A 57,091-nucleotide genomic window follows, 5' to 3' on the forward strand; every position below is an offset into this window, starting at 1 on the left:
GGTGACGGTGATGAAGGCCTTGCGCCCGGAAACGAGACGGTCGGACAGGAAGAGGAACAGCGCCGAAACGGCAATCAGCAGCAGCGCGATGACAAAGCCGCGTTCGTTCTGCCCGGTCTCGATCATGCCGAAGAGACGGGTGGAAAGGGTCTGCATGCGCACCGGCAGGCCAAGCAAGGCGGGCGCCGCAAAATTGGCGACGGCACCGGCAAAGGTCAGTGAGGTCGCGGCGATCAGCGCCGGCGTCACGACCGGCAGAATGATGCCGAAGAAGATACGGGGGCGTTTTGCACCCGCCATCTGGCCGGCCTCGACGAGATCGGCACCGACCGAACTGAGCGCCGCAGCAATGATCGTATAGGCGAGCGAATAGTAGTGCGCGATCAATACGATCGCCGTGGGGATGAGCCCCCAGGCCAGCCAGTCGGGAATGGCAAGGCCACTGGTCTCGAAAAAGCCTGCGGAGCCGCCAAGGCGGGAATTGCGAAACAGCGTGCCCCAGGCAAGTGCCGCAGCAAAGCTCGGAATCATGTAGGGCAGCATGGCCATCATGCCGATGAGACGCCGTCCAGGCACGTCGGTGAGCACGACAAGCCAGGCGAGAAAGCCACCGATGATCAGGCAGCCGCTCGCGACGCTGAAGCCGAGGATCATCGTGTTGAACAGCGGCCGCCACCACAGATTGGCGGAAAGCGGGCTGGCCAGCACGGCCTTCCACGCCGCCATCCCCTCCGGTGTCAGCGTGGAGAGCACGATGCGGGCGAGCGGCGCCACCACAAGTATGGCAACGATTGCGACAAGAAGAACCGGCAAAAGGAAACCTGATCGGAGCAGCCGGCTGCCCGATGGCACGAAAAGCGAAGTCGATGTCATGAAAACCCTCCGCGCAGACCGGCATACCATTTGGCACTCCGGTCTGCGGGTCCGTTACTGAAGCGTGATGATGAGGTCGCCGATCCGCCCGCGCGCGGCCGCCGTCTTCGCCGGGTCGATCGTCCAGGCTTTCAATTCGCCCAGTTTCACGGAATCGGGATGGTGGGCAATGGAGGTGCGCGTGGCATAGTCGCCCGGCACGTTGAACGGTTCGAAACCCGCTCCACCGGTCGGTGTGTCATCACCGAACATGAAGTCGATCAACAGGCGGGCGGCAGCAGGATGGGGCGCCTTGTCGGCGATCGTCAGGACCGCCGGAAACAGGATGCCGTTCGCCGGCTCGACATTGTTGGCGACCTGTAACGCCCAGCCTTCCTTTTCATTGTCGCGGCGATCCGAATAGGTGCCGAAACCGACCGGCGGGTTTTTGGCATTCGCGTCGCCGACCGACTTGTTGAGCACATCGCTGTTGGGCACCAGGATCAGATCGTTTTCGAACAGCGCCTTGATGAATTGCTCACCCGCACCTTCAAGGCCTTCTTCAATCTCGATGTCCTTGCCGTAGTGCGCCTTGTAGGCAGCGGCCATCTCGTCCGGATGCAGGGCGATCTCCGTCAGAAGATCAAGCAGTTCACCACGCTGGCTCGGATCGACCATCAGCACCCGACCTTGCCATTCAGGCTCAGTCAGCTGCCAGAGGTTGCTCACCGGCGAGCCGTCTGGAAAGGCTTTTTCATTATACATCAATACCTTAGTCGAGAGGCGCTGCGTCAGGAGCGGCGCCTTGTAGCGGTCCTCCAGCTCGCTCTCCACACGCGGCGGCACGTAGTTCACGATGCGCTTGCCCTCCAGAAGCTTCGTGAAGACGACGGGTGTATCGGCGATATACAGCACGTCGACGGCATGGACCCCGGCCTGCTGTTCGGCTTCGATACGTGCGATCTGCTTGGTCGAGCTCATATCGAGACCGATCAGGTCGACGCCCGGATAGGCGGCCTCGAAGGCCGCTTCCACCTTGGCGATGCGGCTCGACAGCGAAAAGACGGTGACGCTGCCCTCCTTCTGGGCAAGCGGCAGCAATTGCTGCGGCGTCAGGCCGTCAAGATCATCCGCGAGAGCCAACCCCGGCAGAACGAAACAGGCCGCGATGGCGGATGCGTATAAGCGTTTCATCATGGTTTCCTCCTCCATTTTATCAATCAGTCGAAGTCGTTGAATAGCTCCGACAGTTTTTCCAATCGTCCGATGACCTCCCGCTCATGCCGTCCGGCGATCGTCAGCACGATGCCGTTGACGATCGCGAAGGGGATCGTCGGCGTCTGGAATTCGCTTCCCGAGCGCCCACGCGGCGCCGCCAGCATGAGATCGGCGGACGGCTCCATGAGTGGCCCGACAAGGTCCGAAATCAGGATGGTCCGTGCACCGACAAGTGCGGCGTGGCGCATAAGCGGCGCGTAACTTTGCGGCTGCTTGCGAAAGGCAAGCGCAACAACGATGTCATTCGCCTCCATGGCGGCCAGGCGCTCGGCTATGTCGCGGCCGCGCCCGGTCAGCGCGATCGTCGTCATGCCGAACCTATCCAACCGGCGCTGCAGGAAACCGGCAACGGATTGCGCATGCCCCTGACCGAACACGAAGACGCGACGTGCCTCGAAGACCATATCGGCCGCGCGGTCCACATCCGCCTGCGGCACCGACCGGGCGAGCGTCTCAAGCGCCGTGATCTCGGCGGCGATAAGGTCGGTCAGATAATCGCCATGTTCGACCTTGGCGACCGACCGGCGCATGCGGTTGGCAGCATCCTGATCCAGCAGCACCTCACGCTGAAGTTCGGAGCGCAGATCAGGAAACCCTTTGTAGCCAAGCTTCTGCGCCAGCCGTGTCGCCGTTGCCTCGTGCACGCTGGCGCGTTGGGAAAGCTGCGGCCCGGACAGGAACGCCGCCTCCGCACGGTTCTCCAGCATGGCCGCGATCAACTTCTGATCCGCTACCGTTAGCTTCTTGGACTTGGCCTTTATGCGATCCAGAATGGTCATGGGCGCTCGATACGATTGTTTGCAGCCCCAATCGTTATCGCAAGTAAACTTGCAGTCAATACGCGCTTAGCAAGATTCCTTGCAAGGCGCTGCAAGGGTGAGCAGCCGTGCTATCGTCTAAGAGAGCCCGTGCACCGCGTATAAAGCTTTCCGATATCCGGCGGATCAGACAGCGTCTCAATGCCGGCCAGAAAAGGCCCGCTGACCGCGATAGGCGGCAGGACACGCGCCGATAGTGTCACCGGTTTGCCTGCCAACGCCTCCAAATAGCCGGCCCATCGAATTCCGCCCGCTGTTGGCCGCAGGCGTTGTCTCGAGATGCCGACAGCCCGGAACCCACGACCGTGTCGATTTCGCGCTGTGCGGACTCTCACTCGACCAACAAACACGCCTACAAAGGTATATTTTCTGATATGCTCTTATTTGTACAATTTTCGGAAAGCACAAAAGCCTTGGCAAAAGCTGCAAACCTCGGCGCCTCCCCACCACCACAAAGGCTGATCGGATACGCGCGTGTTTCGCCGGACGATCAGTTCAACGACACACAAGTCGACGCGTTGCGGGCGGCAGGCTGCGAGCGTATCCATCACGAACAGGGGTCCGGCGCATCCAGTGCGAGACCAATGCTGGCTAGGCTTCTCGCCGATCTCGCTGCCGGCGACGTTCTTGTAGTCGTAAGCCTGGACCGGCTGGCACGATCGGTCAGCCATCTGCTTGATGTCATCGAAAACTTGCAAAAGCGCGGCGTGCATTTCCGCTCCTTGCATGACCCGATCGATACCTCCACACCACAAGGGATATTCGCCCTGCTGGTGCTTGGCTCAGTCGTCCAACTCGAGCGCGCGGTGCTCGTGGAGCGAACCAAGTCCGGCATGAAGGCGGCCAAGGCGCGTGGCAAGATTGCGGGCAATCCCGGCCTTCGGGAACGGCGGCCGGAAGCAATCCGCGCTCTCTCCCTGGCCCGCGAGCGCGCCTACCTCGAGGATCTCATCGCGTCGGCACCGGCATGGCTGCCGATGGTGCGCCAGTTGCGGCCGCAGCACAGCTGGGAGAATGTCGTGCTGATCCTCAATCGTCAGGGACAGGACTGGACCGTCGAGCGCTTACGTCGCGCCGTCCACCGAATGGCACGGGAGAAACTTGTCGAACCGGAACTGATTGCCCGGTCACCACGACGACCTCCTGAGCATCATCTGGCGCAGGTCGTTGCCAGGATCGCCATTGCGGACCCGGATCTGTCGCTGCGCGGGATTGCTGCCCGGCTGGACCAAATGAGTGAAAGGCCACCGCGAGGGGGCCGGAAATGGCAGCCATCATCGGTCAGGGCATTGTTGGACGATGCGCGCCGTCTTGGCTTCATGCGTTCTTGAGGGGGCAGCGGATGAGCCAATACAGGAAACGAGGCGAACTTCGGCTACCGACCTGCCATTGGTGCAACCATTCAGGCGAACTGAGCCAAGAGCCCCGCACTGAACACGGTCTGGCGAGACCAATTCCACCAAGGACGACGATTCACGGTCAGCATATTTCCCTGTGCTCGCCATCTTAGTTGCCACCCCACGGGACGTCGGCGTAATCAGCCCACTTGGCCCTCCAAGCGCGTGGAGAGTATTCATCCAATCCAACCTTCTGGCCTTTACCTGTCTCCACAGCAGCTTAACGCTGCAACCGCAATTGGATAGGCCCAATTGCCCTCAGTCCAGGTGCTATATCGCGCCAACCAACTGAAAGTATTGGTGAAAACAGGTATTTGTACGGCTGACAAATCTCGGTCGCCGTTGGAAATGGGTTTTCATGGCGTCCTGCTACCGGATAGCCTTCACGTCATTATCGGCGACCGGATCCAGTGAATTGGATTCAGGCCTCTTTCCGGCGGCGGGTAGACGTTATGTCTGCATCAAACTGCAAGGCCACTGCTCACGGCAATGCCGTTAGGCAAGCGCGCCACAACGATTTCTCAGCCTGTTTGTCGCGTGCCATCACTTTGCAAGCGCAAGAGAGCCATCAACATCGGCCCGAGGGAAAACTCTCCGCGTCGCGCTTTCTCGGTCAAATCACGCAGGTAAGCGCCGGCTGAATTGATATGCTCCGCTCGCTCAAGGATGCACGCCACCAGAACCGCAGCATTCTCTGGTCCCACGGTCTCGCAGGCGTGCTGGTAGACGGAGGGACTTATTCCCAGTGCCGAACGGGCGACAACGGCGGCCGTCATCAGATCACGCCATCCGGCAACCGCGCCGGTTTGCGCATACATGGCGATCTCCGGGCAAGCACGCAGTACCATTCCTAACGGGAAGGTTGGAGCCTGGATCGTACGGCGTTCGATATTTGCGCCCGACGAGCCACCCAGCTCTTTTCCAGAGCCCGGTTCAGATTCAATGATAGATTCAGTATTTGAATTCTGTTTGTGCTGACGGATATCGTTGTCATTGGTGACGGATTTTTCCGGAATAATTTGGTTTTCCAGCATGTTGATGACCTCGCTGCGAAGGAGGAGGAGATCATCAAGGCACTCTGTGAGAGTTTGCAGGGTTCTTGCCGATCGCAACTCGCTTACCGCGGCGAGATAATAGGTCTCGACCATCTCCCAGTCGCCAGGGACACCTTCCTCGATCGCGGCCGTCATCAGCTTTCGGATGTCTCGCCGGGTGATCGTGATGCGTTCCTTGACGAGCTTCAGGCGCCTGTTTTCCTCGGCGATCTGCTGCGCGAGCAACGCCAATTCTCCGGAGCGGGCGAGGAGCGGGGCCAAGCTGAACCCATAAGCGGCCTCGATCGATCCGTCTCGGGCTTTCCGTGCGTAGCGCTTGCCGTTCGGGCTGTCGTTGCGGTGGATAAGACCTGCCTGCGTGAGCAGTGCGAGGTTTTCGCGCAGGGTCGTTCCCGCAATGCCGTTCGCCCGCGCCGTGAGCTGTGCATTGGATGGAAACACAATGAGATTGGCTTTATCCCGGAGATCGGTTTCGGGATAAAAGGACAGCAGTGCATGGAGCACGGCAAGGGCGCGGTCTCTAAGGCCGAGCAAGGAACGGGCTTCGCACGCGTCGCGATAGACCTTCCACTTGTCGACGGATTTCCCGCGGGTGACATCGGCGGTCTTGAACTGGTTTTTCACCAGCGCAAGCGTCATTGACCGCCGCCCAAAGGGCGTCGTTACGCTTCCACTTTGCATGTCTTTCACCTTTCAAAAGGCAAAAGAAATCCGCTCACCAAAATTGGCGTCAAAGTCTCTTGACTAGGATTCGTGGAAATGCGATTCTCTGAGTGTCTAGTTCGGAGAGAGGCTTCCACGGGTAACCGTTTGGGGGCCTTTTTCTTTTGCGATCTACCTTTCTTCAGCTTTTGTTGACGTCAGGAACTCTGCGTGCAGGCGCTCAAGGTTGTCCGCGATGAAGCGGCCAAAGCGGCCGGCATCGTGGGACTTGAGCGCAATCGAATAACTTTTGCCGGCGCCCTGGAATTCCGCGCGCACGCTTGCGTCCCCGGCCTGCCACTCTCCACCGGCTTTTTGCCGCTTGGGCAGACGACCAGCCTTCTTGATGCCATTGGCTACGAATTCAAACCGCGCGTCGGATTGCAGCGGTGCGAACGTGTTGCTTGTGACAAGCTCCTCGGCCAAGGCCGCAGCCGATGGCTTTTCGATCTGCTGGGCGAGGTCAATCCACCGGTCCCGGCCAATCCCCTTCGCTGCCCCAATCGCCTCCACGATGGTCTTGGGAACCCGGCTGCTTACCGACAGCATGCGCGTCAGCATCGGTGCGTCCACGGACAGGGCTGCCTGGATCGTCGGCCTATCGTGTCCGAGGGACAGGAGTTTGTGCGCGAAGATCGCGCGTTCGATAAAGGACAGGTTTTCGCGAGCGGAGTTTTCCTGCCCCTGGGCGATGACGTGATCGCCGTCCGACACCTCCCGGACGATGGCACGGACCGGCCGTCCCAAGGCTTTTGCTGCGCGAACGCGACGATGGCCAAAGACGATTTGGTACTGGCCGTCGGTCGTCGGGTGAGGGCGCACCAGGATCGGTGTATCCTGGCCGCGCTCCTTGATTGCTTCCAGCAACTCGGCAAAAGCTGCATCATCGTCTCCAAGGCGATCGGAGACAAACGAGTTTTCGACCAAAGCGGTGTCCAGCTCAACGATCGCGTCCGCCGACTGGTTCTGGTCGGCAAGTGCTGCTTTTTCGGCAAGCTCGTGCAAGGAATTGATCATCGAGCGCGAGGCACCACGCGTTGCGTAGCCCGGCGCGGCGCGGCGTTCGGTGCCGGAGCCCTGTGGGGCCGTGATGTTTGCAAAGACGTCCTTACGAGCCATCTCAAAGTTCCTTGAGCGCGTTCAACGCGCGCGTATCGTTGTAGAAAATCGGGGTCTGTACGGCTGACAACCGATTACGCACTGCGCCGCCCCCAAACCCTGTTCAACAGTTCGGTGACCTCTGCATTGACGGCGTCCATCGATTCCCGCGCGCGATCGTAGGTCGCTGCTGTAAACTGAGCCCTCTCGACTTCATAGAGGCTTTGCTTCGTCAGGCCGGCATCCGAAACCGCGGTCGATTTCACCATGTGATGCTTCATCATCTGCTGGGCAAACATGGATTGCATGAACCCGACCATCTGCTGCTGTGGGATGTCGATGGGCTCATAACGCGTGATCAAGTATCGGAACCAGTCGAGCGAAACATTTACCCCGACGTCCTCGACGCTCTTCAAGATGTCGCCGAGCATCAGGAGGAATTGCGACATCGACATGATGTCCAGCATCTGCGGATGAACCGTGATGAGGACCGAGGTCGCGGCCGTCAGGGCCGTCAGTGTGAGGTAGCCAAGCTGGGGAGGGCAATCCACAACGACGACGTCATACTGCTCATCAACCTCGCCCAGGGCATCGCCGATGCGCGTGTAAAACAGCTTGCCGGCGTTCGAATCCTTGCGCTGCATGGCGATCGGCGTGTCGTATTCGTATTCCTGCAGCTCAAGATTTGCCGGCACCACGTCCAGATTGGGGAAATTGGTGGGCTGTATGATGTCGACAATCGACTTGCGCTGATCGTCGTAGCGAAGGGCCTCGTAGAAGGATGCGTTCTGGTCGAGCTCCGGCTGTATGCCGTACAGCGCCGTCAACGATGCCTGCGGGTCGAGATCGACCGCCAATACGCGATAGCCTCTGAGAGCAAGATATTGGGCCAGATGGGCCGCGGTGGTCGTTTTGCCGGAACCGCCCTTGAAGTTCACCACCGCGAGAACCTGAAGCTTTTCAGTGCCCTTGCGATGGGGCGCGCGGTCGAGCAGCGTCCGCAACTCGTTCATCTGATGTGCGGTATAGTACCGGCGGCCAGTCGACGTGGTGCTGGGCTCGACGCCCTTGCCCTGCAGGTGCAGTTTTTTGAGATAGCTTTGCGATACGCCGACAAATTCGGCGACCTCAGCAAGCGAGAACTGGCGAAGGGTTTTTTGCGCGTTCGGCGGGAATTTCTCCTGCCGCAACATGTCGAGCTTCGAGGAGATGTCGCTACCCTGCTCGAGAATCGTATCCGCGAAACTCGTCACTTTTTCCGAAGTGGCCATTTTCACGTTCATTTAGGGATCTGCCTCTAATCACGATATTATCGCTGTTTCGTACGAAATATCGTGACAGTTACCCGATTCCCCGATTCTGGCAAGGAAAATAGGGTTGCCAGGACCTTAACACCATCTGCCCGCTATCGCAGCCAAGGCTTTGTGCAGCAGCATTGCCGGCCGGCGCGGTTTCGAAAACGCGCAGCCCCTGTCTTCTCGGAAGGTCATTCCGAGCGCATAATCTTCACCCTGCCTGGCCTAATCTTGCGGCGCCAGCTCTCTGCCGAAATTTCAACGCCGTGTTCAAACGCGCATGTGACCTTTGGAAATAGGTAGACCGTTGCGCGTTCGAACCTCTCGACCACCCGCCACTAAGGCTTGGCAGTTGACGTGGTCTCGCCCGTCGCCAAGAAGGGCGCATTTTCGCGCAAGTGGATGACAGTCGGGCCGCCCGCGCCGAAGGCGGTTTTGACCGCAGCTTCCAGCTCCTCGAAACTTTCCGGTTCGGCGGTCCGGCAGCCATAGGCTTCGGCGAGCTTGACGAAATCCGGATTGTGCTGATTGACGCCGATTGTCGGGATGTCGCGAACGATCATGCCGTCGCGGATCTGGGCGAGGCTGTCATTATTCCAGAGGATGATGGCGAGCGGCAGCTTGTTTTCGACCGCGGTGCCGAGTTCCTGGAGGGTGAACTGGAAGCCGCCGTCGCCGACGATGACGGCGACCGGCGTTTCGGGGCTTGCGATCTTGCCGCCGATCGCCGCCGGCAGGGCGTAGCCCAGCGTGCCGAAGCCGGCCGGGAAATGCCAGGTGCGTGGCAGGGCGCTGCGGAAAAAGGCATAGCCGGTATAAGCGAGCTGAGTCATGTCGGTGTAGATGACGCCGTCGTCGGGGATGGCATTGCGCAGGCTGTCGAGTACGCGGACATGTTTTTGTTCAAGCGGCGTCAGGCCGTCGCGCTCGGTGGCGCGCAGTTCGGCAATGGCGTTGCTGTCCTTGAAGCCTTTCGCCGGCGAGACCCTTTCGGTGATCGCTGCCACGGCCAGTTTCGCATCCGCCTCCATGGCGACGTCCACATCATAGTCGCGCACCAGCGTCGCGGGGTCGATGTCGATGCGGATGAGCCTGCCGACCATCGGCAGCGGTCCGTCAAGCCAGATGTCGGGTTCGGCAAGCTCGGTTCCGATGAGCAGCACCGCATCGGCATCGCGCACGAAGGCCTGGGTGGCGCCGCGATCCGCCGTCACCTCCAGGGCGAGCGGGTGGTCGTCCGGCAGGATGCCCTTGGCGGCGATGGTCGGCACCACTGCTGCGCCGATCTTTTCCGCCAGCGCCCTGACCTCGGTCGCTGCCGAAACCGCGCCGCCGCCGGCAAGGATCACCGGGCGTTTCGCCGCGTTGAGGATCGCGGCGGCCGTCTCGACCTGTGTGGCATCGGGCGCGCGGCGGCGCGCTGTGGTGCGTCGGCTTGCCGGCCTGTCGTCGGGCGCCTTGAACACGTCGAGCGGGATCGAGACATGCACCGGGCGCGGGCGGCCGCTTTCGAACAGCGCGAAGGCACGGGCGATATATTCGCGCACCTGCTCTGGATTGGTGGCTGTTTCCGAGAAGGCGGTGAGGGGACGGGTGACAGCGGACTGGTCGGTGATCTCGTGCAGCGTGCCGCGGCCCATGCCGAGATCCTTGTTCGCCGCGACGGAGGTGATGACCAGCATAGGCACGCTGTCGGAATAGGCCTGGCCGATGGGGGTGGCGGCATTGGTGACGCCGGGTCCGGAAATCAGCACGCAGACGCCCGGCTTGCCCGACATGCGGGCATAGCCGTCGGCCATGAAGCCGGCGCCCTGTTCATGGCGCACGCCGATATGGCGGATGCCGGCGGCATCCATGCCGCGATAGGCTTCGAGTGTGTGCACGCCGGGCATGCCGAAGACGGTGTCGACGCCATAGGCCTTCAGGATCTGCATCAGGCGGCTGCCGCAGGAAATGGTCTCGTTCATAATGGAATCCGTTCGGGAAAATGGTTTTCAGGGTTTTGCTGCGTCTTCGAGGCCGGTCCAGATGGAGCCGTATTCGTCGGCCACCACCATCAGGCTTGCGCCGAGTTCCTGGGCGAAGGCGCGCTCGGAGCGCGACCATGCGGGCATGATCCACGGCTTGCCGGCCTTTCGCGCGGCCTCGGCGATCTTGCGGAGGTCAGCCTTGTCGGCATCCGTGTTGCGATAGGCGCCGCGACCGGAATCAAGCGAAAGATCGCTCGGTCCCACGAACAGGCCGTCGACGGTGGGGAGCGCGAGGATTGCCTCGACATCCTTGAGAGCGGCAGCGGATTCGATCATCGGATAGCAACGCGTCTTGGCGTTTTCGGTGTCGTAGTAATCCGGCTTCACGCCCCCGTAGCGGGCCGGCCGCGTGCCGGAGAAGCTGCGTGTACCGAGGGTTGGATACTTGGCCGAAGCGGTCACCCGGCGGGCGTGCTCGACATCGCCGATATGGGGAATGATGACACTGTCGGCGCCCATGTCGAGCGCCTGCTGGATCGGGATCGCCTCCGGTCCAAGCACCTTGGCATGCATGGTCATGCCGAGCGCCTTGCCAAGCGCCAGGATGCGGTCAAGCGCTTCGAGGTCGAACAGGCCATGCTCGATGTCGAGGACGATGTGGCGGTAGCCGATGTCGTGGGCGATTTCGATCATCGCCTGGTGCGGGGTCGAGAGCCAGACGGCAAGGTTGTCGAGCGCGTTAGCCATGGGCGGTGCCATCCTTCTTCTGCCGGTCGGCGATCATGCCGGCAATATCGACCAGTTCTTGCAACGTGCCGCCGGCATTGATGCGCGCCACCCAGCTTCCCTCGTCTTCCTGGTCCGCCAGCGCGATATCGGCAATGCCCGCGACCTCTGCCGGCGGCAGCACGAGGATGCCGCAGTCGTCGGCAAGGATCGCGTCGCCCGGATTGACGGTGACACCGCCGCAGGAGACGGGAATGTTGTAGCCGCCGCCGAGATTGAGCAGCTTGGTGGTGATCGGCGAGACGCCACGCGCCCAGGTCGGCACGCCGGCCTCGCGGATTGCGGCCGGGTCGGTGATCATGCCGTCGATGATGACGGCAGCAAGCCTGCGCTCCTTGGCGACAGCAGCCATGAAGCCGCCCCAGGCGGCGTGGCGCTCGTCGCCCGCCCGGTCGATCACGAGGACATCGCCGGGCCGCACCCGGTCCATCGCGTGGTAGAGCAGGGTGGAATCGGGGCCAGGGATCGAGACGGTCTGCGCGGTGCCCGCCACCCTCACGCCATCGATCAGCGGGCGCAGGTCATTGCGCATGAAACGATCATGCAGGTAGTGGCCGACGGTCGCGGCTTCGACGCGGGCAAAGCGCGCCATGAGACCGGCATCGAGTTGCGGCGCGGGATCGGCGATCCGGTAGGATTTGATCGACATGATGAAGGGGCATCCTATTGCGTGAGAAGTCTGATCGCGGAGGGCGCGCAGGCGAGAATGCCTGGTGCTCCGGGTTTCGGGATTGGTTGGTCGCCGCCGTTGCGCACACGGGCGGTGATACGGCTGCCATCGGCAAGCGCCAGGCCATAGACGGTGTCGGTACCGATGTAGACGGCGTCGATGATTGTGCCGGGAAAACGCACCGACCCGCCGGCGTCGCCCTCAACGAAATGCAGCGCCTCCGGGCGGATGGCGAGCGTGCAGGGGTCGCCGGGCTGCAATGGCAAGTCGCAGGGAAAATCGATCCGGCTACCGGCGGCGTCAAAAGTGAACCGGTCGCCGGTGCGGCCGGCAATGCGGGCCTCGATGAGGTTCATGTCGCCGATGAAGCCGGCGGTGAAGCGGTTGGCCGGGCGCTCGTAAAGATCGACCGGGCCAGCGACCTGCTGGACGACGCCGTTGTTCATCACCGCGATGCGGTCCGACATGGTCAGCGCTTCTTCCTGGTCGTGGGTGACGAAGATGAAGGTGATGCCGAGACGGCGCTGCATCTCCTTCACCTCCATCTGCATTTCGCGTCGCAACTTCAGATCGAGCGCACCAAAGGGCTCGTCTAGCAGCAGAACAGACGGCCGATTGATCAGCGCACGGACGAGTGCGATGCGCTGCTGCTGGCCGCCGGACAGCGCGGAAGGTTTTCGATCGATGGCGTGCGCCATATGCACGCTTTCGAGCGCGGCCTTCACCCGCTCGCGAATCTCATCCTTCGCAACGCCTTTGACCGAGAGGCCGAAACCGACATTCTCGCCGACATTGAGGTGCGGAAACAGCGCGTAGCTCTGGAACACGGTGTTGACGTTGCGCTGGTGGGCCGGCACGCCGGTCACCTCCTTGCCGTCAAGCAGCAGGCGACCGGAGGTCGGCTCCTCGAAACCGGCGATCATGCGCAACGTCGTCGTCTTGCCGCAGCCGGACGGGCCAAGGAAGGTGAAGAACTCGCCCGCCTTTATGGTGAGGTTCAGCCGGTCGATGGCGGCATACGCACCGAAGGCCTTGCGGATATCGATCAGTTCGATGGCGACACGGCTTGCGCCGGCCGGCTCTGTCATGATGTCAGGCGGCATATCATCTGTAACTCGGTGAGGAAGGGAAGGGCAGCCGGAGACTTGCGCCCGGCCGCCGATGATCCGGCGCGTTACTGCGCGGTCTTCACCTTGGTCCATCCGTCCTGGTAGAGCTTGGTGGCGTCACCGACATCCAGGATGAAGTCCGCCTTCATCAGCTTGTCTTCCGGCGGATAGATCGCGGCATTCTCCGCCACATCCTTCGGCAACATCGCCTTGGCCTTGTCGACCACCGTCGCCGATTTCGACAGGTTGGCCGCCTTTGCAGCGACTTCGGGCCGCATGATGTAGTCGATGAACTTGTAGGCTTCTTCGACATTCTTCGCGGAGGTGGGAATGGCGAAACCGTCGATCCACATCGAGCCGCCTTCATCCGGAATGACGTACTTCACCTTCGGATTGGTCGCGGTAACCTGGGCAATCGAGCCGTTCCAGCCCTGCACGACGCAGGCCTCGCCCGACGCGAGCAGGTCGCCGTAGTTCGTGCTGTTGTAGCCGCCAAGCACCTTCTTCTGCTCGATCAGCGACTGGGTCGCCTTCTCGATTTCCTCCGGCTTGGTGGTGCCGGCGTCGAAGCCGTTGACCTGAAGCCCCGCAATGTAAGCCGCCAGCATATTGTCGAGCATGTAGATGCGGCCCTCGTACTGCGGGTCCCACAGCGCCTTCCAGCTCGTCGGCGGTGTTTTTACGCAGTCCTCGTTATAGGCAAAACCGGTGGTGCCCCAGATATAGGGCACGGACCATTTCTGGCCGGGATCGTAGGAGACCTCCTTGAAGGGCGCGCCGAGATTGCCGATGTTCGGGATCTTGGCGTGGTCCAGCTCCTGCAGCAAACCCTGTTTTGCGAGCACCTGCACGGTGTACTGGCTGGGCTCGATGAGGTCGTAGCCGCTGGCGCCGGCTGACAGCTTCGCCATCATCGTCTCGTTGGAATCATAGGTGTCGAAGGTCACGGTGATGCCGGTTTCTTTCGAAAAGTCGTCGACGATCTCCTGCGGTACTTCGCCGGACCAGGCATAGATATTGAGTTCGGCGGCCGATGCTGCCGATGTCAAAGCAAGCAGGCTGGCGGATGTAAGGAGGATTCTCCAGTTGTTCATTGTTGTATTCCCCTTTTCTTGGTTGGTGGTCTTATGATGGTTTGCGCATCGTCCTGAGATAGCGCCCCATGACGACCATGATGACGAGGACGTTGACGGCGATCAGCATCGCGCCGAGCGCATTGATCTTCGGCGTCAGGCCGGTCTTCAGGGTGGCGTAGATCTGGATCGGCAGCGGCGTGGTACCGACACCTGACACGAACGTTGAGATGACGAAATTGTCGAAGGAGATCACCGCGCAGAGCAGGAAGGCCGAGAGAATGGCAGGCGCCAGCAGTGGCAGCGTCACGCGCAGGAACGCCTGCTTGCCATTGGCGCCGAGATCGGCCGCCGCCTCGTCGAGGCGCGGATCGAGGCCGGAGGCGGCGGCCCGCACGATGAGGAAGCTGAACGGGATCGACACGAGCACATGGCCGGCAATCAGCGTGCCGTAGCCGAGCGGAATGCCGGTCCAGACGGTGGCGACGAGCAGGCCGACGGCGAGCACGATTTCCGGCAGCACGAGCGGTGCGATCATCAGCGTCGAAAACAGGTTTTTTCCAGCGAACGGGCGCTTGACCACGGCAAGGGCCGCACTGGTGCCGATGGCGGTGGCGAGCGCCGCCGCGGCGACAGCGACGATGACGCTGACCTTCAGGCCAGCACGGAGTCCGCGATCACCGAGCGCTTCGGCGAACCAGGCGAGCGAAAAGCCTTCCCAGACAACGGTTGTCCGGCCGGCATTGAAAGCGTAGACCACCAGCACCACCAGCGGTGCGAAGAGGAAGACATAGCCGATGAGCGTTGCCGCGGGAACGTAGAGACCGATGAACTTCTTCATGCCCGTGCCTCCTCGACCGAGCGCAGCACGCGCATGTAGCCGACGATGATCACGGACGAGATCGCCAGCAGCACCACGGAAACGGCGGCTCCCAGCGGCATGTTGCGGAAATCGAGGAAGAGCTGGACGATCAGGTTGCCGAGAATGATGCTCTTGCCGCCGCCGAGCAGGACCGGAATGGCATAGACGCCCATGGCCGGCACAAAGACGAAGAGGATCGCCGCCATGACACCGGGTAGCGACAGCGGGAACGTCACCCGCCAGAAGGATTGCAGTGGCGTGGCGCCGAGATCATCGGCCGCTTCGAGAAGCCGCTTGTCGAGCCCGTTCAATGCAGCGTGGATCGGCAGTACGGTCGTCGGCAGGAAGGCGTAGAGCATGCCGACCAGCACGGCCGGATAGGTGCCGATCATGCGGACCGGTTGCTCGATGAAGCCAAGGCCGACGAGTGCGCTGTTCATCGTGCCATTGCGGCCGAGCAGCACCATCCAGGCCGACATGCGCACGATGAAATCGATCCAGAACGGAATGAGGAGAAGGGCCAGCAGCAGCCCGGCGTAGCGCCCGGCGCGCAGTGCAATGAAATAGGCGATCGGATAGCCGACGAGCAGGCAGACGAGGGTGGAGACGGCCGCGAGTTGGAGTGAATTGAGGAAGATCGGCAGGTAGATCGCCTGGAAGAGCTCCTGGTAGCTTGCCAGTGTGAAGCCGAATTTCGCGCCGCCATAGGTATCCTGCTCGGCGAAGGAAAAGGCGATGACGATCAAGATCGGGATGACCAAAAGAAGGATTGCGCTGAGGAGGGACGGGGCGAGAAGGGCCAGTGTCAGAAGGTTGCCTCGGCGCGCGGCGATCATTTCCGGACCTCCATACGGACCTGCCGGGACGAGGATTCGACCGGCCGGATAAGGTTGGTGGCACTGACGGAAAGATGCGCCCGCATCGCCGCCTCGGCGCGTTCGGGATCCCTGTCGGCGAGTGCCTCATGGATCACGACCATGTCCTGCAAGTCTTCGAACAGCAGCGCCACGGGCATGCGGGAGACATAGAGGCTGCGGACCGAAAGCGCATAGAGGCGGGTCAGAGCCTGCATGAGATAGGCATTTCCCGACGCTTCGGCGATCAGCCTGTGCATCTCCTCGTCGATGCCGAGGTGCCATTCGATCTCCATGCGCTTGGCTTCGACACCGGCGCGCGCCTCCTTGATCAGGGCAGCGAGAGAATCGAGCTGTGTATCGCTAATGCGCGTAGCAGCGAGCCGCGTCGCCCAGAGCTCGGCTTGAAGGCGAAATTCCTGGAGCTGGAAGAAGTCGGTGGCCGAGGTTGAGGACACGAAATAGCCGCGCTGCGGAACCGCGAGCAGCAGATCTTCCTGGGCCAGCCGTTGCAGTGCCTCACGCAGCGGCGTGCGGCCGACAGCCAGCCGCTCCATGCATTCCTTCTCGTCGATCGGCGATCCCGGCAGCAGCTCCGCCTTGATAATGGCAGTGCGCAGCCCGTGGTAGGCGACATCGCTCAAGCGCATTTTCGTGTTCGACGGCAGGGGCACGGTCTGATACTCCAAAAATATATTTTTAAGATATCGTCGGAATATTTGTTGTCAATCGCTTCTGCGGCAGGCGGCGCAGTGAGAGGTGACAACCGAGAACGAGCCCTATCCGTCACATCCGCTCAATGTTTTTCGCATCTTTACTAAACCGTCCAGACGGTATAGTAATTTGCTTGTGCTTAACGCGTTCTGGGAGGAAACACGGTGCAATTGGATGGATTTCTGAGAACGACGGCGCTTGTTGGCGCAGTCCTTTGGGGTGGCTCTGCCACAGCGGCCGAAGTGTCGATCTTCTGCAGTTCGGCCGGTGCCGAGCTGGAATTGTGCCAGTCGGCCTCCGAGGCCTGGGCGAAAGAGACCGGCAACACGGTCAAGATCAACAAGATGCCGGCGAACTGGGGCGAAGCCCTGCCGCTGTACCAGCAGCTTCTTGCCGGAAAATCCGGCGATATCGACGTGCTGACGCTCGACAATATCTGGGTCGGTGCGCTTGCCTCGCACCTTGTCGACCTGAACGAGAAGGTGCCGAAGGAAGAGCTTTCGGCGCATTTCGAGGCCGCGCTTGCCGACTCGACGATCGAGGGCAAGCTGCTTGCCATGCCATGGTTCGTCGATGCCGGCCTGATGTTCTATCGCAAGGACCTGCTCGAAAAATACGGCAAGGCCGAACCGAAAACCTGGGCCGAACTGACCGAAACGGCGAAGTCCATCCAGGAACAGGAGCGTGCCGCCGGCACCAAGGATATGTGGGGTTATGTCTGGCAGGGCCGCGCCTATGAGGGCCTGACCTGCGATGCGCTGGAATGGGTTGCCTCCTATGGCGGCGGTACGTTCATTGCGCCCGACGGCACCATTACGGCCAACAATCCCAAGGCTGTCGAGGCACTCGATCTTGCCCGCTCGTGGATCGGTGGCATCAGCCCGGAAGGTGTGCTGAACTATGACGAGGAAGGCTCCCGCGGCGTCTTCGAGGCGGGCAATTCGGTCTTCCATCGCAACTGGGGTTATGTCTGGGGTACCAGCCAGGCGGAAGGGTCTTCACTGCTCGGCAAGGTTGGCGTCATGGCCTTGCCAGTCGGCGCGGAAGGCGAAAAGTCAAGTGGTTGTTACGGCGCCGGCCTGCTGGGCGTTTCCAAATACGCCGATGATACCGACGCGGCCGTCAGTCTCGTTCGTTATCTCACCAACGCCAAGGAACAGAAGCGTCGCGCCATGCAGGGCTATAGCCCGACGTTGAAAGCGCTCTATCAGGACGCGGAAATCCTGGCAAAAAACCCCTCGTTGCGCTTCGCCGAAAAGGCCTATGCGGAAAGCGCTTCCCGGCCTTCGCAGGTCACGGGTGCCTCCTACAACCGCGTCTCGCAGCGCATCTTCAATGGCGTTCACAACGTGCTGAGCGGCAAGGAAAGCGCACCGGATGCGCTCGCCAAGGTGAGCAGCGATCTGGAGCGGCTGAAGAAGCGCGGCTGGTAAGCCGACATATCGAGGAAAAGACAGTGAATATCGCGATCGCACCGTGCTGCTGGGGCGTCTATTGGCCCGTTGGCAACGACCTCGGCTGGACCGATTATCTCGACCGCATCGTTGCGGCCGGATACCGGCATACCGAACTTGGCCCTTACGGCTATTTTTCCACCGACGCAAAGGTGCTTTCGCACGAGCTTGAGCGCCGCGGCCTCTCGGTGGTCGCGGCGGCCCATGTCCACACACTGGCGGACCCGGATACGGCGGCGACACTGGCAGACAAGGCACACCAGATTTGCGCCCTGCTTTCCAGCGTGGGTGGCACACATTTTATCCTGATGGACGAGTCGGAATTCTATCCGAAAGCCCAGATGGGCGTCGTCGATGAAGCCGGCTGGCGCACTGTCGTTGAGCAGACCATGATGGCCGCCGGTATTGCGCGCGAACATGGCCTGCAATTCAGCTTCCACCCCCATGTCGGCACCTGCATCGAGCATGAAGATCAGATAGAACGGCTGCTTGCCGAAACGGATCCGGCGTTGGTCGGGCTCTGCCTTGACACCGGCCACCACGCGTACTGGAAGGCCGATCCCAAAGCCTTCTTCCTGCGCAACGCCGCACGCATGAACGCCATCCATCTCAAGAATGTCGATGGTGCCTTCCGGGAGAAGGTTCTGGCGGAAAACATCCACTGCGACCGCGCCTTCGAAGAGGGCATCATGACCGATCTTGATCGCGGGGTCGTGGATATCGCCGATTTCATGCATACGCTGCTGGCGCAGGGTTACGACGGTCCGCTGGTCGTCGAGCAGGATCTTGCACCGAAACATCCGGATACACCCGAGGTAATCGCCGCCCGCAACTACGCCTTCGTTTCTTCTCTGTTTCAGGGGCGTGCCGGTCGATGAAAATCGCGATCCATAGAAACCCCGCCACGATCGGGGACCATCTCGCAGCCCGTATCCTCGCCGAACTGCGCACCGCCAATGCGGCCGGCCGGCCCTATGTGCTTGGCTGCCCGGGCGGGCGCAGCCCGATGCCGGTCTATGTCGCGCTGGAGCGTCAGCTTGCCGCCGCCCCGGTCGATTGCTCGAACCTCGTCATTGCGATGATGGACGAATATTTGCTCTCTGGGCCAGCGGGCTTCTCCCTGCCTCCGTCATCCGCACACTATTCCTGTCGCGGTTTTGGTCAGCGGGAAATCGTTGGCCGGATAAACAGCGCGCTGCCCGACGCGATGCATCTGCCGGACGTGAACTTCATCATGCCCGCCATTGCCGCGCCCGAGGCCTATGACGCACAGCTTGCGGCCCTTGGCGGTATCGATCTCTTCTTGCTGGCGTCCGGCGCAGGCGACGGTCATATCGCCTTCAATCCACCCGGTTCGGCCCGCGACAGCCGCTCGCGCATCGTGACGCTTGCCGAGCAGACCCGGCGCGACAACCTCGCGACCTTTCCGGATTTCCAGGGCCTCGACGAGGTGCCGACTCACGGCCTGACCATCGGCATCGGCTCGATCGCCTCGCTCTCCAAGTCGGTCGCGATGATCGTCTGGGGCGAAGGCAAGCGAGAGGCTTTCCGCCGACTTGCGACAGCGACTACCTATGATCCTTCCTGGCCGGCGACGATCGCCATCGAATGCCAAAACGTCGAACTGCACGCCGATACTGCGGCCAGGACAGAGCCATGACACGACACGCGATCGGCATCGATGTCGGCGGCACCAAGACGAAGGCTTGCATCGTGCGGCTTTCGGATGGTGCGGTTGTCGCCGAACGTACCGAGGCGACGCCCTGCCAGACTGGTGGCGCCGCAGTCCTTGATCTCGTCTGCGATCTGGCGGCGGCCATGCGGGGCCTCGCGTGCAAAGACGCACTCGAGGCCACCGCGCTCGGCATCTGCCTGCCGGAACTCGTGACGCGCGACGGCGAGCCGGCCTCGGCCTGGAATTTCGATTGGCGTGGCCTCGACTATCGCAGCCGTCTCGGCACCTATGGTGCCTTGCACATTGACAGCGATGTGCGGGCTGCCGCCTTCGCCGAGGGGTGGATGGGTGCAGGCAAGGACGTCGACCCCTTCGTCTATGTCACCATATCCACCGGCCTGTCCCATTCTCTGGTCATCGGCGGTGCGCCCTATGAGGGGGCGCGCGGCTTCGCCATCCACTTCTCCGGCAGCGATCTCGTCGCCTTCGACGGGCCGAACCAGGATCGGGCGGTGCGGCACAATCTAGAGCTTTTTGCGGGTGGCAAGGCGCTCGGCGAGCGCTATGGCGCGGTCATCGCTCGCCCGGATACCACGGCGCTGGCACTTTTCGAGGCGGAAGCAAAGGATCCGCGAGCGGCCGAGATGGTCTCCAACGCGCTTCTCTCGCTCGCCTCCTATCTTGGCCAGCTCATCAACACGCTGGACCCCGCCGTGCTTGTCCTCGGCGGCGGCATCGGCAGCGATCCCAAGGTGACACCGCGTCTCGCCGCGCTGACGCGCCAATTCATCTGGGCTGAGGGCGCCAGGGACATGCCGATCGTGCCGAGTCTCATCGGTGACACGGCCTGCGCCATCGGGGTGGCGGCGATGGCCCACAAGACAACGAGCAGGATGGACCGGCCATGAGCGGTATAGATCTCATCAATGTGGTCAAACGTTTTGGCGCGCTGACCGTCATCGACGGCGTCAATCTCGAGATTGCCGAGGGTGAATTCGTCGTTTTCGTCGGTCCGTCGGGCTGCGGCAAGTCCACGCTGCTACGCATGATCGCCGGGCTCGAAGAGATTTCCGACGGCGAGCTGCGCATTGCCGGCAGCCGAATGAACGAGACTCCACCGGCCAAGCGCAACATTGCGATGGTCTTCCAGTCCTATGCGCTCTATCCGCACATGAATGTCGAGCGCAATCTCGGTTTTGCGCTGGAGACCGCCCGGCTTCCGGCCACCGAAATCCGCGAACGCGTCGTCAAGGCCGCGAAATTCCTCAAGATCGATCATCTGCTGGAGCGTCGGCCGGCACAGCTTTCCGGCGGCCAGCAGCAGCGCGTTGCGATCGGTCGCGCGCTGGTACGCCAGCAGAAACTCTTCCTATTCGACGAGCCGCTGTCCAATCTCGATGCGGACCTGCGCATGGAAATGCGTGTCGAGATCGCCCGCATTCACCGCGAGGTAAAGGCCACCACCGTCTACGTCACGCATGATCAGATGGAAGCGATGACGCTCGCTGATCGCATCGTCGTTTTGAAAGACGGCGATATCGCCCAGGTCGGGACGCCGATGGAGCTCTATGAGCGTCCGGCCAACCGTTTCGTCGCTAGCTTCATCGGCTCGCCGCGAATGAATTTCCTACCCGGTCTTTTGGCGCGCGAGGGAGAGGAAAGCGTGCTGTCGCTCTCCGGCCGGCGCCACCACCTCGTTGCCTATGACTATGCAGGCGACGTCACGCTCGGCATCCGTCCGGAAGACCTGATGCTCGGTGGCGGCGATGCGACACTGGAGGCCGAGGTCCTGCTCGTCGAGCCACTTGGGGGAGAATCCCTTGTCCATCTCAACGTCGGCGATGGCCGATCGATCGTTGTGAAGGCACAGGGAAAGCCGGATATCCGCCCGGGTGCCACGACGCTGGTCGGCTGGAAACACGAGCGGGCGCACGTCTTCGACAAGGAAGACCGCGCGCTTCTTCCGGGGAGGGCCTGACATGGCGCGGGGTGTGATGCGCATCGGTCTCAATGCCACACGGGCGCGAACGGCCTGGCTGTTTCTGGTGCCAAGCCTTGTCGTGCTCTTTGCGGTCGCGCTTTGGCCGCTCGGGCGTACCTTCCTCTTTTCCTTCACCGATGCCTTCCTCACCGAGCCGGACATCTACGGCTATGTCGGCTTTGAGAACTACTTCACGCTATTCGAGGATCCGCTCTGGTGGCAGTCGGTGCGCAACACGCTGTTTTTCACCGTCATCTCGGTGTCGATCGAGACTGCGCTGGGGCTGGCGATTGCGCTTCTCCTGAACGCCCATATTTCCGGCCGTGGACTGATGCGCGCCGTCATTCTCATCCCCTGGTCCATTCCCGTGGTCGTCAGCGCGCGCATGTGGCAATGGATGCTGCATGACCAATTCGGTATCCTCAACCATGTCCTGAAGCTCATGGGCTTCATTGACAACGGCATTGCCTGGACGGCGAACCCTAATCTCGTCATGCCGGTCATCATCGCCGTCGACGTCTGGATCACCACGCCCTTCATGGTGCTGCTCATCCTCGCCGGGCTGCAGATGCTGCCGAAGAGCATCTATGAGGCGGCCTCGATCGACGGCGTGTCGGAATGGCGGCAGTTCACGGCGCTGACACTGCCGCTTCTTGCCCCCAGCATCGCCGTCGCTGTGCTGTTCCGGCTGCTCGATGCGCTGCGCATGTTCGACCTGAGCTTCGTGCTCTCCTCCAACAGCGACGACACGAAGACCGTGTCGATCTATGCCCGCGAGGTGTTGGTCAATTTCCAGGACATGGGCGTCGGCTCGGCAGCCAGTGCCGCGATCTTCCTGATGATCGCGATCGTCACCGCGGTCTACGTGACCGTTTTCCGGCTCAACCGCCGACTCCTGGGGGTGTGACATGGTGCGCAGTACGACAAACAGACGGCTTCACCGCCTCGCAATCTACGCGCTTTTCAGCGTGGTCGCGCTCTACACGCTGTTTCCCTTCTACTGGATGATCGCTTCCTCGCTGAAGTCCGGCCAGGCAATCTTCGACGTCACCTTCCTGCCGGACCTGAAGTTCAACAACTACGAGGCAATCCTGTCGGACGGTGTGTTCCTGCGCAGCCTGATGAACTCACTGATCGTCGCAGCATCCGTCGTGGCGCTGTCACTGGGACTTGCGATCGCTGCCGCCTATGCGCTCGGCCGCATTGAGTTCCGTGGCCGCTCGCCGATCATGTTCCTGTTCCTCGCCGTCTCGATGTTTCCGCAGATCGCCCTGCTTTCCGGCCTCTTCGAGATGATCCGCTGGCTCGGGCTCTACAACACGCTGGGCTCGCTGATCTTCGCCTACATGATCTTCACGCTGCCCTTCAACATCTGGGTCCTGACGACCTTCATGCGCAACCTGCCACGGCAGATCGAGGAGGCGGCCATTATGGACGGCTGCTCGCCGCTGCGCATCGTGCGCTGCATCTTCCTGCCGATGATGGGGCCGGCGCTGATCTCCACGGGGCTGCTTGCCTTCATCGCCTCGTGGAACGAATTCCTGTTCGCCTTGACCTTCATCCTGACCGACGAGAACCGCACGGTACCGGTCGCGATCGCCCTGATCTCCGGCTCCAGCCGCTACGAATTCCCCTATGGCGCGATCATGGCCGCGTCGACCATCGTCACGGTGCCGCTGATCGTGCTGGCGCTGCTCTTCCAGAAATACATCGTCTCCGGCCTCACCGCCGGCGCCGTTAAAGGGTAAGAAAGGTTCTTTCATGCGTATCGTCCGTATCGGTCTCATCGGTCTTGGCGAAGTAAGCCAGCTCATGCACCTGCCGATCCTTGCCGACCATCGGCACCTGTTCGAAGTCGCCGGCGTCTTCGACGTCTCGCCGAGCCTGACGACCCATTGCGCCGAGCGTTATTCGACCCGTGCCTATGCGAGTGCCGAAGCGCTGGTTGCCGCGCCCGATATCGATGCCATCTTCATCCTGACGCCTGACCAGACGCACCGCCACTACCTCGACTTGGCGCTGAGGGCCGGCAAACACGTCTTCCTTGAAAAACCCGCCTGCCTGACGCTCGGCGAGATCGACGATGTCGTGCCGCTGGCAAAGGAATCCGGCCGTCTTGTCTTCGTTGCCTATATGCGGCGCTATTCGCCGAGCTTCCTCAAGGCCAAGGAGATGATGCCGGCAAGAGATGAGCTGCGGTACGTGCGCGTGCGCGACCTTATCTGCGAAGGCCCGTTCTTCATCCGGCAGACCCGCAACATTTTCTACCCGCGCGATCTCGATGCGGACTTTCTCGCACAATCGCGCTCGGAAACCGAGGCGCTGCTGCGCGATGTCGCCGGTAAGGACGCGTCCCCTGGCCTCATGCGCGCCTATCAGGTGCTGACCGGCCTCTCCTCGCACAGCCTCTCGGCCATGCGCGAGCTGATCGGTCTGCCGCAGCGGGTGATCGCAGCCCATCACAAGCAGAACGGCGAGCAGATCGTGGCACTCTTCGACTACGGCCACTTCACCGCGATCTACGAGGCGCTGATCGATAATGTCGCGCGCTTCGACGCCCGCATCGAGGTCTATGCCGATCGCCGTCGCCTCAGCTTCGGCTACGACACGCCGTATATCCGCAACCTGCCGACCTCGCTGGAGGTGACAGATTCGACCGACGCCGAGACGGAAACCCGGGTCTTCGGGCCCAACTATACCGATCCCTTCGCCATCGAACTACGCGCCTTCCACGAGCATCTCGTCAACGGCACCACGCCGAAGACCACGCTCGGCGACTCCCGCCAGGACCTTGCCCTGATGGCGGATATCGTCGGTCGCCTGCGCGAGAGTTCGCAGCTATAGCGGGAAGACCAGCAGCAGCATCGGAGTTCGATATGGCAATACGTGGCACCGCCCGGGAGCGCATCCTCAGCGCGGCCGAGGAGATCATCGTCAAGGAAGGCGTCTCCTCGCTCACCTTCGATAAGGTAGCGGAAGTAACCGGCCTCAGCAAAGGCGGCATCCTCTATCATTTCGCCAGCAAGGACGCGCTGGTGCGCGCCATGGTCGAACGTTTCGTCTACCGCTTCGAGACCGGCCTTTCCGGCCTTGAGGGCAAGGACGAGGAGCCGCATGGCCGTTACACGCGCGCCTATGTCGCCGCCACCATGGGCGGCGCGGCCAGCACCGGCGACCAATACGACCGTCTCGGCGCCAGTATCACGGCGGCGCTGTCGAATTTTCCCGATCTTCTGGAAATCGTGCACCAGCAGAATATCCGTTGCCAGGCCGCCGTCGAACAGGACGGCCTGGACCCCGTCGAGGCCACGATCATCCGTCTTGCCATCGAAGGCATGTGGATGGCGGAGGTCTTCAACGTCATGCATCTCGACCCCGCCATGAAACAGGCCGTCATCGCCCGCCTTATCAGCCGCACCCGTCCCGAGAGCGCCGGAACGTAGCGCTCCATTTTTCAAAACGAGGAGTTTTCCATGGGCTACAAGCCTTCCCCCCGCCCTGTTTTCGACCGACCGAGCCACATTCCCTATGCCGGCGTGACGCGCCATCTTTGGGGCGAGGAGAATGCCGGCCTCGTCGATGACTGGATCTATGCCTCCACGGAAAACATCCACCAGATTGTCTTCGGAATGCAACCGGGCGGCTGCTTCAAGCATACCGATGCTTTCCGCACCATTTTCGGCGCGGATGAACTGCTCTACGTGATCAGCGGTACGCTGGGGCTTGCCAATCCGGAGACGGGTGAGGTCTGCATCGCCAAGCAGGGCGAGGCGCTGTTCTTCCGCAAGGATACCTGGCACCACGGCTTCAACCTCGGCGAGGAACAGGTGCGCGTGCTCGAGTTCTTCGCCCCGCCGCCAGCCAAGGGCACGTCGGGCCCCTATGCCCGTACAAAACCGCTGATCACGGAAAACCGCTATATCCAGCAGGAGTTTCTGGGCCGCTGGCCGATGGAGGCGGAGGCGCAGAACAAGGCTCGCACCATCCATCCCAAGCGCGATGCCGATATGCTCTGGAGCCTCGATGCCGAGACGCAAGGCGCCTATACTGGCTTCTACTGTGCAACAGACCAGTTGACCGTCGGCAAGACAACGGTGCTGGGCGGCAAGCGCACGTCCACCGAACGCCACAACGGCGATGAATGCCTCTATGTCGTCTCGGGCGTGCTCAACATCCATATTCCGGACGCCGAGGGCCAGGCCTGGTTCGAACTGAACCCGCGCGACGGCTTCTACATCCCCGCCGGCTTTGACCACCAATATTTCAATATGTCGCACACACCGTGTGAATTTGTGTTCGGTGTGGCGCCGGTGATGTAACGCTCTCTCGCCCGCGGCCCGGCCCCTATTTTTCCCGAAGTCGTGCCTTCAGGCCCTCGATGATGCGGTCGGCCAGTGCTTCGTAGTCGCCGTCGAAATGATGGCCGCCTTCGATGCCGATCGATTGCACGCCCGAGGACGTCAGTGTGGGGCAGGGGTCGTCGCCCTCGGCCGTGCCATAGATGCACTGTACCCGCCCGGCGTCGATCTTTGCGATGTCGGCAACGGGGTCGCCGGCCGCGCCAGCGCTGGCGACCCCGAGCCAGCCGGCGACGGAAACCTCGTAGTCGACCTGATGGGAAAGCGCCATCAGTGTGAGTTGCGGCACGCGCGCCTGGTCTTCCGCCGACAGCAAATTGTAGGTGGCCGGCAGGACATCGGCTCCGAAGGAATAACCGACGAGCAGGACATGCCGCACGTTCCATTCCTTGCGGAACGCGTCGATGATGCGGGTGAGGTCGTCGGCCGTTTCCTGCGGTTTTCGCTCGGACCAGAAGTAACGTAGCGAATCCACACCGACGACGGGAATGCCGCGCTGTTGCAGGGCACCTGCCACCTGCTTGTCGATATCGCGCCAGCCGCCGTCGCCGGAATAGACCACGGCCATGGTATCGAAGGCCGGCGTTGCCTTGAGTATGGTGAGTGGCAGGCCGAGCGGCGTCTCCGTATCGCCGGCCGCATCAATCCGGTCGGCGAGCACTTGGCCGAGGGCATCCGTGGCGGAGACGGTCTCCTCTTCCACGTCGATATCGGGATGAGCCTGCTTGAGCGCCGTGACATGGTCGCGGCCAGCCTCATCGGCCAGGCTGGTGAAAAACACGGTGACCGGGGCCGGCAGCGGTCCGTCCACCAGGCTGTAGACGGTGCGCCCGTCCGCCTTCATCTTCGACGCCGGCGTGCACAATACCTTGTCGAGCGGGATGCCGGCAGCGGGATCGACGGCGATTGCCTCGCCGATGGTCGCTGCGGGGCTCTGGGCAATCATTGCGAGCGCCAGCGCGCCGCCATCGCCGATGCCGGCGAGAACCGGCGGGTTGTAGCGTGTCGCCCCACCGGCGCGCTGTACTTGGTGGGCGAGCGCTTCCACGTCGGAGACCATGTAGACGCAATCACCCACATCGGCCTGCAGGGTCTTGAGGTACGTCGGAAAGTCGATGCCAATGACAGCAGCCCCCTTGGCGACAAGCCCCGCCGCCATTTTTTCTTCGTCGCTGCCCCATCCGGCGGCGTCCGAGATCAGGAAGACGCTCGCGCCGGGCGTGCCGTCCGGCATGAGGATGTGATCGGCGGGGATCATGCCGGTCGAAAAAGCCTGCGGTTTTTCCTGCGCGGCCGCGGGAAGCAGGGAACAGGCGAGGAGGCCGAGGGTGGCAAGGCGATAGAAAACCTTCATTTGGAAATCACTCCTTTGACGCCACCGCCGATGAGGAAGGTCACATCCATCAGGGCAAGTGCGGCGCTCGTGCCGTTCGACACCGCAAGATAACGCGGCTCCCATCGGGGATGGAACTTTGCCTTGAAGGCGCGCAAGCCCTTGAAATTGTAGAAGCGTTCGCCGTGTTCGAACAGCGTGCCGCCAAGACGGTCCCAGACCGGGGCCGCCTCGCGCCGCGCCATGCCTGACAGCGGCGCCATGCCGAGATTAAACTGCCGGTAGCCTTCGCCGCGCAGATACTCGAGGATGCTGGCGAAGAGGAAATCCATCGTGCCCTTCGGGGCCTCGGGGGAAAACCGCATCAGGTCGACCGTCGCCTCCGCCTTGGTATCCGTCACCATCAGCGTGGCGAAGGCGACGATGCGCCCGGCGAGCCGCACCACGGCGACGGGCTGCGAAAGCACATAGGCATCCTCGAAAGCACCGAGCGAGAAGGTTTTTTCCTTGGTGTTGTGATGGGCGAGCCAATCGCCGGAAACGGTCCTGAGATCGGAAAGGATGGCATGGACGCCATCCGGCAGCACGATGGACAGGGTCAGCCCATCACGAAGACCGCGATTGTAGGATTGCCGGAGATTGGCAAAGCCGCTGCCTTTCATCTCGAACCGGGCGAGGTCAACGAGCGCCAGTTCGCCGAGCTTGAAGGCACGCAGGCCCACATCGGCGCAGGCCGAGAGCAGGACCGGAGAGATCTGGTAGAAGGCCGCCCGTCCGCCGCCGGCCCGCGCGGCGCCGACGAATTGCCAGACGAGTTCGGCGAATTCCTCTTCCCGCCCGACAGGATCGGCAAGGGCGATCCACGAGCGGCCATGGATGCCGTACATGATGTAGGACTTGCCGGATGGCGAAAACAGCAGCCGTTTGTCGCCCATGCGCACCAGGTTGGCGTCGGCCATATCCTGGCCCATGGTTACCGCAACGGCCTGCTCCCGCTCCGCCTCTGTCGGGCCTTGCGTGCGATAATGTGCCGGTCGCAGCAGGCTGAGAAGCGCGATTACCGAGGCGGCGATGGCAAGGCCGAGCAGCGCGCGCAGGCCGCGCGGAGCCTCCTCAGAAAATTCGAACTGCCACCAGAGTTCGTGCGCATAGTCGGTGTCGCGGTAGACGAAGAGCAGGATGACAAAGGCGGTGACGAGAATGACGGCGATGGCGGCCAGCCAGGAGGGGCCGAGCGCCTGGCGCAGCAGAGAACTGTGGCGATCGAAAGCGCGGCGATTGGCAAGCAGCGTCAGGATGAAGAGGGCGAGCAGCGCCGCCTCGAACAGGGCGATCGCCTTGAGAAAGGCAAAGGCGAAGGCGACGCAGGCGCCGATGAGCGCCACCCACCAGGCGCCGTCCAGCCGCTGGCCAAGCCCGCGCGCCGCAACGACCAGCAGCAGCCCGATGAGGCTCGAGAGAAAATGCGCGCCCTCGACGATCGGCAGCGGCAAGTAGTTGGAAATGAAATCGAGGTCGGAGCCCGGCGTCGGCACGACGCTCGAAAAAATCAGCATCGCCCCGAGCAGTAGCGAGAGCGTCGAGATCAGCGCCGGTGCCAGCCTGCCGGCGAGCTGCGCCGCTTCCGCCACGCCCGGCCGCATTGCCAGTTGCCGCATTTCGGTGATCAGCAGCAGGCCGGTCGCCAGCAGCAGCGGCAGCACGTAGTAGATCAGCCGGTAGAGCACGAGGCTGCCGAGCAGTTGGTCGATGCCGATGGCATTGGACAGTCCCGCCATGATCACCGCCTCGAAGACTCCGAGACCGGCGGGCACATGGCTGAGCACGCCGAAGCCGATCGCCACGGCGTAGACGGCAAGGAAGGTCGGCCAGCCGACATGGGTATCGGGCAGCAGCACGTAGAGAACCGATGCGGCCGCCGCGATATCGAAGGCCGAGACGAGGAACTGGCGTGAGGTCGTACGGCTGTCTGGCAGCCGCAGGCTGAAACCCTTGAGGTTGATCGCATGGCCCTTGCGACCGGCATAGAACACGGCGGCCAGTGCGGCGAGAACAAAGACCGAAAGGATGCGCAGCCAGAAGGACTCGATGCCGAGGATGCCTGCGACGCGCGGCGCCACGGCGAGCGTCGCAAGCGCGCTGACGGCGAGCAGGCCGAAGCCGAAGGAAAGCGTGACGAAGGCGATGACGCGGGCGATTTCGCCGGGCGCGAGGCCAAGCCGGGAGTAGGCGCGAAAGCGGATCGCCCCGCCGCTGAGTGGGCCGAAGCCGACGGTGTTGCCAACCGCATAGGCCATGAAGGCGGTGACCGCGACGGCGGGGAAGGGTAGTCGCCGGCCGATATGGTCAAGGGCGTTGGCGTCGTAGAAGATCAGAGCGAGGAAGCTGAGGCCAGTGAAGAGCATGGCCATGGCGATGGCGCTCCAGGCGGTTGCCGAGAGCGCGGCCAGAACATCTTCGTAGCGCACCTCCGCCGTCAGCCGATAGAGGCCGAGGGCAACGAGCGCAAAGACGAGCAGGCTTGCTGCGGCAAGGAGATAAAGCCTGTATGTCAAGAACAGTCGCACGAAACGCGATGACCGATCTTCATTCACCGCAAAGCTCTCATCCGACATGGGTCACCCAGCCTTGGTTTCAGGGCCGCATACTCGCCCAGCTTGTGGCAAATATCAGGCAGTCTGCCCCTTTTCACAGATCGTCCTTGCGGGGGGCGCGGCGAGCCGTTTTTTCACCTTTGAAAACCCGGTCGGGCCGTTCAAAGGCGTACCATACCGGGGTAAGGTCGGGCCTTTGAACCGGGATGGCCGATGTCTGTGATACGCGCAAGGGACTGGATTGCCGGCCTGTCCGTGGCGGGGCTGATGTTTCCCGAGGCCGTCGCCTATGCGGGCATTGCCGGCCTTGCGCCGCAACGGGCGATCATGGCCGCGATCGTCGGCTGCCTGATCTATGGCGCATTCGGGAAAAGCCGCTTTGCGATCGTCACCCCGACATCGTCGTCCGCGGCGATCCTTGCCGCCATGCTGGCGGCTGTTCCGGGGGCGATCGCCGACAAGACAGTGCTCGTCACGCTGATTGCGGCCTGCGTCGGTCTGCTGTTTCTCCTCGCTTCCCTGCTGAAGCTCGGCAACCTGGCCGGTTTCGTGTCACGGCCGGTTCTGCGGGGGTTTGCCTTCGGCCTGGCTGTGACGATCATCCTGCGGCAGCTTCCGGCCATGGCCGGCATGCCGGCGGCAGGCGCGAATGTGCTGCAGCAGGTGTACTCGTTTTTCTCTGGATGGCCGGAGTGGCATGTTCCCAGCCTTCTGGTCGGTTTTACGGCGCTTGCGGCCTTGTTGCTGCTCAGGCGCCTGCCGTTTCTTCCCGGTGCTCTCCTGGTGCTTGGGGCCGGAATCGCGGCGGCGCGGCTGCTCGATTTGCACGATCACGGCGTCGCCCTGGTCGGCGCGGTGCCGTTGGCGCTGACATGGCCGGCCCTGTCGGCAGTGCGGTGGCAGGAGATTGCCGGTCTCCTGCCTTATACACTGCCCATGGTGCTCATCCTCTTTGCTGAGTCCTGGGGCACGATCCGGTCGCTCTCCTTACGCGATGGCGACACGGTGACGGCAGATCGTGAGCTTTTCGCGCTCGGCGCGGCAAATCTCACGAGCGCCCTTGTCCAGGGAATGCCGGTCGGCGCCGGCTTTTCGGCGGGTGCGGCAAGTGAAGCCGCCGGCGCGCAAACTCGCATGACCGGCATGATCGCGGCCGTCGGGCTTGTGCTGATTGTTGTCTTCGCTGGGGATCTCGTCGCCAGCCTTCCCCAGCCCGTTTTGGCGGCCGTGGTCATCGCGGCGCTGACCCATGCGCTTGATCCACGCCCGCTGCTGCGCCTGCGGACGCTCAACCGTGACGTCTTCATCGCGCTGGGCGCGGCGGGCGGCGTCATCGCCTTCGGGGTCCTGGACGGCATCCTGTTTGCCGTCGCTCTGTCGCTGGCCGCTCTCCTGCGCCGGTTGGCGACACCCTATGTCGCTCGCCTCGGCCGCCTGGGCGAGGGGCACGATTTCGTCGACATCGCCCGCCATGCCGACGCAAGGCCCATTGCCGGAATAGCCATCTGGCGGCCGGCGCAGCCGCTGTTCTTCGCCAATGCGGATGCGGTCCTGAACGTCATCGCGGCGCGCATCCGCGAAGAGCCTGCAACGCATATCCTCGTTGTCAGCCTGGAAGAAAGTTTTGACCTCGATAGCACGGCGCTGGACGCGCTGCTCGAATTCGATGCGATGCTCCGCGCGAGCGGCAGGACGGTCCACTATGCGCGCGTCCACGACCGGGTGCGCGATTTCATAGCACTCGCCGCGCCTGCTCTGGTGGATTGTCTCAGCTACAGCGTCGATGATGCCGTTGCGTTGGCGCAACTGGGTTCCAAGCCGCGCCTCTCCTAGGCCGCATCCTCAAGGATGAGATCGGCACCCTTTTCCGCCACCATCATGGTCGGCGCGTTGATATTGCCGGCGGTGATGTTGGGGAAGATCGAGGCATCGACGATGCGCAAGCCCTCGACACCGTGCACCTTCAACCGGGCATCGACCACCGACGTCTCGTGATCCGGGCCCATCGCGCAGGTGCCACACAGGTGATAGATCGAGCCGGAATTCTCGCGGAAATAGTCGATCAATGCTTCGTCGCTGTTGAGGTCGGGGCCGGGGGAGACCTCTTCGGCGGTGACGCTGAACAGGGCCGCGGCGGCGGCAATCTTCCGCACCAACCGGCTTCCCTGCACCACTTCCTCGACATCCTTGTTGGCCGAAAGGTAGTTCGGGTGGATTGCCGGGGCGGCGAGCGGATCGGCGGAGGTAATCGTGATGTTGCCCCGGCTTGCCGGCCGGCAGGAATTGAAGCAGATCAGGTAGCCCGGATAGGGTTCCGGCTTCAGCCCCGCCTTCGGATCCTTGGGAATGCGATAGGAGAGTGGGTTGAAATAGAGCTGGATGTTCGGTTGCGCCTCGTCCTCGGCGCCGCGAAAGAAGCCGCCCGCCTGGTTGACGCTCATGGCGAAGGGGCCCTTGCCGGTCAGGAGATACTGGAGGCCGAGCTTCGCCTGACCGAAGAGGCTGCCGAATTCGTCGTTGAGGGTTGGGATCGTCGCGCGATAGTAGTAGCTGGCGCAAAGATGATCCTGCATGTTCCGCCCAACGGCGGGCAGATGCCGGCGCACGTCGAGACCGACCGATTTCAGCATATCCCCGTCGCCAAGTCCCGAGAGCTGCATGATCTGCGGACTGCCGACTGCACCGGCCGCCAGAATCACTTCCCGGCGGGCAATGAAGGTGCGTTTCTGTCCGTCCTGACGGACCTCGATGCCGGTGATGCGGCCGTCCACGGCGAAGGTCAGTCGCTCGACCTGCGTGTTGCGTTCGATCGTCAGGTTGGCACGGCCTAGCGCTGGACGCAGGTATTCGGCACTTGAATGAGAGCGCTGGCCGCGGTTGGTGTTGACGTCGTAGACGCCAGCGCCCTCGATGTCGGCACCGTTGAAATCCGCGTTCATCGGCAGGCCGAGCGTGCGGCAGCTTTCAAGGAAGGCGTCGGTGATGCGGTGCGTCATGCCGCGCATGGGGGTGATGTGGATCGGACCGTCGCCGCCATGCCAGGAGGAGGCACCGTTCGCATGGGTTTCCAGCTTGCGGAAATAGGGCAGGACCTCTTCATAGGTCCAGCCGGGATTGCCGGCGCGCGCCCAGTCGTCGAAATCCTCGCGGGCGCCGCGTACGAAGATCATGGCGTTGATCGAGCCCGAGCCGCCCTGCACCTTCCCGCGCGGCACGTAGATGTTGCGACCCTTCAATTCGGCTTCCGGCTCGCTGTTGTACATCCAGTTGACGCGCGGATTGTAGTAGCTGCGCGCATAGCCGACCGGGATCTTGAACCAGAAGGAATTGTCGTTGCCACCGGCCTCGACGACGAGGACCGTGTGCTTGCCGTTCTCGCTGAGGCGGCTGGCTAGGATACACCCGGCCGAGCCGGCGCCGACGATGATATAGTCGTAGGTCATGCCCCTCTCCTCAACCACGCGCGGGTGAAAATGCCTTCACGTCGGCGGGCTGGCTGTCCATCTGCAGGTGCAAACGCTCGCTCGTATAGGGCGTGTGACGCTCGACGACGTCGAGGTTGAGCTCGATGCCGAGGCCTGGCTCGCGCGAGGGGATGATGTAGCCGTCCTCGACGGTGAGACCGGTCTTCAGCACCTCGGCGTGGAAGCCGGAGAAATCGACGATCGCCTCGTGGATGAGGAAATTGGGCGTTGCCGCCGAAAGCTGGATACTCGCCGCCGCGCCAACCGGGCCGTTGTAGAGATGCGGTGCGATCTGGGCGTAGTGGGCTTCGGCCATGCCGGCAATCTTCTTGGCTTCGAGCAGCCCGCCGACGCGCGCCACGTTCATCTGCAGGATGGAGGCGGCCTTGGTTTCCAGCACGCGCTGGAACTCGTATTTGGTGGTCAGCCGCTCGCCCGTCGAAACGGGAATGGAGGTCGCGCGGGCGACCTCGGCCATGGCGGCCTCCTGGCCGGGTGGCACGGGCTCTTCGAACCACAATGGATCGTACTTTTCGAGGCGTTTGGCGAGGCGGATCGCCGACGAGGGCACCATCTGGCCGTGCGTGCCGAACAGCAGGTCGGCGCTGGAACCCACGGCCTCGCGGATCTTGCGGCAGAATTCCTCGCAGCGGTCCATGACGCCGAGGGAAAGCTGGTGGCCGGAATAGTTGGTGTAGGGGCCGGCGGGATCGAACTTGACCGCCGAAAAGCCCATGTCGACCATCTTGACCGCCCATTCGGCGGCAAGATCCGGATCGTTGTAATCGTATTCGCCGGCCGCGTTGATGGGATAGAGATAGGTATAGGCCCGCAGCTTCTCGTGCACCGTGCCGCCGAGGAGATCGGCGACTGGCCGGCCGGCTGCCTTGCCGATAATGTCCCAGCAGGCGATTTCGAGCCCGGAGACGATGCCCATCATGGTCGGGTCGGGCCGCTGGGTGAAGCCGCTGGAATAGGCCGAACGCCAGAAGCGTTCGATGCGGTGTGGATCGTGTCCAAGGAGATGGCGCTCGAAGACGTCGTCAATCAGCGCGGTCATCGCACTCGGATGGAAGGAGGTCGCGTAGATCTCGCCGACGCCTTCGATGCCACAAGCGGTCTGGAGGCGGACGAAGATCCAGTACATGCCGCCGATATGCGGCGGGGGCACGGCGACGACATGTGTCTTGAGGGAGACGAGTTTCATGGATTACCCCTTTCGCTTGAGACGGGCCATCAGGATCACGGTCGTAACCGCGCCGATGAGGCAGATGGCGGCAATATAGCTGAAGTAGAACTGGTATCCGGCAAGGCCTGGATAGCGGTCCGAAAGATAGCCGTTGACCAGCGGCAGATAGGTATCCGGTGCATAGCCGACGAGCGAGATGATGCCGATGGCAAGGCCGGTGACGTGGGGTGGCACGTTGCAATCGTCGAGGATCGCCCAGTAGAGCCCGCGGATCGCATAGGTCAGCAGACCGACGAAGAGGATGAGGCCAATCAGTACCAGTGTCGAGCCGGTGCCGGGCAACAGGACCATACCCATCAGGCTCGCCGCCGAAAGCAGGAAGGCGATGAGCAGCACGCGACCCTTCGAATAACGGTCGCCGAGGAAACCGCCGCCGATGCCGCCGACCGGGCGCAGCCAGAGTTTCAGCATGGCGATGAAGCCGGCCATGGCGGCGGAAATGCCGAACCCGCCTTCTTCCAAGTAGGCCGAGAAGCTGTAGGTGGCGAGAAAGACGTGGTAGCCGCAGAAGATGATGGCGGCGACCAGCCAGATTTCGGGGATGGAAAGCAATGCTTTGACGTCGGAAAGGAAGCTGGTTTCACGCACCTTGCGTTCCCGCGTCGCTGTAGTCGTTGTGTCCGGTTTGGAGACCACAAAATAGACCAGACCGACGATGATGCAGGTGATGGCATACATCAACACAACGTCGCGAAAACCGCTGGCGAGCCCGGCACCGCGCGTTTCGGAAACGAAGACGAAGAGGGCGATCGCGACGCTGGCGAGCAGCGCTTCGACGAGGCCTCGCCCGCCATCAAGGATGCCGAAGAAGCGCCCCTGTTCGTCCGCATGGGCGATGAGGTTGACCTGTTTCAGCGTCGCCGCCCAGAAGGTGAGGCCCGTCGTGACGCCGAATCCGCAATAGATGGCGATGAGCGCGCTGTAGCCTGGCAGCGTTGCATACCACAGGCCAAGAAGGCCGGTGCCGACCATGGAGAAGAGAATGAGCAGGCGTGGCTGCACGCGGTCGGCCAGCCAGCCGCTCGGCAGGTAGCAGACGAGGAAGGCGGTGCCGAGGATCGAATAGAGCACGCCGAGGTCGATATTCGTCAGGTGCAGCACCTCCAGCATCGTCGTCTGGTAGGATTGGCGCAGATAGAGGATCGGATAGATCGCGCCGGCGGCGATGACGATCAGGGCAAGCTGCAGATAGCGCCCGCGTTCGCCCACGGCCGTCGCGGCAGCGGGTTCAAGGGTGGTGCTCACGGTGTTCTCCTCCTCGCCGGCCCTCTTGGGCCGGCCGGTCGATAGGGTGGATCAGTGTTTCAGGATGACGAGGCGGGTCTGGGTGAATTCCAGCATGCCGTGTTTGCCGTCGTCGCCGCCGAGGCCGGATTTCTTCCAGCCGGAATGGAACCCCTGGTAGGGATCGGCCGGGAAACGGTTGATATAGAGTTCGCCAGCCTCGATGGTCGCGGCGGCGCGCATGGCCTTGCGGTAGTTTTCCGTGAAGAGCACCGAGCTGAGGCCGAACTGGTGGTCACTCGCCAGTGCCAGCGCATCGTCGAATTCCGCATAGGAGAGCACGGCGAGTACCGGACCAAACACCTCCTCGCGCACGATCTCCATGTCCTGGCGGCAACCGGAAAGAAGCGTCGGCGGATAGAAGTAGCCATCGCCCTCCGGCAGGTACCCGCCGGCCTCGACGGTGGCACCCTCAGCGCGGGCGCGCTCCACCATGGCGTGGATGCGCTGGCGCGATGTCTCATTGGCGAGCGGGCCCATGCGGGAGGCATCCTGCGAACGGTTGCCGAAGGCGCGGGCCGAGAAGGCCGCCTTGAGCTTGACGAGCAGGTCATCGTGTACGCTCTCATGCACATAGAGGCGCTCGGCACTGGTACAGACCTGGCCGCAATGCGTGGTTTTCGCGGCAACGATGGCCGCAGCCACGGCGTCGATGTCCGCATCCGGCTCGACGATGACGGGCGTCTTGCCGCCGAGTTCGAGCGAGGGTTTCGCGATGTTGGCCTTGCAATAGTCGAGCACGATCTGGCCGGCGCCGACGCTTCCGGTCAGCGTGATCATGCCGACCGCCGGCTGGGTGGAGAGCACGCGGGCGACGTCGTGATCCATGGTCAGGATGTTGATGAGGCCGGCCGGGAGATCGGCGTCCAGCACCGCTTCGGCAAAGACCAGCGCGGAGGCCGGCGTGTTATTGCTTGGCCGCACGACGACGGTATTGCCGGCAATCAGCGCCGGCGCGATTTTTCGCACCAGCGTGTAGATGGGGTAGTTGAAGGGGATGAGGCAGGCGACGACGCCGATCGGCTCGCGGCGCAGGAGAAGCGTTTCGGCGGCATTGTCGCTTTCGATGACCTCTCCCTCGATGCGGCGTGCCCATTCGGCGTGGTAGCGCATCAGTTCAACGCCGTAGACAACCTCGCTGGTCGCGTCCGCCAGGCTTTTGCCGGATTCGGCGGCGAGTGCCGTACCGATCCGCTCGGCGCGCTGGATGAGGGTATCGGCAAGACGCCGCAAGGCATTGCCGCGCTCGATGGCAGGAAGGGCACGCCAGGCGTGCTGCGCTGTCCGGGCGGCATCGACGGCGGCGATCACATCGGCCTCGCTTGCCGCGGGCACGGAGGTGAAGACCTCTCCCGTCGCCGGGTTCCTGACATCGATTCTTTTGGGAGAAGACGCTTCGACGAAACGGCCGGCGTAGAAATTGCGATACTCGCTCATGGTCACTCACCTCGGCGGGCCGCCGGTCGGAAGAGACGGGGCGGCCGAAGGAGAGAACCTTGACAATCGACGGGACGGCCTCTCTCCCTAGCCGTTCGCTATGCGCCACCAAATGCGCTTGGGCGAGAATGCACAAACGAGTAATTTTCGGGTGTAGCATTCCCCGAAGGAATGCTTGCGCTTCAATCAGCGGCCTCCCGCAATAGCCAAGCGCGAAAAGCCTGGACATTGGGTGGGATGGCGGTCTGCGGGCGGGTGACGAACCAGTAGGATTCATGCCCCTCGACCGTGATGTCGAAGAGCTGTTTCAGCGTTCCCGTCCGAAGGTCACTTGCCACCATGGAACGGTCGGCGATGGTGATGCCAAGCCCGCAGCGCGCAGCCTCGATGGCAAGATCCAGCACATCGAACTCCAGCCCCCGGTTGGTGTCGAGTTCGGGAAATCCGGCGGCATCCAGCCAGTGCCGCCAGGTGCGGTAGCGCTGGTCGGGCGAGGCCAGCACATGCAGGAAGGTGAACTGCGCGAGGTCGCCGGGCGTGGCGAGCAGCTTTCCTTCAAGCAGCGACGGTGCGGCGACAACGATGTGCCTCTCGCTCATCAGAAGGCTGGAATCGAGCGTCGGCCATTCGCCGTCGCCGAAACGGATGGCGCAGTCGAGCAGGCCCCGTTCGGCGAGTGTATCGGCAAGCGCGGTGCCGATGCTGATATCGATCTCCGGCAGGCTGGCCTTGAGGCTCGCCAGCCGCGGCACCAGCCAGCGCTTGGCAAAGGTCGGCGGCACGTTGATCCGGAGCCGGTTGTGGTTCTGTTTTTCGGCAATGCCGCGCAGCGACATCTCGATGTTGTGAAACGCCTGCTGGATGGTCTCGAGCAGTGCTGCACCTGCGGGTGTCAGTTCGAGCCGGTGGTGGCGGCGGATGACCAGCGCCTCGCCGACTTCGTCCTCGAGATTCTTGATCTGTTTGCTGACGGCGCTCTGCGTCAGGTTCAGCCGCTCGGCCGCCCGCGTGAAACTGCGGGTCTGGCCGACCACCTCGAACACCCGCATTGCCGATAACCCGGGAAGCCTTCGCATGACCCTCTCGAATGATGTTGCGTCCGCCATCATACGTGAAGATCGCCGGCAGGATAGCCGGTCGGGAGGCGGCAAAACGACAGAGGCAAGACCGTACGACTGATATGAGTTTTAGGAATGACCTCTGCGCGATAGTCGTTTGTCAGGCATCGCCGAATACCCGATCTATGCGCCCCGCTGGAGAGGAGAACGGCATTCATGATCCCAGACCATCCCCCGACCCGTCAGGAAGTCGACAGTATCGGCGCGTATGCTGTGCCGGCGTCGGCGCTCTACGGTATTCAGACGCAGCGGGCGGTCGAACTCTATCCGCTCGGCGGCGCTGCGCGGTTCTCCGACTACCCGCTGCTGCTCGACGGCATGCTGCAGGTCAAGAAGGCGGCGGCGCGCACCAATATCGAAACCGGCGCAATCGAGGCGGCCCTCGGCGAGGCGATCATCCGCGCGGTCGACGGTCTCTTGGCCAAGCCCCGTCCCGAGGCTTTCCCGGTTCACGCCTTTCATGGCGGCGGCGGAATTTCGTTCAACATGAACATCAACGAAGTGCTGGCCAACATCGCCAACGCCGAAAGTTTCAGCGCGGCCTATGGCAGCTACGCACCGATCCACCCGAACGACCATGTCAACCTCAATCATTCCACGGCCGATTGCCTTTCGACCGCCTGCCACATCGCAGCGCTCACCGCTTTCGAAGGACTTTCCAAGGAAATTGAAGGGCTTGCGGCCGATCTCGACCGGCTTGGCGCTGAATGGGCGCCGCTGCGAAAACTCGCCCGCACCTGCCTTCAAGACGCGGTGGACATCGGTTTCGAAGACTATCTCGGCGGCGTCGCCGCCTGCCTGCGCATCAATCTCGCGCGTGCCGCACAGGATGCCGAGAGGCTGCGCCACATCAGCCTCGGTGGCAACATCATCGGTCGTTCCAACGATTGTGATCCTGACTTCTTCACGCACATCATTCCCGTCCTGAACGGGCAACTTGCAAAAGCCGGCTTCTCTGCAGAGCTTACGCGCACCGAAAATCTCTTTGCAGCCTCGCAGGCGCATGACCGTCTCGTGGCGCTTGCCGGATCGCTCGATCAGACCGCGCGCACGTTAATCCGCTTCGCTAAAGACCTGCGGCTGATGGCATCGGGCCCGCATGGCGGCTTCAGCGAGATCCGCCTGCCGGCGGTGCAGCCGGGATCGTCGGCCATACCGGGCAAGGTCAACCCGACGATCCCGGAATTCATGGTGCAATGCGGCATGATGGCCTGCGGCCGTGCGGCCGCGGTGGTCATGACCGCAGATCATGGCGAAATGGACTATAACCCCTGGGAAGCCGTGGTCATCACCGGCCTTCTCGACATGATCGCCGTCCTGAAAGCGGGGGTTTCTACCCTCCGGCGCAACTGCGTGGAAGGCATGCGTCCCGACGTGGCGCGCAATACCGACAATGCCACCAGCCTGCTGCCGTCGCTGATCCGGCTCAAACAATTAAAGGGCTACAGCCATGCCTCCTTCGTCGCCAAGGAGGCGGCGGGTGACCTTGCCTTCGTGCGCCGCAAGGTGGCCGAAGCTGAAGCCGGTTGATCCTTTCCATACCCACTCTCTCCCAAAACAAGGCATGAAGGACATGTTGCAGGAAACCGAACGCGCCTGGGCTCAGCGCTGGCTGACCGCGGAAAAGAAGCAGTATATCGACGGCGAATGGGTTCGCGGCGCGGGCGCCGATTGGAAGGTGATGAACCCGGCGACCGGTAAACCGCTTTGCACAATCCCGCTTGCCGATGCCGACCAGGTCGAAACCGCGGCAGTCGCCGCCAACCGCTGCCATCGCAGCGAGGTGTGGAGCCGCAAGACCTCGCGCAAAACGCGGGCGGATCTGCTCAACGCCATCGCCCGGTTGATCCGTGAGAATGTCGAGAAACTTTCGCTGTTGGAATCGCTCGCCAACGGCAAGACCTATGCCGAGGCGCTGGTCGACGACATCCCGACCTGTGCCGATATCTTCGAATATTATGCGGGCTGGACCGACAAGTATTACGGCGAGGTCTCTCCGGTCGAGGACGGCTTTCTGAACTTCACCTCGAAGGAGCCGGTCGGTGTGTGCGCCCTCATCGCACCGTGGAATTTCCCGCTCTACCAGGCGAGCCTTAAAATCGCGCCGGCGCTCGCCATGGGCAACACCGTGGTGATGAAGCCCTCGGAATTCACCCCGCTTGCCACGCTCTATCTCTTCGAGTTGATCGACCGCCATCTCGACCTGCCGAAGGGCCTGTTGAACCTCGTGCTCACCGATGGCGAGGCGGCCAACCACCTCACGCTGAGCCGCAACGTGCACAAGGTTTCCTTCACCGGCTCGACGGTGGTCGGCCGCAAGATCGTGCAGAATTCCGGCGTTTCGAACCTCAAGGCCGTGACGCTGGAACTCGGTGGCAAGTCGCCCTGCATCTTCTTCGACGACACGCCGAACCTCGATGCAGCGATCGACCGCGCCTTCACCGTGATGTTCTCGCACAAGGGCGAAAAGTGCTCGGAGCCGACGCGCTTCCTCATCCAGAAGGGCATCTACGATTACGTCATGGAACGGCTGATCGCCAAGGCGGAGGCCGTGCGCTGCGGCGATCCGCTGGCGGCGGAAACCCAGCAGGGTCCACAGTGCAACGAGGCGCAGTTCCGTCGCATCATGGATTACATCGAGATCGGCAAAAACGAGGCCGAGCTTGTCGCCGGCGGTTGCCACGACCGCGCGGGCGAAAACGCCGCCGGCCTTTTCATTCGCCCCACCATCTTCTCCAACGTGCCGCAGACCGCCCGCATCGTGCAGGAGGAGATTTTTGGGCCCGTGCTTTCCTGCACGCCCTTCTCGACGGCGGAAGAGGCGGTGACGCTTGCCAATGATACGGCCTATGGCCTCGCCGCCGGCGTCTATACCGGCAATGTGACGCTGGCGCACCGCATGGCTGAACGGCTCGATGCCGGCATGGTCTTCGTCAACCGCTACGGCTGCTACGGGCTGTCCAGTCCCTTCGGCGGCTTCAAGGAAAGCGGCTGGGGCAAGGAAATGGCCGTGCACTCGCTCTCCTCCTACACCCGGACCAAGGGCGTCTGGGTCTATTTCGGCGACTGATCCTCCCAACATTCCATCCGAAAGTCTGAAAGAATGCAGTATATCCGTCTCGGCCACTCCGGCCTCAAGGTTTCCAGGCTCTGCCTCGGCACGATGAACATGGGCTCCAAGAACTGGAAGCCCTGGATTTTCGATGAAGGTGAAAGCGAGCCGATCATCGGCCATGCGCTCGACAACGGCGTGAACTTCATCGACCTTGCCGACTTCTATTCCGCCGGCGCGGGCGAGGAAGTGGTGTGCAACGTACTGCGCCGTCTGACGCGTCGCGAAGAGCTGATCATCACCACCAAGCTCGGCTATGCGATCGGCAAGGGCGTCAACAATGGCGGCCATTCGCGCAAGCATGTCTTCGAGGCGATGGACGGCTCGCTGACGCGCATGAAGAGCGATTATGTCGACATCTATATGCTGCATTATTTCGATACGGAGACCCCGGTCGAAGAGACCATGGAGGCGATGAACGACCTCGTGCGGGCCGGCAAGGCACGCTACATCGGCGTCTCCACCATGTTCACCTGGCAGTTCGCCAAGATCCTGAAGGTCTGCGAAAAGCACGGCTGGGCCCGCCCGATCAACATGCAGCTCCAGCTCAACTGCGCATACCGCGAGGAAGAGCGCGAGATGATCCCGTTCTGCGTGGATCAGGGCGTCGGCGTTTCGGTGTTCAGCCCGTTGGCGCGCGGCATCCTGACCAACGACATGAACTCGATCCGCAACCAGACGGATTTCTTCACCGCCGAAATGTACAACGACCGAGCCTCGCGCGATATCGCCCTCTCGGTCGCCCGCGTCGCCGAGGCGCGCGGCGTCACCCCGGCGCAGATAGCGCAGGCCTGGGTTCTCGGCAAGCCGGAGATCTCCTCCATGCTGGTCGGCGCCGATACGAAGGCGCAGTTCGACAGCGCGCTCGCCGCGCTTTCGACCGCGCTCGATGCCGACGAAATCTTCGAGATCGAGCGCAACTACACGCCCTGCGACCTCATCAACGACTACACCACCGGCAAGCGCTTGCCGCGCGAGCCGCGCCCGGCCGCCGGCCGTTTTGCGGCACCCATGGCCGCGGTCGCCTGAAGGCATTTCTGACAAAGGGAGAGGAAACATGAAGGATTACAAGACACTCAGCGGCGCGCCGCTTCATCCCGAGGCCAAGGCGCTGACGAAGCGCCTGGCGGAGGGCCAGATCGACCGGCGCGGATTCCTGCGCGCCATGGCCTGGCTTGGCGTCGCCGTTGGCGGTGCCAGCATGCTCGGCGGCAAGGCATTGGCTGAGGAGGCGCCGAAGGACGGCGGCACACTGCGCTTTGCCTGCCAGATCCAGGAAATCACCGATCCGATGATGACCAACTGGATCGAGGCCTCGAACCTCTTCCGCAACAGCCTCGAATTCCTGACCTATGTCGACGAGAACAACATCACACATCCCTATCTGGCCAAGAGCTGGACGCCTTCGGCGGACCTCACGGTCTGGGATTTCGAACTGGATGAACGCGCCAAATGGTCGAACGGCGACGCTTTCCAGCCGGAAGACGTGATCTTCAACATCGAGCGCTGGATCGCTCCGGATTCGCAAAGCTCGAACAAGACCGCCTTCGGTGCCATCTCGCGCGTCGAAAAGACGGGCGACCATGGTGTGCGCATCACGCTGTCGCGGCCGATGGCCTCGCTGCCGGAGCAGCTCTATTCCTATACCTGCCCCATCGTGCACCGTGGCTTCAAGGGGAATTGGCCGGCCGACCCGGTCGGAACTGGCCCCTTCGCGCTGGTCAGCCACGAGGTCGGCCGCCAGTCCGTCTTCCGCAAGCGGCCGGATTACTGGGGTACGCCCGCACGTCTCGACGAGATCCAGTATATCGACCTCGGCCCGGATGTGACGACGCATCTCGCGGCGCTCTCCAGCGGCCAGGTGGATGTCATCTACCGCGCGACTATCGCCGAATATGACCTGATGAAGTCGCTGCCCAACCTCCAGATTCTCTCGGTCAAGGGCGCCAACACCATCGTGCTGCGCATGCAGGTCGACCAGAAGCCGTTCGACGACATCCGTGTCCGCCAGGCCGTCGTCTTGGCCGCCAACAACCAGCAGATGCTGGATATAGCCTATCGCGGGCAGGGCGACCTCGGCGCGAACTACCATGTCTCACCCACCCAGGCCGATTATTTCTCCCTGCCGCCGATAGCGCGCGACGTGGAAAAGGCCAAGGCCTTGCTCGCCGAGGCCGGCCATGCCGATGGTATCGATATCGAGCTGACGCTCGGCAACACCCAGGGCAAGTGGGAACAGGACACCGCGCAGGTGTTGCAGCAGAATCTCGCCGAGGCGGGGATCCGGCTGAAGCTCAATGTGTTGCCCGCGTCGCAATACTGGCCGATCTGGAACAAGGTGCCCTTTGGCCTGACCTTCTGGGCACATCGTCCGCTCGGCACTATGACGCTGGACCTCGCCTACCGCTCGGGCGGCTCGTGGAACGAGAGCCGTTTCGCCAGCCCCGAATTCGACGCTGCGCTGGACAAGGCGATGGCCGTGGTCGATCCCGAGGCGCGCAAGGTCGCCATGCAGGAGGTCGAACGCATCCTGCAGGACAATGCCGTGATGGTGCAGCCGTTCTGGGCCGAACGTCTCAGTGCGGCGGCCGAGAAGGTACGCGGCTTCGTGCTGCACCCGTCGGACTATTTCCGCATGGACGGCGTCTGGATCGCCTGAACGAAACGGCCGTGCGCTTGCTGCGCTCGGCCGTCTGATTGCTTGGGTGGAAGAGGGGGAGAAACAATGTTCCTGGGTATGTTCCTGTTGAGAAAGGTCGCGATTGCGCTCGCCACGATGTTGGCGGTCTCGTTCCTGATCTTTCTGGCGCTGGAGGTGAATGTCGAGGATGTCGCCGTCAAGGTGCTGGGGCAGTATTCGACGGTCGAACAGCGTGCGGCCTGGCTGGCGCAGAACGGCTATAACGATCCCTTCCTGTTGCGTTATGTCCGCTGGCTCGGCCAATTCGTCGCCGGGGATTGGGGCATGTCCACCTTCTTCCGCGCGCCCGTGGTCGACATGGTGCTGCCGCGCCTTGCCGCTTCGGCCATTCTTGCCGGCGGCGCACTGCTGGTCATCGTGATCTTCGGCCTCGGCCTCGGCGTGCTGGCCGGTATGCGGCCGGGCTCGCTCCTCGACCGAATGATCTCGGTCTTTTCCGTCGTCACCACGTCGATCCCAGATTTCGCCTCGGCAGTGTTCCTGTCGGGCATCTTCGTCTTCTGGCTGGGGCTTCTTCCCGGCGCGAGCACGATGATCTCGGGTCTTTCGCTGGCCGAACTCGTCCTGCCGGTCTCCGTACTCGGCCTTTATTCGATGGGGTATCTCGCGCGGGTGACACGCGCCTCGATGGTCGATGTTATGGGGACGCACTACATCCGCACGGCGCGGTTGAAGGGCGCCAGCATGGGCCGCATCGTCCTGCGCCATGCGCTGCGCAATGCGCTGATCACGCCGGTCACGGTCATCATGCTGCAACTGCCCTGGCTCCTGTCGGGCGTCATCGTGATTGAGGTGTTCTATGCCTACAAGGGTTTCGGCACACTGCTCTACGACGCCGCGCTGAACCAGGACATCTACCTGATCGAAGCCTGCGCCATGATTTCCGTTCTCGTCGTCGTGCTCAGCCAGATTCTCTCCGATCTGCTCTACGGCTGGCTAAACCCGCGCATCACACTGGGGGCCAGGGCATGAAGATGTTCGTTCCGTATCTGAAAAAACCCCTCGTGCTGATTGGCGGCGGTCTGGCCCTTGGCTGGCTGCTGGTCGCCATCTTCGCGCCGCTGATTGCGCCTTACGATCCCTTGCAGACGCTCCAGCCACTCGCCAAACCCATGGTGGCGGGCGCCAAGGGTGAACTTTTCCTGTTCGGTACTGACATGCTTGGCCGTGACATCTTCTCGCGCCTTGTCTGGGGCGCGCGCACGGTGGTGATCTATTCGACGCTCGCCACGCTCACCGCCTATGCTTTCGGGCTCCTCTTCGGCCTCATTGCCGGTTATGCCGGCGGGCGGACGGATGCAGTGCTCTCGTTCCTTGCGAATGTCGTGCTCAGCTTTCCGGTGCTGGTGCTTTATATCGTCATCATCGTGGTGATCGGCGCTTCGCCGGTCAACATCGTCATCGCCGTGACCTTCTCAAGTGCACCCGCGATCTACCGCATCGTGCGCGGCATCACCATCGATGTCGCCAGCCGCGATTTCGTCAAGGCCGCCGTCACGCAGGGCGAAAGCACCTTACGTATCCTCTTCGTCGATATCCTGCCGAACACCACCGGGCCGCTCGCCGTCGATTTCTGTCTGCGCCTTGGCTACACCGCCATCACCATCGGCACGCTCGGCTTCCTCGGCCTCGGCCTGCCGCCGCCGACGCCCGATTGGGGCGGCATGGTCAACGAGGGCCGTGCCATGGCCATCGCTTTCCCGCATCTCGTCATCTTCCCGTGTATCGCCATTTCTTCCCTGACCCTCGGCCTCAGCCTGCTTGCCGACGGCCTGCGCGAAGTGAACGACGCGAAGGAGCGCCATGCATGACCCAGTCCCTCTTGCAGATACGCAATCTCTCTGTCGCCTTGCCGAAGGGCGCCGACCGGGCTTTCGCGGTGCACGATGTCTCGCTGGAGGTAAAGCCGGCCGAAATCCTCTGCGTTGTCGGTGAATCCGGCTCCGGAAAATCCGTTCTGACGGCGACGCTGATGGGCGCTGCGCCCCGCGGCCTGCGTGTCGCCGGCGGAACGGCCGAGATGGGCGGGCGCGATCTGCTGACGCTCACCGAACGCCAGTGGCGCGATATCCGTGGCAAGGATATCGGCATGATCTTCCAGGAGCCGATGGCATCGCTCAACCCGGCGCTCACTGTCGCCCAGCAGATCGAGGAGGTTTTTGAGCTCCATTCCGACTACCCCCGGGCAGAGCGGGCCGCGCGGGCGAAAAAACTGGTCGAGGAAATGCATCTGCCCGAACCTGACCGCATCCTCAAAAGCTTTCCGCACCAGCTTTCCGGCGGCCAGTGCCAGCGCGTGGTCATCGCCATGGCGCTGGCAATGAGTCCGAAACTCCTGATCGCCGACGAGCCGACCACCGCGCTCGACGTAACGACCCAGGCGCAGGTGCTGAAGCTGATCCGGGAGCTGCGCGACAACCACGGCCATGGCATCATCTTCATCACCCATGACCTCGGCGTCGTTGCGGACATCGCTGACCGCATCGCCGTGATGCGCCGGGGCGAAGTGGTGGAAATCGGCAGCGCCGAACAGGTGCTGAAAGCGCCGCAGCACGACTATACCAAGACGCTGATCGCCGCCGTGCCGAGCCTCGTGCCGCGTGACCGCCCGGCGGCCGAAACCGAGGAAGCGCCAGCGCTCACCGTCAGCGCGCTCAATCACAGCTATGGCGCCAAGCAGGTGCTGCACGACATCACGCTCTCGGTCGCGCCGGGGCGGGTGCTGTCGATCGTCGGCGAATCCGGCTCGGGAAAATCCACGATCGCCCGCAACCTCATCCGCCTCACCGATCCGACCTCGGGTACGATCGCGGTCGGGGGAGAGCCGATACTCGACCTCAAGGGCGGCGCGCTACGCCGTATGCGTCGCCGCATCCAGATGATTTTTCAGGACCCGTTCGGTTCGCTCAATCCGCGCCGCAAGGTGGGGCCGATGATCGCGCGCGCCGCGATGCTCTCGGGCGCTAACCGTGCCGAGGCGGTGGAGCGGGCGAAGGAGCTGTTGGAGCTTGTCGGTCTGCAACGCAATGCCTATGACCGCCGCCCGGCCGCCTTTTCCGGCGGCCAGCGGCAGCGCGTCGGCATCGCGCGGGCGCTGGCGATGCGACCCGATGTGTTGATCGCCGACGAAAGCGTCTCGGCGCTCGACGTTTCCGTGCAGGCCCAGGTGCTGGACCTGCTCGCAGACCTGCAAAAGCGCCTGTCGCTTGCCGTGGTCTTTATCACCCATGATCTTCGGGTGGCCGCTCAGATCAGCGACGAGATCGTGGTGATGAGCAAGGGCCATGTGGTGGAGCGCGGCCCGGCGAACGAGGTCTTGACCCGGCCGCAGCATCCCTATACCCGCGATCTCATCGAGGCGGCGCCGGGGCGCGGCGCCTTCTGACGCTGTCGGCAGGCGCGGAATGCCGGGTCCAGATCACAACGCGGATCGGGGCGGCGCAACCGCCGTTCCGAGCGCCAAGGCAGGTGTCGTTTCGATGTCGGTTTCTCCGTCCCTGACGTCTCTGCGGGCCTTCACGGTCGTCGGACAATGCCTCAGCTTCACCCAGGCGGCGCACCGTTTGGGCGTGACGCAGAGTGCGGTCAGCCGGCAGATCCGCCAGCTCGAAAGTACGCTCGACATCACGCTTTTCCGCCGCATCGGCAACAGTGTCGCACTGACCGAGGCCGGCGCCGTGCTGCATGAGCGGCTGCTGGTATCGTTCGACTTGATGGATGAGGCGGTGCGTGAGGTGCGCGCGACGGTGCCACGGCAAACTCTGAAGGTGTTGGCACCGCCGACCTTCGCCGCACGCTGGTTGTCGCGGCGGCTGACATCCTTCCGGCAGCGATTTCCCGATCTCGACCTGTCGCTGCATATGCGCGGCGACGACAATGTGCGGTTTGACTGCGTGGTCCGTTTCGGCGCCGGCCCGCGGGAACGGCATACCAGCACGCGGCTGATGACGGAGCAGCATATCGCGGTTTGCGCGCCCGAGCTTCAAGCCGATCCGGAGCGTCTGCGCCGCAGTTGCCTGCTCTATGTGCTCGACGAAGCGCGCCGCCTGCCCACCTGGGACAACTGGTTCGCCGCCGCGCAGCGCGACCGCCGGAGTTTGCCGGAAAATGCCATGGAATTCGCCACGCTCGATATGGTGATTCAGGCCGCCCTGACCGGCGCCGGGCTTGCCGTCGTGGATCGCAATATGATCGAAGCTGAATTGCAGGCCGGCAGCCTGATTCAGCTCGATCCGGTGGTGGTCACGGGGCCGATCGGCTACTGGCTGGACATTTCCGGCGAGCGCCTCGCGCGCTCGCGCGTCGTGCATTTTGCCCGCTGGCTGCAGCAGATGGCCGGGGCCGGCCGTGAGAACATACTTCCCTAGACCGTTTCATGTTTTGCCACAGCTTGCGCATTCGTGTGGTTTGAAGGTCTCGGCGAGTTGGCCAAGATGGCGCCAGATGTCCTCGATGGCTCGCTTTTGCGCCATGGGCATCCAGTGCTTTAGCGAGGCGGCGGGAACTCAAGTTTGCCGACGTCGTAACCGAGTTCTCTGGCCTTTTGCACCATCTGTCGGAGGCGCGCCTTCGAAGGAACGCGCCTGGAATAGATCCATAAGTCGGTCATCGATGGATTGGCGCTGATGAACCAAGAATTGTCCGGTGATTTATAAAGCACCCAATAGTTAAAGGTGATCAACAACGGGTAGCGGACGCGCATCTTCGCATTCTTTGTCCCGAAATCTTCGATCTTTCCAATGCCGTGGACAGTCTTCAGGCGGCCCTTCGGCGTTTCGACGTGACAGCCGTCCTCGACGAGGACTTCGTCAGGCGTTTTACCCTGTCGATAGGTCGAATAGCCCGCGACACAGCCATCCGTGAGAAACATCGGCGTTCGCCCGATCTCCAGCCAGGTCCCTCGATAGTGGTCAGATCCGACCTCGACGACCTTTTGCGCAGGGGCTGCCTCCGTTGCGACGGCGACGGTCAGGCCAAGCACGAAGGTCATGAGTGTCGAGAAGCGAATATGTGATGGCATTGGTCTCTTCCAGATTCTGCTATCGGCGATCCTCAGCATCCGGTTCGGTGGCGTGCACTATCCCGGCATAGCGAAGTGCAATGAAGGTCGTCAGGCTTGCGACCGCAAAGGCGTTGAGGTTCAGTAAAATCTGTAAGTCGTCGCTGCTCCAGGCGTAGAGCGGCATGCCCATCCAGTTTCGAGAAAACACGAAGATCACAAATACAAAGACGGCCGCGCTGCGCTGCCACCATCGCTCACCAGCCCGGAAAGACACTGCGACAAGCAGCATGCATGCCGCAAAGAACAATTCCGTGCCGGAATCCGGCCCAAAAAGTTTCGTTTCGAACAGGGTATCGAGTGTGCCGACAAGGGGAAGGGCGAGGCGGGCCGCCAGACTTGAACGGCGGGCGATGAACGGGATAGCCAGAAAGATCGGTGCGGCGATGAGTGAGCCGAGCGATGCCGTGACACCATCGCCAACAAGGTACCAGACGTAGAGCGGATAGAAGGGTTTGTTCAGGGCGATGACCCAGGCAATTGTCACGGATGCCTGCGTCAAGGGATCGATCCCTGATGGCGCTGCGCCAATCACGGCGTCGGCGCCAAAAGATAGTGGCCGACACCCCAGACGTCGCCATTGTCATGACCGAAGAGGCCGGCAGTCGACAGGAAGAACAACCGCCAGCGCCTCACCCACAACGATGCCTCCTTGCCGTAGCCCTGGCCGAAGATCGTTTGGACGCCGTCGATGTTGCAGTCGAAATTCGCCAGCCAATCAAGCGCGGTGCGGCGATAATGCGTGCCGGACCACCGCCACTCGCTTTCGACCTGGAAGAGGTCGCCAAAGCGATGGGGCAGGTCGTGTGCCGGCATGATGCCGCCTGTGAAGAAATGCTGGGCGATCCAATCGGCTGGATCGTCGTGATCGAACCGGTAGGAACGGTTCCTGTGTGTAAAGACATGCAGGAAAAGCCTGCCGTCCGGCTTAACCCAGCCGCACACGCGCTCCAAAAGTGTCCTCCAGTTCGACATGTGCTCGAACATTTCCACCGAGACAACGCGGTCGAATTGGATGTCCGTAGCAAAATCGTTTATGTCGGCCGTAATGACGTCGAGATTGGCCAACCCTTCCTTTTGCGCGAGGTCGAGAATGTAGGCGCGTTGAGACGCGGAGTTGGAAACCGACGTGATCCGCGCATGGGGAAATTGCCGCGCGAGATAAAGCGACAGCGATCCCCAGCCGCATCCGAGTTCCAGGATGTCCATGCCGTCTGCGATGCCCGCATGCCGGACCGTCTCAGCGAGTGCGTGTGTTTCCGCCTCCGCCAGTGTTGTGTCCGGCTTAGGATAAAGGCAGCAGGAGTACTTCCGCTGCGGTCCGAGCGCGAGCGCGAAGAATTCCGCCGGGACCTCGTAGTGCTGGCGGTTGGCATCGTCTGTATGGGTCGCGACGGGAAACGCTCCCATGGTCTCGACAAATGCCTGCTCCGCTTCAACCGGTGTGGTTGCAAGCCTGCGCTTTGTGCGACCGCACAGGAAGTCGATGCCGGCGAGTGTCATGCCGTCGGTCAATGGTGCGCGCTCGGCAGTATTGATGGCGAAGGCCAGCATGTTCATGGCTGTTTTCCTTGATAAGAAGAGTCGGATTTGCGGGGGCCAGGGAAGAAAGCGTTCACGCGAGCCTGGAGGGCGCGAAACTTCAGTCCACGCGAACGCAACATATGTTCTTCAAGTGGTGGAATTCCGGAAACGTTTACGAGCAGCCAGTACATCAGCAGCGGCGCGAGCAGCGATAGCCAGCTCCAGGTCGAAACGCTCAGCGCAAAGAGCGGCCAGCAGCACCAGAACAGCCATTCGAAAAAATAGTTGGGGTGGCGGGAGTAGCGCCAGAGGCCGGTTTCACAGATACCGGTCTTGGCCTCGGGAGACTTGCGGAAGCGCGCCAGTTGCCGATCGGAAATTGCCTCTCCGGCAAGCGCCACTACAGCAACTATAAGAGAAAGAGCGTCTATGAGCCGGGGAAAAGGCGCGTTATTGCTTGCGGCGAGATAGACGGCTAGCACAAGAACAAACGCGGCAACTGCCTGAATCTGCAGGAAAAGAAACAGTCGCGACGCGGCGCTGCCACCCCACTCCTCCATGAGTTTTTTATATCGTGGATCTTCGACACTGCCTCTGGTGCGCAGTCCGATATGGCTGCCAAGTCGGAGCGCCCAGGTGCCGATGATGAGCAGCACCACAACCCGCCGTTCAAAGTTTCCGACAGCGACGAGGGCGGCAGCGGCACCTCCAACACCGACGGCGAGAGACCAGATCGTATCGATCCAGCCACTCAAGCCTGTCACGCGTTGTGTCGACCAGGCGATCGACATGGCAAGCGACAGCCCTATTGCGATGACGGCCAGGAGAACCCAATCCATCGTGTTCCTCGGTCAGCTCGAATGCAACGTCCCTGGTCTTTACGGAGCGCACGACATTTCAGTTTCGCCGCAGCCTCAAAAAATCTCGAAAAAATTGTCGCCTTCGCGAAACTAACCCGGGCGGCCTCTCGTAACGCGAAGGTGGAGAACATGGATCGGCCAGGAACATGGCTCGAGCGAGAGGGATTGTATGGCATTCTATGAGCGGACGGCTGGCGGGAAACGCCTGAAAATCGCAGTCGTGGGAAGCGGCATTTCGGGGCTCTCGGCCGCCTGGCTCCTGTCGCAGCGACACGAGGTCACCGTGTATGAAGCAGCGGACCGCATTGGCGGCCACAGCAATACGGTGGAGTTCGAGAGTTCGAGCGGGACTGTCGCGGTCGATACCGGTTTCATCGTCTACAATGAAGTTACCTATCCCAATCTGACGGCATTGTTTCGCGCGCTCGAGGTGCCGACGACTGCGTCGAACATGTCCTTCGCGGTCTCGCTGAACGAAGGCGCCTATGAATATTCCGGCGGCACCGGCTTGGGGTTGTTCGCGCAGAAATCCAATCTCGTCAGTCCGCGCTTCTGGTCGATGATGCGCGATCTCCTGCGGTTTTACCGCAGTGCACCGCGCGACCTTGCAGTGATGGGCGGCCTGTCCCTGGAAGATTATCTGAACCGCAACGGCTATGGCCGTGCCTTTCGCGACGATCATCTCTATCCGATGGCGGCGGCGATCTGGTCAACGCCGGCCATGCAGGTCGGCGCCTATCCAGCGGCAGGCTTCGTTAAGTTCTGCCGCAACCATGGGCTTCTCGACCTTTGGGACCGGCCTGCCTGGCGCACGGTCACGGGTGGTAGCCGGGAATATGTAGCACGGATGGTCCATAGGTTCGCCGACCGCATCCGGCTTTCGACCCCGGTGGAAGCAATCCATCGCAAGCCCGGATCGGTGGAGATCCGCAGCGCGCATGGCGGCGTGTCCGTCTTCGATGACGTCGTGATCGCGACCCATGCGGATCAGGCACTGCGAATGCTCGGTGATGCGAGCAATGAAGAGCGCCATATTCTTGGCGCGTTCCGCTATTCACGCAACGAGGCTGTGCTGCATGGCGATCCAACCCTGATGCCAAAACGGCGCGCTGCGTGGTCGAGCTGGAACTATGTCGCCGATACGCGCGCAGATACCGGGAACGGTCTAACGCAGCCATCCATCACCTACTGGATGAACAAGCTGCAACCGCTGGGCCATGCGCCGCCGACCTTCGTGACACTCAATCCCGGCCGCGCGCCGCGCGAAGAAACCGTCATCCGGCGTGAGATCTACGAGCATCCGGTGTTCGATCTTGCCACGGATCGCGCACAGCAGGAGGTCTGGTCGCTGCAGGGGGTGCGCAACACCTGGTTCTGTGGCGCGCATTTTGGTTCGGGCTTTCACGAGGACGGCATTCAGGCGGGCCTTGCCGTCGCCGAAGACCTTGGCGGCGTGCGCCGCCCCTGGCAGTTGGAACAGGAGAGCTCCCGCATCGTGCGCAAGATGCTGGTCAGGCCAGCCGAACGTCCGATAGGGCTGGAGGTTCTGGCATGACTGTAAATTTCCATTCTGCGCTGTTTCCGGGACATGTGACGCATGCCCGGCTGAAGCCGAAGCGTCATAACCTTGCCTATCGCATCTATTCGCTGCTGATCGACCTGGATGAACTCGAAACGCTCGACCATCATCTAAAACTGTTTTCCGTCGATTGCTTCAATCTGTTCTCGTTTCGCCGCAAGGATCGCGGCGATCGATCGGGTTCCGACCTCAAGGGACAAGTGGAGCGCGCTATGCGGGCAGCGGGCGTCGAGCCGGATGGCGGCCCGGTCCGCCTGCTCACAATGCCGAGGCTGCTCGGCTGGGCGTTCAATCCGTTGAGCACCTTCTTCTGCTACGGCAAGGATGGCACGTTGCGAGCGATCCTCTGGGAAGTCGATAATACATTCGGCGAGCGGCACGGCTATGTAATCCCGGTCGAGAGTGGCAACGGCGACGAGATCCTCCAACGCTGCGACAAGGCGTTCTATGTCTCCCCTTTTATGGACATGGATCTGCGTTACGAATTTCGCGTCCGCGCGCCGAGCAACAGGCTCTCGATCCGCATCGATACGTTCGATGGTGAAGGACTGGTGCTCACCGCGCGGCATCTGGCCAAGCGGACGGAGCTCACGGATGCCGCCCTGTTGAGAGCCTTTTTTGCGATTCCCTTTCTGACACTCCGAGTCATCGGCGGCATCCATTGGGAGGCACTGAAGATCTGGCTGAAGGGCGTGCGCCTGCGTGTTCGTCCGAAACCGCCGGAGGAGCCGATCTCCTTCGTCCGCCATGATCGCATCGACGACAACACACCGCATCGGGAGCTGGGAGCGCATGAGCCAGCTTGACGATTTCTCCGATCGCTCGTCGGCCGTATCGGGCCGTCCAGAGAGGCTCGGTTTTGGCGGCAGGCTTCTGAAGAAGGAGAACCGAGATGAATCCTCTCATTCTGACAGTTGCGATTTTCGTTCTGGGCTATCCCGGCATCGCCAAGGCCGGCGACATTGACGGTCAATGGGCGCGTGGAGACGGGAACGCCAGGGTCAGGATCTCGCCCTGTGGTCCGGACGTCTGCGCGGTCAATACCTGGATCAAGCCGGGCACATCGAAGGAAAAGGCGGGCGACAAGCTCGTCATGACCATCAAACCGGGCGACGATGGCGTCTATTCCGGAACGGCCTTCGATCCGCAGCGCGACATGACATATAAGCTCACCGTGACCATCAACGGTGACAAGATGACCACGCGGGGCTGCATTGTGGCGGGTATGCTGTGCAAGGGTATCGACTGGACACGGATCAACTGACGCTCTCCAAGGAGGACGCTATGAAGACGCACGCGGTCGCGTATCTCGCCACACTCATTGTTTTCGTTGCAGTCGACTTTGTTTGGCTGAGCACCATGGCGGACCGTCTTTACCGCCCTGTGCTCGGTGACATGCTCGCACCCGACTTCAGTCTTGCCCCGGCCATAGCTTTCTATTTGATATATGCCGCCGGACTGACCTTTCTTGCCGTTAGAAGAGGGTTGATATCCGGTTCGCTTGTGACAGCATTGATCAATGGCGCGGCTGTCGGCTTTACCGCCTATGCCACGTACGACCTGACCAATCAGTCGACGCTCAAGAACTGGTCGACCCTGCTGACCGTCGCAGATCTGATCTGGGGGACGGTCCTTTCAGCGGTCGCCGCCGGGACGAGCTTTTGGATCACGCGACGGATTACGGCAAGTCTTGGCCAGACATGAGCCGCGTATCGCGATGAAGGTCATCGATCGACAAGCGCATGGCCGAACCTGACCCGACACATGCCAGCGATTGCTGCCAGCAGCATGCAAATGCGCGCCGAATAGCGCGCATTTGCCTTCAGCGTGGAGCGGTGCTGAATAGGTCGCCCATCAGGACATGATCAGGCCACCGTCGACATTGATCGTCTGACCGGTAATGTAGGCAGCGTCTTCTGAGGCGAGGAAGGCGACAAGGGCGGCGACTTCGGCGGGGGTGCCGGCCCGGCCCATCGGGATTCCCTCGACCCATTCAGCCATCAGCTCACCGGGGCCGTACTCGCCGAGCATCTTGCCCCAGACGCGGTCGTTATAGTCCCACATCTCGGTATGGATGATACCGGGGCAGATGGCATTGGCGGTGATGCCTTCGCGGGCGAGTTCCTTGGCGAGGCTTTGGGTCAGGCCGACGACGCCGAATTTCGAGGCGGCGTAGTGCGGGGTGTAGATGAAGCCCTGGCGGGCCTGGCCGGAGGCCGTGTTGATCAGCCGGCCTCTGGTGCCGCTGGCGCGGAAGCGGCGGATCGCTTCCTGGCAGCAGAGAAAGACACCCTTGGTGTTGACGTCGAGATTGAGGTCCCATTCGCGTTCGGTGAGGTCCTGCACCTTGGCGATGGTGATGACACCGGCATTCTGCACGGAGACGGAAACGGCGCCGAGTTTCGCCTCGGCCTCGCCATAGGCCTCCTGAACGGCCTTGGCATCGGTGACATCGAGCGCGAGACCAAGAATTTCAGCGCCGGTCTCCTGTGCCAGCACCTCAGCCGCCGCCACCGTATCCTTTTCGATTGCGGCAATGGCGACGTTCGCGCCTTCCTCGGCAAAGCGCTTGGCTATGCCGCGGCCGATGCCCTTGTTGCCCCCGGTGACAAAAACCGTCTGGCCTGCAAAACGTCTCATGGTCTTTTCTCCATAATGCGCAGCGGGCCGATGGTCCGGATCAGGCCGTCAGCCGGGCTGCTGTGAACTTGTCGGTAACAAGCACATCTATGACGCCCAGCTTCAGGGCGCCGGCGATGGCCTGGGTTTTCGATTCTCCGCCTGCAAGGGCCATGACGCGTTTCGTCTTGCGCAGGTCTTCCAGCGAAATGCCGATGACGCGGTCGTTGAGCGGGGTTTCGACCGGCTTTCCGTCCTTGTCGTAGAACCGGTAGGAAATCTCGCCGACGGCGCCGGCCTCGTGCAGCATCGCCATCTCCTGCGGGGAGAAGGTGTTGCCGGATCGGGCGAGCAGCTCGGACGGCTCGACGGCGCCGATGCCGACGATGGCAAGACTGAGGCGGCCGAAGAGGTCCATCGTCTCGCGCACGACCGGATCGGCCAGCATGACGAGCTTGGCCTCGCGCGAGGAGGTGATGCCCTGGACGAGGAGGAGTCGCGGCTCGCCACCGGTGAGGCGGGCGAGGCGTGCCGTCAGCTGCGTGGCGTGGGTCTGCACCGAGGCGTCGCCCATGCCACCGAGAATCTGTGCGATGTATTTGGCCTTGGCGTTCTTCAGCGGGTGAATGTTGTCCACCATGCGCAGGATCGTCTGGCTCCAGCTCGAAACGCCGACGACCTCGTCCTGCTGCAGGGTAACTTCGAGGAAATGGGCGGCAGCCTCGCCGATGCGCGCCATGATCGCGCCATCGCGATCCTCCGAACAATCGACGACAATGGCTTCTGTCACGGTGTAACGTTCACGCAGGGCCATTTCGAGCTCGGCGAAGGTTCCGGCAGGTGGAATGATCGTCGTGCGCACGATGTCTTCCTGCTCGGCGCGCTTCAACATGCGTGAAACGGTGGCCTGCGACATGTGCATGATCTCGGCGATCTCTGCCTGCCGTTTGCCTTCCAGATGATACATCTGGGCAACGCGGGCAATCAGTCGCAACTCGTTGAGCCTTCCCATCAGGGTCTCCATGAGTGAATTTTTATTCACTCATAGTGGAAGGACCCGGTAGGGTCGAGCGGTGGATTGCGTCCTTCCAAACCACAAGTCGTTCTGTAGCGTCGTTGACACGCGGGGCGATGGCGTTGGCCGCGCGTGGCAGGGC

General features: G+C 62.2%; 52 protein-coding genes (2 of these 52 only partly in view). 24 read left to right on the forward strand and 28 right to left on the reverse strand.

Annotated features, from left to right (window positions below; genetic code table 11):
- The 3 genes in view from GR138_RS24230 to GR138_RS24240 are tightly spaced (at most 54 nt apart) and all read right to left on the reverse strand, a layout consistent with a single transcriptional unit that may run on beyond the window.
- Window positions 1-873 carry the start of an ABC transporter permease gene (locus GR138_RS24230; protein WP_160861845.1) on the reverse strand. It extends 873 nt beyond the left edge of the window, so 873 of the gene's 1,746 nt are visible here — the first part of the coding sequence; its start codon is at window positions 871-873; the stop codon falls past the left edge of the window.
- 54 nt (window positions 874-927) lie between these two features.
- Window positions 928-2,049: an ABC transporter substrate-binding protein gene (locus GR138_RS24235; RefSeq protein WP_160861846.1), complete on the reverse strand. Its 1,122-nt coding sequence runs from the start codon at window positions 2,047-2,049 to the stop codon at window positions 928-930.
- 23 nt (window positions 2,050-2,072) lie between these two features.
- A complete protein-coding gene (locus GR138_RS24240) occupies window positions 2,073-2,909 on the reverse strand; it encodes a MurR/RpiR family transcriptional regulator (protein ID WP_160861847.1) in 837 nt (278 codons plus the stop codon).
- A 413-nt stretch (window positions 2,910-3,322) separates the two neighbouring features.
- Between GR138_RS24240 and GR138_RS24245 the strand changes: the two genes are divergently transcribed.
- Window positions 3,323-4,279, forward strand: a complete 957-nt coding sequence (locus GR138_RS24245) for a recombinase family protein (protein ID WP_160861983.1) — start codon at window positions 3,323-3,325, stop codon at window positions 4,277-4,279.
- A 587-nt stretch (window positions 4,280-4,866) separates the two neighbouring features.
- On the opposite strand, the gene repC is transcribed toward GR138_RS24245, so the two are convergent.
- The 11 genes from repC to GR138_RS24300 all read right to left on the reverse strand — a co-directional run bounded on the left by repC (window position 4,867) and on the right by GR138_RS24300 (window position 16,463).
- Complete coding sequence (gene repC, locus GR138_RS24250) at window positions 4,867-6,081, reverse strand: plasmid replication protein RepC (protein ID WP_160861848.1); 1,215 nt, start codon at window positions 6,079-6,081, stop codon at window positions 4,867-4,869.
- Window positions 6,082-6,234: 153 nt separating this feature from the next.
- Complete coding sequence (repB, locus tag GR138_RS24255; protein WP_160861849.1) at window positions 6,235-7,221, reverse strand: plasmid partitioning protein RepB; 987 nt, start codon at window positions 7,219-7,221, stop codon at window positions 6,235-6,237.
- Window positions 7,222-7,295: 74 nt separating this feature from the next.
- A complete protein-coding gene (gene repA / locus GR138_RS24260; protein ID WP_202402816.1) occupies window positions 7,296-8,483 on the reverse strand; it encodes a plasmid partitioning protein RepA in 1,188 nt (395 codons plus the stop codon).
- Between the two features lie 350 nt (window positions 8,484-8,833).
- On the reverse strand, window positions 8,834-10,462 hold the full coding sequence (locus GR138_RS24265; protein WP_202402817.1) for a 5-guanidino-2-oxopentanoate decarboxylase: 1,629 nt from the start codon (window positions 10,460-10,462) through the stop codon (window positions 8,834-8,836).
- A gap of 27 nt (window positions 10,463-10,489) precedes the next feature.
- Complete coding sequence (locus tag GR138_RS24270) at window positions 10,490-11,212, reverse strand: HpcH/HpaI aldolase family protein (RefSeq protein ID WP_202402818.1); 723 nt, start codon at window positions 11,210-11,212, stop codon at window positions 10,490-10,492.
- Window positions 11,205-11,900: an RraA family protein gene (locus GR138_RS24275; protein WP_246200670.1), complete on the reverse strand. Its 696-nt coding sequence runs from the start codon at window positions 11,898-11,900 to the stop codon at window positions 11,205-11,207. Before GR138_RS24275 ends, GR138_RS24270 begins: the two co-directional genes overlap by 8 nt.
- 14 nt (window positions 11,901-11,914) lie before the next feature.
- The gene (locus tag GR138_RS24280) at window positions 11,915-13,009 is read right to left on the reverse strand and encodes an ABC transporter ATP-binding protein (RefSeq protein ID WP_246200672.1); all 1,095 of its coding nucleotides are present in this window, start codon (window positions 13,007-13,009) and stop codon (window positions 11,915-11,917) included.
- Window positions 13,010-13,095: 86 nt separating this feature from the next.
- Window positions 13,096-14,124, reverse strand: a complete 1,029-nt coding sequence (locus GR138_RS24285) for an ABC transporter substrate-binding protein (RefSeq protein ID WP_160861852.1) — start codon at window positions 14,122-14,124, stop codon at window positions 13,096-13,098.
- Window positions 14,125-14,155: 31 nt separating this feature from the next.
- Window positions 14,156-14,944: an ABC transporter permease gene (locus tag GR138_RS24290; protein ID WP_160861853.1), complete on the reverse strand. Its 789-nt coding sequence runs from the start codon at window positions 14,942-14,944 to the stop codon at window positions 14,156-14,158.
- A complete protein-coding gene (locus tag GR138_RS24295) occupies window positions 14,941-15,801 on the reverse strand; it encodes an ABC transporter permease (RefSeq protein ID WP_202402819.1) in 861 nt (286 codons plus the stop codon). Before GR138_RS24295 ends, GR138_RS24290 begins: the two co-directional genes overlap by 4 nt.
- Window positions 15,798-16,463 (reverse strand): GntR family transcriptional regulator, encoded by a 666-nt coding sequence (locus tag GR138_RS24300; RefSeq protein ID WP_160861854.1) that lies wholly within the window; start codon window positions 16,461-16,463, stop codon window positions 15,798-15,800. Before GR138_RS24300 ends, GR138_RS24295 begins: the two co-directional genes overlap by 4 nt.
- A gap of 240 nt (window positions 16,464-16,703) precedes the next feature.
- Here GR138_RS24300 and GR138_RS24305 point away from each other — a divergent pair, with 240 nt between their 5' ends.
- The 10 genes from GR138_RS24305 to GR138_RS24350 are packed head-to-tail and all read left to right on the forward strand — an operon-like array spanning window position 16,704 to window position 25,962.
- Window positions 16,704-17,966, forward strand: coding sequence for an ABC transporter substrate-binding protein (locus tag GR138_RS24305; protein ID WP_202402835.1), 1,263 nt, complete (start codon window positions 16,704-16,706; stop codon window positions 17,964-17,966).
- A gap of 23 nt (window positions 17,967-17,989) precedes the next feature.
- Entirely contained in the window at window positions 17,990-18,865 is an 876-nt protein-coding gene (locus tag GR138_RS24310) for a TIM barrel protein (protein ID WP_160861855.1), read from the forward strand.
- Window positions 18,862-19,647 carry a 6-phosphogluconolactonase gene (locus GR138_RS24315; RefSeq protein ID WP_160861856.1) on the forward strand — a complete coding sequence of 262 codons (786 nt, stop codon included), beginning with the start codon at window positions 18,862-18,864 and terminating at the stop codon, window positions 19,645-19,647. The genes GR138_RS24310 and GR138_RS24315 overlap by 4 nt, the downstream gene beginning before the upstream one ends.
- Window positions 19,644-20,570, forward strand: coding sequence for an ROK family protein (locus GR138_RS24320; RefSeq protein WP_160861857.1), 927 nt, complete (start codon window positions 19,644-19,646; stop codon window positions 20,568-20,570). The genes GR138_RS24315 and GR138_RS24320 overlap by 4 nt, the downstream gene beginning before the upstream one ends.
- Complete coding sequence (locus GR138_RS24325) at window positions 20,567-21,640, forward strand: ABC transporter ATP-binding protein (protein ID WP_160861858.1); 1,074 nt, start codon at window positions 20,567-20,569, stop codon at window positions 21,638-21,640. The genes GR138_RS24320 and GR138_RS24325 overlap by 4 nt, the downstream gene beginning before the upstream one ends.
- 1 nt (window position 21,641) lies before the next feature.
- Window positions 21,642-22,550 (forward strand): carbohydrate ABC transporter permease, encoded by a 909-nt coding sequence (locus tag GR138_RS24330; RefSeq protein WP_246200674.1) that lies wholly within the window; start codon window positions 21,642-21,644, stop codon window positions 22,548-22,550.
- Between the two features lies 1 nt (window position 22,551).
- A complete protein-coding gene (locus tag GR138_RS24335; protein ID WP_160861859.1) occupies window positions 22,552-23,391 on the forward strand; it encodes a carbohydrate ABC transporter permease in 840 nt (279 codons plus the stop codon).
- Window positions 23,392-23,404: 13 nt separating this feature from the next.
- Window positions 23,405-24,487 (forward strand): Gfo/Idh/MocA family protein, encoded by a 1,083-nt coding sequence (locus GR138_RS24340; RefSeq protein ID WP_160861860.1) that lies wholly within the window; start codon window positions 23,405-23,407, stop codon window positions 24,485-24,487.
- Between the two features lie 32 nt (window positions 24,488-24,519).
- The gene (locus GR138_RS24345; protein ID WP_160861861.1) at window positions 24,520-25,086 is read left to right on the forward strand and encodes a TetR/AcrR family transcriptional regulator; all 567 of its coding nucleotides are present in this window, start codon (window positions 24,520-24,522) and stop codon (window positions 25,084-25,086) included.
- A 30-nt stretch (window positions 25,087-25,116) separates the two neighbouring features.
- Window positions 25,117-25,962 (forward strand): cupin domain-containing protein, encoded by an 846-nt coding sequence (locus GR138_RS24350; protein WP_160861862.1) that lies wholly within the window; start codon window positions 25,117-25,119, stop codon window positions 25,960-25,962.
- 25 nt (window positions 25,963-25,987) lie between these two features.
- Here GR138_RS24350 and GR138_RS24355 read toward each other — a convergent pair whose 3' ends face one another.
- Both GR138_RS24355 and mprF read right to left on the reverse strand, forming a co-directional pair.
- On the reverse strand, window positions 25,988-27,355 hold the full coding sequence (locus tag GR138_RS24355) for a virulence factor family protein (protein WP_160861863.1): 1,368 nt from the start codon (window positions 27,353-27,355) through the stop codon (window positions 25,988-25,990).
- Window positions 27,352-29,949, reverse strand: a complete 2,598-nt coding sequence (gene mprF / locus GR138_RS24360; protein ID WP_160861864.1) for a bifunctional lysylphosphatidylglycerol flippase/synthetase MprF — start codon at window positions 29,947-29,949, stop codon at window positions 27,352-27,354. Before mprF ends, GR138_RS24355 begins: the two co-directional genes overlap by 4 nt.
- Window positions 29,950-30,141: 192 nt before the next feature.
- Here mprF and GR138_RS24365 point away from each other — a divergent pair, with 192 nt between their 5' ends.
- Window positions 30,142-31,761: a SulP family inorganic anion transporter gene (locus GR138_RS24365; RefSeq protein ID WP_160861865.1), complete on the forward strand. Its 1,620-nt coding sequence runs from the start codon at window positions 30,142-30,144 to the stop codon at window positions 31,759-31,761.
- Here GR138_RS24365 and GR138_RS24370 read toward each other — a convergent pair.
- The 5 genes from GR138_RS24370 to GR138_RS24390 all read right to left on the reverse strand — a co-directional run bounded on the left by GR138_RS24370 (window position 31,758) and on the right by GR138_RS24390 (window position 38,438).
- Window positions 31,758-33,371 (reverse strand): GMC family oxidoreductase, encoded by a 1,614-nt coding sequence (locus tag GR138_RS24370; RefSeq protein WP_160861866.1) that lies wholly within the window; start codon window positions 33,369-33,371, stop codon window positions 31,758-31,760. The genes GR138_RS24365 and GR138_RS24370 overlap by 4 nt on opposite strands.
- Before the next feature lie 10 nt (window positions 33,372-33,381).
- Window positions 33,382-34,599, reverse strand: coding sequence for a mandelate racemase/muconate lactonizing enzyme family protein (locus GR138_RS24375; RefSeq protein WP_160861867.1), 1,218 nt, complete (start codon window positions 34,597-34,599; stop codon window positions 33,382-33,384).
- Between the two features lie 3 nt (window positions 34,600-34,602).
- On the reverse strand, window positions 34,603-35,886 hold the full coding sequence (locus tag GR138_RS24380) for an MFS transporter (RefSeq protein WP_160861868.1): 1,284 nt from the start codon (window positions 35,884-35,886) through the stop codon (window positions 34,603-34,605).
- Window positions 35,887-35,937: 51 nt separating this feature from the next.
- The gene (aldA, locus tag GR138_RS24385) at window positions 35,938-37,362 is read right to left on the reverse strand and encodes an aldehyde dehydrogenase (protein ID WP_160861869.1); all 1,425 of its coding nucleotides are present in this window, start codon (window positions 37,360-37,362) and stop codon (window positions 35,938-35,940) included.
- A 182-nt stretch (window positions 37,363-37,544) separates the two neighbouring features.
- Window positions 37,545-38,438, reverse strand: a complete 894-nt coding sequence (locus GR138_RS24390) for a LysR substrate-binding domain-containing protein (RefSeq protein WP_160861870.1) — start codon at window positions 38,436-38,438, stop codon at window positions 37,545-37,547.
- 198 nt (window positions 38,439-38,636) lie between these two features.
- On the opposite strand from GR138_RS24390, the gene GR138_RS24395 reads away from it, so the two are divergent.
- The 8 genes from GR138_RS24395 to GR138_RS24430 all read left to right on the forward strand — a co-directional run bounded on the left by GR138_RS24395 (window position 38,637) and on the right by GR138_RS24430 (window position 48,660).
- Window positions 38,637-40,010 (forward strand): lyase family protein, encoded by a 1,374-nt coding sequence (locus GR138_RS24395; protein ID WP_160861871.1) that lies wholly within the window; start codon window positions 38,637-38,639, stop codon window positions 40,008-40,010.
- A 43-nt stretch (window positions 40,011-40,053) separates the two neighbouring features.
- Window positions 40,054-41,550 carry an aldehyde dehydrogenase family protein gene (locus GR138_RS24400; RefSeq protein WP_202402820.1) on the forward strand — a complete coding sequence of 499 codons (1,497 nt, stop codon included), beginning with the start codon at window positions 40,054-40,056 and terminating at the stop codon, window positions 41,548-41,550.
- A gap of 33 nt (window positions 41,551-41,583) precedes the next feature.
- Window positions 41,584-42,621, forward strand: a complete 1,038-nt coding sequence (locus tag GR138_RS24405) for an aldo/keto reductase (protein ID WP_160861873.1) — start codon at window positions 41,584-41,586, stop codon at window positions 42,619-42,621.
- A gap of 28 nt (window positions 42,622-42,649) precedes the next feature.
- Complete coding sequence (locus tag GR138_RS24410) at window positions 42,650-44,251, forward strand: ABC transporter substrate-binding protein (RefSeq protein ID WP_160861874.1); 1,602 nt, start codon at window positions 42,650-42,652, stop codon at window positions 44,249-44,251.
- A gap of 66 nt (window positions 44,252-44,317) precedes the next feature.
- Window positions 44,318-45,265, forward strand: coding sequence for an ABC transporter permease (locus tag GR138_RS24415; protein WP_202402821.1), 948 nt, complete (start codon window positions 44,318-44,320; stop codon window positions 45,263-45,265).
- Window positions 45,262-46,104 carry an ABC transporter permease gene (locus GR138_RS24420; RefSeq protein ID WP_160861875.1) on the forward strand — a complete coding sequence of 281 codons (843 nt, stop codon included), beginning with the start codon at window positions 45,262-45,264 and terminating at the stop codon, window positions 46,102-46,104. Before GR138_RS24415 ends, GR138_RS24420 begins: the two co-directional genes overlap by 4 nt.
- Complete coding sequence (locus GR138_RS24425) at window positions 46,101-47,678, forward strand: dipeptide ABC transporter ATP-binding protein (RefSeq protein ID WP_160861876.1); 1,578 nt, start codon at window positions 46,101-46,103, stop codon at window positions 47,676-47,678. Before GR138_RS24420 ends, GR138_RS24425 begins: the two co-directional genes overlap by 4 nt.
- A gap of 94 nt (window positions 47,679-47,772) precedes the next feature.
- The gene (locus GR138_RS24430; protein ID WP_160861877.1) at window positions 47,773-48,660 is read left to right on the forward strand and encodes a LysR substrate-binding domain-containing protein; all 888 of its coding nucleotides are present in this window, start codon (window positions 47,773-47,775) and stop codon (window positions 48,658-48,660) included.
- 119 nt (window positions 48,661-48,779) lie between these two features.
- Here the strand turns inward: GR138_RS24430 and GR138_RS24435 are convergent, their stop codons facing one another.
- Genes GR138_RS24435 through GR138_RS24450 form a run of 4 tightly spaced genes read right to left on the reverse strand, consistent with a single transcriptional unit; the run spans window position 48,780 to window position 51,715 of the window.
- Complete coding sequence (locus GR138_RS24435; RefSeq protein WP_160861878.1) at window positions 48,780-49,313, reverse strand: lipocalin family protein; 534 nt, start codon at window positions 49,311-49,313, stop codon at window positions 48,780-48,782.
- A gap of 19 nt (window positions 49,314-49,332) precedes the next feature.
- Entirely contained in the window at window positions 49,333-49,854 is a 522-nt protein-coding gene (locus GR138_RS24440; protein ID WP_202402822.1) for a hypothetical protein, read from the reverse strand.
- A gap of 29 nt (window positions 49,855-49,883) precedes the next feature.
- Window positions 49,884-50,912 (reverse strand): SAM-dependent methyltransferase, encoded by a 1,029-nt coding sequence (locus tag GR138_RS24445; protein WP_160861880.1) that lies wholly within the window; start codon window positions 50,910-50,912, stop codon window positions 49,884-49,886.
- Window positions 50,909-51,715 (reverse strand): DUF1295 domain-containing protein, encoded by an 807-nt coding sequence (locus tag GR138_RS24450; RefSeq protein ID WP_160861881.1) that lies wholly within the window; start codon window positions 51,713-51,715, stop codon window positions 50,909-50,911. Before GR138_RS24450 ends, GR138_RS24445 begins: the two co-directional genes overlap by 4 nt.
- A gap of 190 nt (window positions 51,716-51,905) precedes the next feature.
- Here GR138_RS24450 and GR138_RS24455 point away from each other — a divergent pair, with 190 nt between their 5' ends.
- From GR138_RS24455 to GR138_RS24470, 4 genes are all read left to right on the forward strand, one after another.
- Window positions 51,906-53,291, forward strand: a complete 1,386-nt coding sequence (locus tag GR138_RS24455; protein WP_160861882.1) for an NAD(P)/FAD-dependent oxidoreductase — start codon at window positions 51,906-51,908, stop codon at window positions 53,289-53,291.
- On the forward strand, window positions 53,288-54,121 hold the full coding sequence (locus GR138_RS24460) for a DUF1365 domain-containing protein (RefSeq protein ID WP_160861883.1): 834 nt from the start codon (window positions 53,288-53,290) through the stop codon (window positions 54,119-54,121). Before GR138_RS24455 ends, GR138_RS24460 begins: the two co-directional genes overlap by 4 nt.
- 86 nt (window positions 54,122-54,207) lie before the next feature.
- Window positions 54,208-54,579, forward strand: coding sequence for a DUF2147 domain-containing protein (locus GR138_RS24465; protein ID WP_160861884.1), 372 nt, complete (start codon window positions 54,208-54,210; stop codon window positions 54,577-54,579).
- A 20-nt stretch (window positions 54,580-54,599) separates the two neighbouring features.
- The gene (locus tag GR138_RS24470) at window positions 54,600-55,019 is read left to right on the forward strand and encodes a DUF2177 family protein (protein ID WP_160861885.1); all 420 of its coding nucleotides are present in this window, start codon (window positions 54,600-54,602) and stop codon (window positions 55,017-55,019) included.
- A 150-nt stretch (window positions 55,020-55,169) separates the two neighbouring features.
- Here GR138_RS24470 and GR138_RS24475 read toward each other — a convergent pair whose 3' ends face one another.
- The 3 genes in view from GR138_RS24475 to GR138_RS24485 are tightly spaced (at most 40 nt apart) and all read right to left on the reverse strand, a layout consistent with a single transcriptional unit that may run on beyond the window.
- Window positions 55,170-55,955 carry an SDR family oxidoreductase gene (locus GR138_RS24475; RefSeq protein WP_160861886.1) on the reverse strand — a complete coding sequence of 262 codons (786 nt, stop codon included), beginning with the start codon at window positions 55,953-55,955 and terminating at the stop codon, window positions 55,170-55,172.
- 40 nt (window positions 55,956-55,995) lie between these two features.
- Window positions 55,996-56,946 (reverse strand): sugar-binding transcriptional regulator, encoded by a 951-nt coding sequence (locus GR138_RS24480; protein ID WP_160861887.1) that lies wholly within the window; start codon window positions 56,944-56,946, stop codon window positions 55,996-55,998.
- 22 nt (window positions 56,947-56,968) lie between these two features.
- Window positions 56,969-57,091 carry the 3' end of an FGGY family carbohydrate kinase gene (locus tag GR138_RS24485; RefSeq protein ID WP_160861888.1) on the reverse strand. It continues 1,347 nt past the right edge of the window, so 123 of the gene's 1,470 nt are visible here — the last part of the coding sequence; its start codon lies beyond the right edge, outside the window; the stop codon is at window positions 56,969-56,971.

It is taken from the genome of Shinella kummerowiae (assembly GCF_009827055.1).
GTDB lineage: Bacteria > Pseudomonadota > Alphaproteobacteria > Rhizobiales > Rhizobiaceae > Shinella > Shinella kummerowiae.

Bases quoted from the DNA above. Each gene is read 5' to 3' on its own strand.
- GR138_RS24320 (WP_160861857.1), top strand. From the start codon at position 19,644: ATGACACGACACGCGATCGGCATCGATGTCGGCGGCACCAAGACGAAG.
- repA (WP_202402816.1), bottom strand. From the start codon at position 8,483: ATGAACGTGAAAATGGCCACTTCGGAAAAAGTGACGAGTTTCGCGGAT.
- repC (WP_160861848.1), bottom strand. From the start codon at position 6,081: ATGCAAAGTGGAAGCGTAACGACGCCCTTTGGGCGGCGGTCAATGACG.
- GR138_RS24455 (WP_160861882.1), top strand. From the start codon at position 51,906: ATGGCATTCTATGAGCGGACGGCTGGCGGGAAACGCCTGAAAATCGCA.
- GR138_RS24330 (WP_246200674.1), top strand. From the start codon at position 21,642: ATGGCGCGGGGTGTGATGCGCATCGGTCTCAATGCCACACGGGCGCGA.
- GR138_RS24480 (WP_160861887.1), bottom strand. From the start codon at position 56,946: ATGGGAAGGCTCAACGAGTTGCGACTGATTGCCCGCGTTGCCCAGATG.
- GR138_RS24325 (WP_160861858.1), top strand. From the start codon at position 20,567: ATGAGCGGTATAGATCTCATCAATGTGGTCAAACGTTTTGGCGCGCTG.
- GR138_RS24345 (WP_160861861.1), top strand. From the start codon at position 24,520: ATGGCAATACGTGGCACCGCCCGGGAGCGCATCCTCAGCGCGGCCGAG.
- GR138_RS24395 (WP_160861871.1), top strand. From the start codon at position 38,637: ATGATCCCAGACCATCCCCCGACCCGTCAGGAAGTCGACAGTATCGGC.
- repB (WP_160861849.1), bottom strand. From the start codon at position 7,221: ATGGCTCGTAAGGACGTCTTTGCAAACATCACGGCCCCACAGGGCTCC.
- GR138_RS24445 (WP_160861880.1), bottom strand. From the start codon at position 50,912: ATGAACATGCTGGCCTTCGCCATCAATACTGCCGAGCGCGCACCATTG.
- GR138_RS24290 (WP_160861853.1), bottom strand. From the start codon at position 14,944: ATGAAGAAGTTCATCGGTCTCTACGTTCCCGCGGCAACGCTCATCGGC.
- GR138_RS24275 (WP_246200670.1), bottom strand. From the start codon at position 11,900: ATGTCGATCAAATCCTACCGGATCGCCGATCCCGCGCCGCAACTCGAT.
- GR138_RS24280 (WP_246200672.1), bottom strand. From the start codon at position 13,009: ATGACAGAGCCGGCCGGCGCAAGCCGTGTCGCCATCGAACTGATCGAT.
- GR138_RS24430 (WP_160861877.1), top strand. From the start codon at position 47,773: ATGTCGGTTTCTCCGTCCCTGACGTCTCTGCGGGCCTTCACGGTCGTC.
- GR138_RS24400 (WP_202402820.1), top strand. From the start codon at position 40,054: ATGTTGCAGGAAACCGAACGCGCCTGGGCTCAGCGCTGGCTGACCGCG.
- GR138_RS24340 (WP_160861860.1), top strand. From the start codon at position 23,405: ATGCGTATCGTCCGTATCGGTCTCATCGGTCTTGGCGAAGTAAGCCAG.
- GR138_RS24415 (WP_202402821.1), top strand. From the start codon at position 44,318: ATGTTCCTGGGTATGTTCCTGTTGAGAAAGGTCGCGATTGCGCTCGCC.
- GR138_RS24245 (WP_160861983.1), top strand. From the start codon at position 3,323: ATGCTCTTATTTGTACAATTTTCGGAAAGCACAAAAGCCTTGGCAAAA.
- GR138_RS24315 (WP_160861856.1), top strand. From the start codon at position 18,862: ATGAAAATCGCGATCCATAGAAACCCCGCCACGATCGGGGACCATCTC.
- GR138_RS24405 (WP_160861873.1), top strand. From the start codon at position 41,584: ATGCAGTATATCCGTCTCGGCCACTCCGGCCTCAAGGTTTCCAGGCTC.
- GR138_RS24235 (WP_160861846.1), bottom strand. From the start codon at position 2,049: ATGATGAAACGCTTATACGCATCCGCCATCGCGGCCTGTTTCGTTCTG.
- GR138_RS24460 (WP_160861883.1), top strand. From the start codon at position 53,288: ATGACTGTAAATTTCCATTCTGCGCTGTTTCCGGGACATGTGACGCAT.
- GR138_RS24475 (WP_160861886.1), bottom strand. From the start codon at position 55,955: ATGAGACGTTTTGCAGGCCAGACGGTTTTTGTCACCGGGGGCAACAAG.
- GR138_RS24295 (WP_202402819.1), bottom strand. From the start codon at position 15,801: ATGATCGCCGCGCGCCGAGGCAACCTTCTGACACTGGCCCTTCTCGCC.
- GR138_RS24450 (WP_160861881.1), bottom strand. From the start codon at position 51,715: ATGGATTGGGTTCTCCTGGCCGTCATCGCAATAGGGCTGTCGCTTGCC.
- GR138_RS24375 (WP_160861867.1), bottom strand. From the start codon at position 34,599: ATGAAACTCGTCTCCCTCAAGACACATGTCGTCGCCGTGCCCCCGCCG.
- GR138_RS24470 (WP_160861885.1), top strand. From the start codon at position 54,600: ATGAAGACGCACGCGGTCGCGTATCTCGCCACACTCATTGTTTTCGTT.
- GR138_RS24335 (WP_160861859.1), top strand. From the start codon at position 22,552: ATGGTGCGCAGTACGACAAACAGACGGCTTCACCGCCTCGCAATCTAC.
- GR138_RS24420 (WP_160861875.1), top strand. From the start codon at position 45,262: ATGAAGATGTTCGTTCCGTATCTGAAAAAACCCCTCGTGCTGATTGGC.
- GR138_RS24270 (WP_202402818.1), bottom strand. From the start codon at position 11,212: ATGGCTAACGCGCTCGACAACCTTGCCGTCTGGCTCTCGACCCCGCAC.
- GR138_RS24355 (WP_160861863.1), bottom strand. From the start codon at position 27,355: ATGAAGGTTTTCTATCGCCTTGCCACCCTCGGCCTCCTCGCCTGTTCC.
- mprF (WP_160861864.1), bottom strand. From the start codon at position 29,949: ATGTCGGATGAGAGCTTTGCGGTGAATGAAGATCGGTCATCGCGTTTC.
- GR138_RS24240 (WP_160861847.1), bottom strand. From the start codon at position 2,909: ATGACCATTCTGGATCGCATAAAGGCCAAGTCCAAGAAGCTAACGGTA.
- GR138_RS24390 (WP_160861870.1), bottom strand. From the start codon at position 38,438: ATGCGAAGGCTTCCCGGGTTATCGGCAATGCGGGTGTTCGAGGTGGTC.
- GR138_RS24410 (WP_160861874.1), top strand. From the start codon at position 42,650: ATGAAGGATTACAAGACACTCAGCGGCGCGCCGCTTCATCCCGAGGCC.
- GR138_RS24365 (WP_160861865.1), top strand. From the start codon at position 30,142: ATGTCTGTGATACGCGCAAGGGACTGGATTGCCGGCCTGTCCGTGGCG.
- GR138_RS24370 (WP_160861866.1), bottom strand. From the start codon at position 33,371: ATGACCTACGACTATATCATCGTCGGCGCCGGCTCGGCCGGGTGTATC.
- GR138_RS24425 (WP_160861876.1), top strand. From the start codon at position 46,101: ATGACCCAGTCCCTCTTGCAGATACGCAATCTCTCTGTCGCCTTGCCG.
- GR138_RS24465 (WP_160861884.1), top strand. From the start codon at position 54,208: ATGAATCCTCTCATTCTGACAGTTGCGATTTTCGTTCTGGGCTATCCC.
- GR138_RS24435 (WP_160861878.1), bottom strand. From the start codon at position 49,313: ATGCCATCACATATTCGCTTCTCGACACTCATGACCTTCGTGCTTGGC.
- aldA (WP_160861869.1), bottom strand. From the start codon at position 37,362: ATGAGCGAGTATCGCAATTTCTACGCCGGCCGTTTCGTCGAAGCGTCT.
- GR138_RS24350 (WP_160861862.1), top strand. From the start codon at position 25,117: ATGGGCTACAAGCCTTCCCCCCGCCCTGTTTTCGACCGACCGAGCCAC.
- GR138_RS24265 (WP_202402817.1), bottom strand. From the start codon at position 10,462: ATGAACGAGACCATTTCCTGCGGCAGCCGCCTGATGCAGATCCTGAAG.
- GR138_RS24285 (WP_160861852.1), bottom strand. From the start codon at position 14,124: ATGAACAACTGGAGAATCCTCCTTACATCCGCCAGCCTGCTTGCTTTG.